Source organism: Mesorhizobium sp. M1338, assembly GCF_040318045.1.
Classification (GTDB): domain Bacteria; phylum Pseudomonadota; class Alphaproteobacteria; order Rhizobiales; family Rhizobiaceae; genus Mesorhizobium.
Map to the genome: position 1 here is coordinate 54,761 of NZ_JAMYLL010000004.1, position 57,073 is coordinate 111,833.

The 57,073-nt window shown below is 61.9% G+C and carries 50 protein-coding genes, 1 tRNA gene and 3 pseudogenes (2 of these 54 cut by a window edge); 26 read left to right on the forward strand and 28 right to left on the reverse strand.

Features of this window, described 5'->3' with window-relative positions:
* Window positions 1-46: the 5' end (the start) of a protein-disulfide reductase DsbD domain-containing protein gene (locus NKH19_RS05795; RefSeq protein ID WP_352981935.1), read on the reverse strand. Its footprint begins 761 nt before the window's first position; 46 of the gene's 807 nt are visible here — the first part of the coding sequence; the start codon lies at window positions 44-46; its stop codon lies beyond the left edge, outside the window.
* A gap of 170 nt (window positions 47-216) precedes the next feature.
* Here NKH19_RS05795 and NKH19_RS05800 point away from each other — a divergent pair, with 170 nt between their 5' ends.
* The gene (locus NKH19_RS05800) at window positions 217-825 is read left to right on the forward strand and encodes a YqgE/AlgH family protein (protein WP_352868845.1); all 609 of its coding nucleotides are present in this window, start codon (window positions 217-219) and stop codon (window positions 823-825) included.
* 5 nt (window positions 826-830) lie between these two features.
* Here the strand turns inward: NKH19_RS05800 and NKH19_RS05805 are convergent, their stop codons facing one another.
* From NKH19_RS05805 to thrC, 4 genes are read right to left on the reverse strand one after another with little or no spacing between them, the layout of a single operon-like run.
* Entirely contained in the window at window positions 831-3,719 is a 2,889-nt protein-coding gene (locus NKH19_RS05805) for an EAL domain-containing protein (RefSeq protein ID WP_352981936.1), read from the reverse strand.
* 3 nt (window positions 3,720-3,722) lie between these two features.
* Window positions 3,723-4,319 carry a GNAT family N-acetyltransferase gene (locus NKH19_RS05810; protein WP_352626599.1) on the reverse strand — a complete coding sequence of 199 codons (597 nt, stop codon included), beginning with the start codon at window positions 4,317-4,319 and terminating at the stop codon, window positions 3,723-3,725.
* 15 nt (window positions 4,320-4,334) lie between these two features.
* Entirely contained in the window at window positions 4,335-5,627 is a 1,293-nt protein-coding gene (locus tag NKH19_RS05815) for a M16 family metallopeptidase (protein ID WP_352868840.1), read from the reverse strand.
* Window positions 5,628-5,641: 14 nt separating this feature from the next.
* Window positions 5,642-7,039: a threonine synthase gene (gene thrC / locus NKH19_RS05820; RefSeq protein WP_352981937.1), complete on the reverse strand. Its 1,398-nt coding sequence runs from the start codon at window positions 7,037-7,039 to the stop codon at window positions 5,642-5,644.
* 128 nt (window positions 7,040-7,167) lie between these two features.
* Here thrC and NKH19_RS05825 point away from each other — a divergent pair, with 128 nt between their 5' ends.
* Window positions 7,168-7,896, forward strand: a complete 729-nt coding sequence (locus tag NKH19_RS05825; RefSeq protein WP_352981938.1) for a hypothetical protein — start codon at window positions 7,168-7,170, stop codon at window positions 7,894-7,896.
* Between the two features lie 25 nt (window positions 7,897-7,921).
* Here NKH19_RS05825 and NKH19_RS05830 read toward each other — a convergent pair whose 3' ends face one another.
* Together NKH19_RS05830 and NKH19_RS05835 are read right to left on the reverse strand one after the other, a co-directional pair.
* Window positions 7,922-8,086: a type II toxin-antitoxin system RelE/ParE family toxin gene (locus NKH19_RS05830; protein WP_352968564.1), complete on the reverse strand. Its 165-nt coding sequence runs from the start codon at window positions 8,084-8,086 to the stop codon at window positions 7,922-7,924.
* A 198-nt stretch (window positions 8,087-8,284) separates the two neighbouring features.
* Window positions 8,285-8,974 (reverse strand): HAD family hydrolase, encoded by a 690-nt coding sequence (locus tag NKH19_RS05835; RefSeq protein WP_352981939.1) that lies wholly within the window; start codon window positions 8,972-8,974, stop codon window positions 8,285-8,287.
* 163 nt (window positions 8,975-9,137) lie between these two features.
* Between NKH19_RS05835 and NKH19_RS05840 the strand changes: the two genes are divergently transcribed.
* Window positions 9,138-10,271, forward strand: a complete 1,134-nt coding sequence (locus tag NKH19_RS05840) for a site-specific DNA-methyltransferase (RefSeq protein WP_352981940.1) — start codon at window positions 9,138-9,140, stop codon at window positions 10,269-10,271.
* Window positions 10,272-10,326: 55 nt separating this feature from the next.
* On the opposite strand, the gene NKH19_RS05845 is transcribed toward NKH19_RS05840, so the two are convergent.
* Both NKH19_RS05845 and mutY read right to left on the reverse strand, forming a co-directional pair.
* Complete coding sequence (locus NKH19_RS05845; RefSeq protein ID WP_352981941.1) at window positions 10,327-10,938, reverse strand: HAD family hydrolase; 612 nt, start codon at window positions 10,936-10,938, stop codon at window positions 10,327-10,329.
* Window positions 10,931-12,076, reverse strand: coding sequence for an A/G-specific adenine glycosylase (gene mutY, locus NKH19_RS05850; RefSeq protein ID WP_352981942.1), 1,146 nt, complete (start codon window positions 12,074-12,076; stop codon window positions 10,931-10,933). Before mutY ends, NKH19_RS05845 begins: the two co-directional genes overlap by 8 nt.
* A 55-nt stretch (window positions 12,077-12,131) precedes the next feature.
* Here mutY and NKH19_RS05855 point away from each other — a divergent pair, with 55 nt between their 5' ends.
* The 3 genes from NKH19_RS05855 (at window position 12,132) to smc (ending at window position 17,103) form a co-directional block, all read left to right on the forward strand.
* Window positions 12,132-12,632, forward strand: a complete 501-nt coding sequence (locus tag NKH19_RS05855; protein WP_352981943.1) for a DUF721 domain-containing protein — start codon at window positions 12,132-12,134, stop codon at window positions 12,630-12,632.
* Window positions 12,633-12,795: 163 nt separating this feature from the next.
* Entirely contained in the window at window positions 12,796-13,539 is a 744-nt protein-coding gene (locus NKH19_RS05860) for a DsbA family protein (RefSeq protein WP_352981944.1), read from the forward strand.
* Window positions 13,540-13,644: 105 nt separating this feature from the next.
* Window positions 13,645-17,103 (forward strand): chromosome segregation protein SMC, encoded by a 3,459-nt coding sequence (smc, locus tag NKH19_RS05865; RefSeq protein ID WP_352981945.1) that lies wholly within the window; start codon window positions 13,645-13,647, stop codon window positions 17,101-17,103.
* A gap of 29 nt (window positions 17,104-17,132) precedes the next feature.
* Here the strand turns inward: smc and NKH19_RS05870 are convergent, their stop codons facing one another.
* The gene (locus NKH19_RS05870; protein WP_352981946.1) at window positions 17,133-19,223 is read right to left on the reverse strand and encodes an O-antigen ligase family protein; all 2,091 of its coding nucleotides are present in this window, start codon (window positions 19,221-19,223) and stop codon (window positions 17,133-17,135) included.
* A 241-nt stretch (window positions 19,224-19,464) separates the two neighbouring features.
* Between NKH19_RS05870 and NKH19_RS05875 the strand changes: the two are divergent.
* A pseudogene (locus NKH19_RS05875) lies at window positions 19,465-19,626 on the forward strand (L,D-transpeptidase); the annotation flags it as partial.
* Window positions 19,627-19,714: 88 nt separating this feature from the next.
* On the opposite strand, the gene NKH19_RS05880 reads toward NKH19_RS05875, so the two are convergent.
* The 3 genes from NKH19_RS05880 to NKH19_RS05890 form a co-directional block, all read right to left on the reverse strand.
* Window positions 19,715-20,764 (reverse strand): TerC family protein, encoded by a 1,050-nt coding sequence (locus NKH19_RS05880; RefSeq protein ID WP_352981947.1) that lies wholly within the window; start codon window positions 20,762-20,764, stop codon window positions 19,715-19,717.
* Window positions 20,765-21,052: 288 nt separating this feature from the next.
* A complete protein-coding gene (locus NKH19_RS05885) occupies window positions 21,053-22,273 on the reverse strand; it encodes an acetate/propionate family kinase (protein ID WP_352981948.1) in 1,221 nt (406 codons plus the stop codon).
* 50 nt (window positions 22,274-22,323) lie between these two features.
* Entirely contained in the window at window positions 22,324-24,747 is a 2,424-nt protein-coding gene (locus NKH19_RS05890; RefSeq protein WP_352981949.1) for a phosphoketolase family protein, read from the reverse strand.
* 465 nt (window positions 24,748-25,212) lie between these two features.
* Between NKH19_RS05890 and NKH19_RS05895 the strand changes: the two genes are divergently transcribed.
* From NKH19_RS05895 to NKH19_RS05935, 9 genes are all read left to right on the forward strand, one after another.
* Window positions 25,213-25,590 (forward strand): hypothetical protein, encoded by a 378-nt coding sequence (locus NKH19_RS05895; protein ID WP_352981950.1) that lies wholly within the window; start codon window positions 25,213-25,215, stop codon window positions 25,588-25,590.
* Between the two features lie 109 nt (window positions 25,591-25,699).
* Window positions 25,700-26,341 (forward strand): CopM family metallochaperone, encoded by a 642-nt coding sequence (gene copM / locus NKH19_RS05900; RefSeq protein ID WP_352981951.1) that lies wholly within the window; start codon window positions 25,700-25,702, stop codon window positions 26,339-26,341.
* A gap of 12 nt (window positions 26,342-26,353) precedes the next feature.
* Window positions 26,354-26,632 carry a DUF5676 family membrane protein gene (locus NKH19_RS05905; RefSeq protein WP_352981952.1) on the forward strand — a complete coding sequence of 93 codons (279 nt, stop codon included), beginning with the start codon at window positions 26,354-26,356 and terminating at the stop codon, window positions 26,630-26,632.
* Between the two features lie 76 nt (window positions 26,633-26,708).
* Window positions 26,709-27,101, forward strand: coding sequence for a hypothetical protein (locus NKH19_RS05910; RefSeq protein WP_352981953.1), 393 nt, complete (start codon window positions 26,709-26,711; stop codon window positions 27,099-27,101).
* A gap of 19 nt (window positions 27,102-27,120) precedes the next feature.
* Window positions 27,121-27,426, forward strand: coding sequence for a DUF2933 domain-containing protein (locus NKH19_RS05915; protein WP_352981954.1), 306 nt, complete (start codon window positions 27,121-27,123; stop codon window positions 27,424-27,426).
* Between the two features lie 2 nt (window positions 27,427-27,428).
* Complete coding sequence (locus NKH19_RS05920) at window positions 27,429-28,097, forward strand: methyltransferase family protein (protein WP_352981955.1); 669 nt, start codon at window positions 27,429-27,431, stop codon at window positions 28,095-28,097.
* 89 nt (window positions 28,098-28,186) lie between these two features.
* Entirely contained in the window at window positions 28,187-29,617 is a 1,431-nt protein-coding gene (locus NKH19_RS05925) for a multicopper oxidase family protein (RefSeq protein WP_352981956.1), read from the forward strand.
* A 49-nt stretch (window positions 29,618-29,666) separates the two neighbouring features.
* Window positions 29,667-32,108: a heavy metal translocating P-type ATPase gene (locus tag NKH19_RS05930; RefSeq protein WP_352981957.1), complete on the forward strand. Its 2,442-nt coding sequence runs from the start codon at window positions 29,667-29,669 to the stop codon at window positions 32,106-32,108.
* 8 nt (window positions 32,109-32,116) lie between these two features.
* Entirely contained in the window at window positions 32,117-33,373 is a 1,257-nt protein-coding gene (locus tag NKH19_RS05935; RefSeq protein WP_352981958.1) for an MFS transporter, read from the forward strand.
* Between the two features lie 43 nt (window positions 33,374-33,416).
* Here the strand turns inward: NKH19_RS05935 and NKH19_RS05940 are convergent, their stop codons facing one another.
* Window positions 33,417-34,730, reverse strand: a complete 1,314-nt coding sequence (locus tag NKH19_RS05940; RefSeq protein ID WP_352981959.1) for a glucoamylase family protein — start codon at window positions 34,728-34,730, stop codon at window positions 33,417-33,419.
* Window positions 34,731-34,804: 74 nt separating this feature from the next.
* Window positions 34,805-35,449, reverse strand: coding sequence for a CBS domain-containing protein (locus NKH19_RS05945; RefSeq protein WP_352877482.1), 645 nt, complete (start codon window positions 35,447-35,449; stop codon window positions 34,805-34,807).
* Between the two features lie 308 nt (window positions 35,450-35,757).
* Between NKH19_RS05945 and NKH19_RS05950 the strand changes: the two genes are divergently transcribed.
* Genes NKH19_RS05950 through NKH19_RS05960 form a run of 3 tightly spaced genes read left to right on the forward strand, consistent with a single transcriptional unit; the run spans window position 35,758 to window position 40,055 of the window.
* Window positions 35,758-36,465: an ABC transporter ATP-binding protein gene (locus NKH19_RS05950; protein WP_352981960.1), complete on the forward strand. Its 708-nt coding sequence runs from the start codon at window positions 35,758-35,760 to the stop codon at window positions 36,463-36,465.
* A 5-nt stretch (window positions 36,466-36,470) separates the two neighbouring features.
* Complete coding sequence (locus tag NKH19_RS05955) at window positions 36,471-38,834, forward strand: ABC transporter permease (RefSeq protein ID WP_352981961.1); 2,364 nt, start codon at window positions 36,471-36,473, stop codon at window positions 38,832-38,834.
* A 3-nt stretch (window positions 38,835-38,837) separates the two neighbouring features.
* Window positions 38,838-40,055: an efflux RND transporter periplasmic adaptor subunit gene (locus tag NKH19_RS05960; RefSeq protein ID WP_352981962.1), complete on the forward strand. Its 1,218-nt coding sequence runs from the start codon at window positions 38,838-38,840 to the stop codon at window positions 40,053-40,055.
* Between the two features lie 124 nt (window positions 40,056-40,179).
* On the opposite strand, the pseudogene NKH19_RS05965 reads toward NKH19_RS05960, so the two are convergent.
* The 9 genes and pseudogenes from NKH19_RS05965 to NKH19_RS06005 all read right to left on the reverse strand — a co-directional run.
* A pseudogene (locus tag NKH19_RS05965) lies at window positions 40,180-40,356 on the reverse strand (integrase); the annotation flags it as partial.
* Window positions 40,357-40,854 carry an RES family NAD+ phosphorylase gene (locus NKH19_RS05970; RefSeq protein WP_352981963.1) on the reverse strand — a complete coding sequence of 166 codons (498 nt, stop codon included), beginning with the start codon at window positions 40,852-40,854 and terminating at the stop codon, window positions 40,357-40,359.
* A gap of 8 nt (window positions 40,855-40,862) precedes the next feature.
* On the reverse strand, window positions 40,863-41,213 hold the full coding sequence (locus NKH19_RS05975) for an MbcA/ParS/Xre antitoxin family protein (RefSeq protein WP_352981964.1): 351 nt from the start codon (window positions 41,211-41,213) through the stop codon (window positions 40,863-40,865).
* A 57-nt stretch (window positions 41,214-41,270) separates the two neighbouring features.
* Entirely contained in the window at window positions 41,271-42,245 is a 975-nt protein-coding gene (locus tag NKH19_RS05980; RefSeq protein WP_352981965.1) for an oxidoreductase, read from the reverse strand.
* A 49-nt stretch (window positions 42,246-42,294) separates the two neighbouring features.
* A complete protein-coding gene (locus NKH19_RS05985; RefSeq protein WP_352982063.1) occupies window positions 42,295-42,828 on the reverse strand; it encodes a TetR/AcrR family transcriptional regulator in 534 nt (177 codons plus the stop codon).
* A gap of 217 nt (window positions 42,829-43,045) precedes the next feature.
* Entirely contained in the window at window positions 43,046-43,903 is an 858-nt protein-coding gene (locus NKH19_RS05990; protein ID WP_352981966.1) for an alpha/beta fold hydrolase, read from the reverse strand.
* A gap of 128 nt (window positions 43,904-44,031) precedes the next feature.
* The gene (gene ftsZ, locus NKH19_RS05995) at window positions 44,032-45,024 is read right to left on the reverse strand and encodes a cell division protein FtsZ (protein ID WP_352981967.1); all 993 of its coding nucleotides are present in this window, start codon (window positions 45,022-45,024) and stop codon (window positions 44,032-44,034) included.
* Window positions 45,025-45,202: 178 nt separating this feature from the next.
* Entirely contained in the window at window positions 45,203-46,471 is a 1,269-nt protein-coding gene (fabF, locus tag NKH19_RS06000) for a beta-ketoacyl-ACP synthase II (RefSeq protein WP_352981968.1), read from the reverse strand.
* A 46-nt stretch (window positions 46,472-46,517) separates the two neighbouring features.
* Complete coding sequence (locus tag NKH19_RS06005; protein ID WP_352868866.1) at window positions 46,518-47,096, reverse strand: TetR/AcrR family transcriptional regulator; 579 nt, start codon at window positions 47,094-47,096, stop codon at window positions 46,518-46,520.
* 129 nt (window positions 47,097-47,225) lie between these two features.
* Between NKH19_RS06005 and NKH19_RS06010 the strand changes: the two genes are divergently transcribed.
* The 3 genes from NKH19_RS06010 to NKH19_RS06020 all read left to right on the forward strand — a co-directional run bounded on the left by NKH19_RS06010 (window position 47,226) and on the right by NKH19_RS06020 (window position 52,161).
* Entirely contained in the window at window positions 47,226-48,290 is a 1,065-nt protein-coding gene (locus tag NKH19_RS06010) for an efflux RND transporter periplasmic adaptor subunit (protein ID WP_502910885.1), read from the forward strand.
* A gap of 2 nt (window positions 48,291-48,292) precedes the next feature.
* A complete protein-coding gene (locus tag NKH19_RS06015; protein WP_352981970.1) occupies window positions 48,293-51,403 on the forward strand; it encodes an efflux RND transporter permease subunit in 3,111 nt (1,036 codons plus the stop codon).
* 143 nt (window positions 51,404-51,546) lie between these two features.
* Window positions 51,547-52,161 carry a TetR/AcrR family transcriptional regulator gene (locus NKH19_RS06020; RefSeq protein ID WP_352981971.1) on the forward strand — a complete coding sequence of 205 codons (615 nt, stop codon included), beginning with the start codon at window positions 51,547-51,549 and terminating at the stop codon, window positions 52,159-52,161.
* An 8-nt stretch (window positions 52,162-52,169) separates the two neighbouring features.
* Here the strand turns inward: NKH19_RS06020 and NKH19_RS06025 are convergent, their stop codons facing one another.
* On the reverse strand, window positions 52,170-53,069 hold the full coding sequence (locus NKH19_RS06025) for an AraC family transcriptional regulator (protein ID WP_352981972.1): 900 nt from the start codon (window positions 53,067-53,069) through the stop codon (window positions 52,170-52,172).
* A gap of 168 nt (window positions 53,070-53,237) precedes the next feature.
* Between NKH19_RS06025 and NKH19_RS06030 the strand changes: the two genes are divergently transcribed.
* The 3 genes from NKH19_RS06030 to NKH19_RS06040 all read left to right on the forward strand — a co-directional run bounded on the left by NKH19_RS06030 (window position 53,238) and on the right by NKH19_RS06040 (window position 55,109).
* Window positions 53,238-53,996 (forward strand): SDR family NAD(P)-dependent oxidoreductase, encoded by a 759-nt coding sequence (locus NKH19_RS06030; RefSeq protein WP_352981973.1) that lies wholly within the window; start codon window positions 53,238-53,240, stop codon window positions 53,994-53,996.
* 48 nt (window positions 53,997-54,044) lie between these two features.
* A complete protein-coding gene (locus NKH19_RS33525; protein WP_502910888.1) occupies window positions 54,045-54,422 on the forward strand; it encodes a thioredoxin domain-containing protein in 378 nt (125 codons plus the stop codon).
* A 165-nt stretch (window positions 54,423-54,587) separates the two neighbouring features.
* The gene (locus NKH19_RS06040) at window positions 54,588-55,109 is read left to right on the forward strand and encodes a hypothetical protein (RefSeq protein ID WP_352981974.1); all 522 of its coding nucleotides are present in this window, start codon (window positions 54,588-54,590) and stop codon (window positions 55,107-55,109) included.
* 27 nt (window positions 55,110-55,136) lie between these two features.
* Here NKH19_RS06040 and NKH19_RS06045 read toward each other — a convergent pair whose 3' ends face one another.
* Window positions 55,137-55,526, reverse strand: a complete 390-nt coding sequence (locus NKH19_RS06045; protein ID WP_502910886.1) for a hypothetical protein — start codon at window positions 55,524-55,526, stop codon at window positions 55,137-55,139.
* A 213-nt stretch (window positions 55,527-55,739) separates the two neighbouring features.
* On the opposite strand from NKH19_RS06045, the gene NKH19_RS06050 reads away from it, so the two are divergent.
* The gene (locus NKH19_RS06050) at window positions 55,740-56,201 is read left to right on the forward strand and encodes a hypothetical protein (RefSeq protein WP_352981976.1); all 462 of its coding nucleotides are present in this window, start codon (window positions 55,740-55,742) and stop codon (window positions 56,199-56,201) included.
* 579 nt (window positions 56,202-56,780) lie between these two features.
* On the opposite strand, the gene NKH19_RS06055 is transcribed toward NKH19_RS06050, so the two are convergent.
* A tRNA-Gln gene (locus NKH19_RS06055) sits at window positions 56,781-56,855 on the reverse strand.
* A gap of 128 nt (window positions 56,856-56,983) precedes the next feature.
* Window positions 56,984-57,073 (reverse strand): annotated as a pseudogene (locus tag NKH19_RS06060) (VOC family protein) (it continues 255 nt past the right edge of the window).

Here is a 57,073-nt window from a genome sequence, read left to right on the forward strand (position 1 = left end):
CCGACCCGATGGCGGCGCCGAGCAGCAGGATTTTCAAGCTTTGCATGGCGGTGATTTGATCGTCCGTTCGTGGCCGCGCAATGATCTCATGACCTTGCCGGTATCATATTTGCGTGACCTTGAGGGGAGAAATGCTCGAGCCGGCGGCATGGGCTTTGGTCGAATCGCGCACAGTGCATCTTTTCGGCGCTTTGGAAACGCGTTACGCTCCCTTTCATGGACTTGTTGCGCCACAAGAAGACGGCCGCCAGCCGCGGCTTTCTCGACGATCAGTTCCTGATTGCCATGCCCGGCATGAAGGACGACCGTTTCACGCGCTCGGTAGTCTATATCTGTGCGCACTCCGATGAAGGCGCCATGGGGCTGATCATCAACCAGACGCAGCAGATGCTGTTTCCGGACCTGCTCGTGCAACTGGGCATCATGAACGAACAGGAGGCGATCCGCCTGCCGGCGCAGGCGCGCGACTTCGTCGTGCGCAATGGCGGCCCCGTGGATCGCAGCCGGGGCTTCGTCCTGCATTCGGGCGACTACCGGGTGGAATCCTCGCTGACCGTTTCGGACGACATCTGCCTGACCGCCACCGTCGACATATTGCGCGCCATATCGTCTGGGCGCGGCCCTCGTCACGCGCTAATGGCGCTCGGCTATTCCGGCTGGGGCGCCGGCCAGCTGGAGACCGAGATCGCCGAGAATGGCTGGCTGACCTGCCCGGCCAATGCCGAGCTTCTGTTCGACACCGACATCGAGCGCAAATACGACCGGATTCTCGCCGCGATCGGCATCGATCTCGCCCATCTCAGCCTCGCCGCCGGACACGCCTAAGCTTCTCACGCCTGCGTCAGCGGATATTGCTCCTTCAGCGTCTTCAGCACCTGGTCGCCCGGCATCGGCGCGCCGAACATGAAGCTCTGGACATATTCGCAGCCCATCTGACGCAGCTCCAGCGCATCGCTTTCGTCCGAAATGCCCTCGGCGACGACGGACAGGCCAAGTTCATGCGCCATGTTGACCATCGATTTGAGCAGCACCGCGCGCTTCGGCGTGTTGTCGTCGACGAAGCTCTTGTCGATCTTGATGGTGTCGAAGGGGAAACGCGTCAGATAGGCCAATGACGAATAGCCGGTGCCGAAATCGTCCAGCGACAGGCCGATGCCGAGCTGCTTCAGCTTGGTCAGCACATGGGCGGTCTGCTCGGGATTGTCCATGACAAGCGATTCGGTGAGTTCGAGCCGGAAGCAGCGCGGCTTCAGATTGGCGCGCGCGATGACCGAGCGCACGTCGCTGACCAGGTCGCGACGGATCAGCTGGCGGCTGGACAGGTTGACCGAGACCGACAGCGGCGCGTCGCCGATCTGTTTTTGCCAGCCGGCGAGGTCTTCCGCCGCTTGCTGCATGGCGAACAGGCCAAGCTGCACGATCAGCCCGCAGCTTTCGGCGACCGGGATGAAATCCGCCGGCGGGATCATGCCGCGGCGTGGATGGTCCCAGCGCAGCAGGGCCTCGAAGCCGGCGACGCTGCCATCCTCGAGCCGCACGATCGGCTGGTAGGCGAGCGTGAATTCGCGCCGCTCGATGGCGCGCCGCAGGTCGGATTCGAACTGCAGCCTGTCGGTGCCGACGGTGCGGAAGGCCGGGCGGAACGGCTCGATCCGATCGCCGCCGAAGCGCTTGGCCTGATGCATGGCCAACTCGGCATCCTTGACCATGTCCTCGGCCGACATTTGCGGCGAGTTCCAGGTGATCAGTCCGATCGAGGCGGTCAGCACGATCTCGCGCTTGGCGAAGGTGATCGGGTTGTTGATGGCATGCTTGATGGCGTCCGCGACGGCAGCGATGCGGGCCGGGTCCTGTTCGGACAGCAACATCAGCGCGAACTGGTCGCCGGCAAAGCGCGACAGTGAATCCTTCGGCTTGAGCAGCCGGTGCAGACGGCGTGCAATGGTCAGCAAAATGGTGTCGCCGGCCGAGATGCCGAGGCCGTCATTGACCTGCTTGAAACGGTCGATGTCGATGACGAAGACGGTCGGGCGCACCTTTTCTTCGGTGCGGGCGATCGAGATGATCGCTTCCAGCCGGTTCATCAACAATTCGCGGTTCGGCAGCCCGGTCAGATTGTCATGCACGGCATCGTGCAGCAGCCTTTCCTCGGATTTCTTCTGCTCGGTGACGTCGACCATGGTGCCGACGCAGCGGATGACCTCTCCGTCCGATCCGATCACCGGGCGCGCGCGCAGCGAAAACCAGTGATAATGGCCATCGGCGCCGCGCAGTCGGAAGTTCTGTGACACCCGGCCGCGCCGGTGTTCGAGCACCACGTCGAGCGTCGTGCGGAACGTGTCGCGGTCGTCGGCATGCAGCACCGGCAGCCAGTTGCGTGCGGCACCACCGAGGCTGTTGGGCGCTAGGCCGAGCTGGATGCTGACATCGGGCTTGGTGACGACGCGGTCGCGCAGCACGTCCCAGTCCCAAACCGTGTCGCCCGATCCGGCCACGGCCAGCGCCTGCCGCTCGAGGTCGGAAAACAGGCCCTGATGCAGCGCGCCGCCGGCAAAGGCATGTTGCATGACGGTGAAGCCGATCAGAAGGATGATCAGGATCAGCCCGCCGCCCAACGCGGGCTGGGCGATATCGTTGTCGAGCATGCCGGTGATCGCCATCCATGATCCGCATAGCCACAACAGCACCATGACCCAACTGGGCACCAGCATGATGGCGCGGTCGTAGCCGCGTATGCCGAGGAAGATGATCAGGCCGAGCCCGGTCAGCGCGGTGGCGGCGAAGGACAGCCTGGCGATGCCGGCGGCGACCGCCGGGTCGACGATAGCGACGCCGGCGATCAGCACCAGTCCGAGGATCCAGACCAATGCACCGTAGCTGAAATGGCCGTGCCATCGGTTGAGGTTCAGGTAGGCGAACAGGAACACCACGAAGGTTCCCGCCAGCGCCACCTCCGTTCCCGCCCGCCACATCTGCTCGTTGCCGGGCGAGATTTCGATGATCTTGTTGAGAAAGCCGAAATCGACGCAGATATAGGCCAGCACCGCCCAGGCAAGCGCTGCGGTCGCCGGGAACATCGAGGTTCCCTTGACCACGAACAGGATGGTCAGGAACAGCGCCAGCAGGCCGGCGATGCCGATGACGATGCCGCGAAACAACGTGTAGGAATTGACCGAGTCCTTGTAGGATTCCGGATCCCAGAGATAGACCTGCGGCAGCTTCGGCGAGGCCAGTTCGGCGATGAAGGTGATGACCGTGCCGGGGTTCAGCGTCACCCGGAACACGTCGGCGTCGGGGCTGGTCTGGCGGTCGAGCGCGAAGCCTTCGCTGGGCGTGATGGCGGCAATGCGGGTCGAGCCGAGATCCGGCCAGAAGATGCCGGAATTCACCAGGCGGAAATGCGGTGCGACGATCAGCCTGTCGAGCTGCTGGTCGGTGGTGTTGGCGAGCGCGAACACCGCCCAGTCGCCGGTCGAACGCGCGTCATTGGCCTCGACCTCGATGCGCCGCACGATGCCGTCCGGACCCGGAGCGGTGGACACCTGGAAATTCTCGCCCTGGTTCCGGTAGATCTCGACGGCACCCGAAAGGTCGAGCGCGACATCGTCACGGGCAATCTTGATCGGTTCGACGGCGAAGGCCGAGGTCGCCGCGCACAGCGTCAGGATTGTCGCGAGGACAAAGGCGAACAGCGGCCCGTTTCGCAGGAAATTCGTCAAAAATCAGTCCTTCGTTCCAACGCCCGGCGGATCGTCCGCGATCCGGGCGTAGAGGTAGTGGTCCTGCCAGATGCCGTTGATCCTGAGATAGGATCGCAGAAGTCCTTCGCGCCGGAATCCGGCTTTTTCAAGCACGCGGATCGACCGGGCGTTGTCGGGAATACAGGCCGCTTCGATCCGGTGCAACCTCAGCGTATCGAAGGCGAAGCGGGTCACCACCTTGACCGCGTCGGTCATCAAGCCGCGGCCGCCAAAGCGCTCGCCGATCCAGTAGCCGACATGGCCGCTTTGCGAGACGCCATGGCGTATGTTGCCGAGCGTGATGCCGCCCGCCAGTTTGCCGCTGCTCCTTTCGAAGATGAAGAAGGCGATGGCCGTCCCTTGCGCATAGTCTTCGCGGTAGCGGCTGATGCGCAGCCGCCATGCGTTGCGGTCGAGTTCGTCGGGAGTCCAGCGTGGCTCCCAAGGTTCGAGGAAGGCGCGGCTTTCGCCGCGCACCGCCGCCCACTCGCGGTAATCATTGGTGAATGGTACGCGTAGCGTGACGCGGTCGCCTTTCAGCGCCGGCAGATCACGGCGGAAGAAAGGGAGCGCGAACATGGCGCTTTGAGGGGCTTAGACGGCGAGCTTGCGGGCCGTGGTCTGCGTGCCTGCGAGCGATTCGAGGATCGTTTCGTATGGCGCCAGTGTGCCCACAGGCCCGACAGCGGTAAGCGTCGGCTTGGTCGAGAACAATCGCGACGACAGATCGGTCAGCCGCTCGATCGTCAGCGCCGCCAGCCGTTCCATCAGTTCCTCCTTGGCGATCGGCCGGCCAAACAGAAGCAGTTGCCGTGCGATCTGCGAAGCCCGGCTGGCCGGGCTTTCGGCGGACATGATCAGCCCGGCGCGATACTGGGCACGCGCACGGTCGAGTTCTTCCTGCAGGATTTTCTCGCCGGCCTTCTGCAGTTCGTCGATGATGACAGGCACCAGTTCGGCGATGTCGCTCTGGCCGGTGGCGGCATGGACGCCGAAGACGCCCGTGTCGGAAAAGCCCCAATGGAAGGCATAGACCGAATAGCACAGGCCGCGTTTTTCGCGGACCTCCTGGAACAGGCGCGACGACATGCCGCCGCCGAGGATCATCGACAGCACCTGCGAGGCGTAGAAGTCGCGCACATGATAGGCGCGGCCTTCGAACCCCAGCACGATCTGCGCATCCATCAGGTCGCGATCCTCGCGGAAGTCGCCGCCAACATATTGCGCATATTGCGGGATGGTGCTGTCGGCCTTGCTGCGGAAGCCGCCGAGCTGCTTTTCGACCTCGCGCACGAAATTATCGTGCTTGATGTCGCCGGCAGCGACGATCACCATCCGCTCGGCGCCATATTGCCGTTCGATGAAATCGTGCAACTGCTTCGAGGTGAAGGATTTGACGGTTTCCGGCGTGCCAAGGATCGAGCGGCCGATGGTCTGGTGGCGAAACGCCGTCTCGGTGAAGCGGTCGAAGACGATGTCGTCGGGCGTGTCGTGCGCGGCGCCGATCTCCTGCAGGATCACATGCTGCTCGCGTTCGAGTTCCTGTGGGTCGAACTCGGACTCCTGCAGGATGTCGGCAAGAATGTCGACGGCCAGCGGCACATCGTCGGAGAGCACCCTGGCATAGTAGGAGGTGGTCTCGACGCTGGTGGCGGCGTTGATCTCGCCGCCGACGTCCTCGATCTCCGAGGCTATTTCGAAGGCGCTTCGCCTTTTCGTACCCTTGAACGCCATATGCTCGAGCAGATGGGCCATGCCATGCTCGTCGTCACGTTCATTGCGGGCACCCGACTTGACCCAGGCTCCAAGGGCAACCGATTCGATGCTTTGAAGGGTTTCGGTGGCGACTGTCAGGCCGTTCGACAGACGGCTTACCTCAACACCCATATGGCTACTACTCCCTAACGCGCCGCCCGTGCACGGCGGCCGACGTAATCTTCCACCATTTTCAGGTCGGATGGAAGTACCGTGTATTTTTCCTCCGATGTCATCAACCCACCTAGCCATGCGGGCAGTGCGGGCGACACGCCGCTGGCGGCTTCGACGGCGGCCGGAAACTTTGCCGGATGGGCGGTGCCCAGCACCACCATCGGCACCGCGCCTGACGCCTTGCCCGCCGCGACATGCACGGCTGCCGCGGTGTGCGGATCAAGCAGGTAGTTGCTGGCCGCGAGCGTCGAGCGGATGGTGGCGGCGACCTCGTCCATATCAGCGCGGCCGGCATCGAATTCGGACCGCATCCCGGCGATTTGCTGGGGTTCGATGGTGAAAGCGCCGGACTGCTTCAGGCCGTCCATGTAGCGCCGCACGGTCGCGGCGTCGCGGCCTGAGGCCTCGAACAGCAAGCGTTCGAAATTGGACGACACCTGGATGTCCATCGACGGCGAGGTGGTCGCAAAGACGCCTTTGGTGCGGTATTCGCCGGTCGCGAAGGTCCGCGCCAGGATGTCGTTGTCGTTGGTGGCGATGACCAGCCGTTCGATCGGCAGGCCCATCTTCTTGGCTGCGTAGCCGGCGAAGATATCGCCGAAATTGCCGGTCGGCACTGTGAAGGAGACCGGCCTGTCCGGCGCGCCGAGCGACAGCGCCGAGGAGAAATAGTAGACGATCTGGGCCATGATGCGGGCCCAGTTGATCGAATTGACGCCAGAAAGCGCAACCCGGTCGCGAAAGCCATGATCGTTGAACATGTCCTTGAGCAGGCCCTGGCAATCGTCGAAATTGCCTTCGATCGCCAGCGCGTGGACGTTTTCAGCCGTCGATGTCGTCATCTGCCGCTGCTGCACCGGCGAGACGCGACCGTGCGGGAAAAGGATGAAGATGTCGGTGCGGCTGCGCCCGGCAAACGCATCGATTGCCGCCCCGCCGGTATCGCCCGACGTGGCGCCGACGATGGTGGCGTGCTGATCGCGTTCGGTAAGCACATGGTCCATCAGCCGGGCGAGAAGCTGCATCGCCACGTCCTTGAAGGCGAGCGTCGGCCCGTGGAAGAGTTCCAGGATGAAGGTGTTGGGGCCGGTCTGCACCAGCGGGCAGACGGCCTCGTGGCGGAAGGTGGCATAGGCTTCGCGCACCAGGCGTTCGAAGACGGGTGCGGGGATTTCGTCGCCGAGAAACGGCGACAGCACGCGGATGGCAAGATCGGGATAGGCAAGGCCGCGCATGGCGCGGATCTCGGCCGCGGAAAACCGCGGCCACTCGCGCGGCACATAGAGCCCGCCGTCGCGCGCCAGGCCAGCCAGCACGGCGTCGGAAAATCCAAGAACGGGGGCTTCCCCGCGGGTACTCACATATTGCATGTCACAAATCCGTTACTGCTTGGCTTTTCCGTCCACCGCAAGGTGGTTAATTTCCGCGCTGGCTCAGTCGCATTTTTGCCGTGCGGTTGATATACGTCACCAGCTTTGCGAGAGGGAAGTGCAGTTTCATGGCGTTTCGTACATTCAGTGGTCGCTTTTTGGCGGGTCTTGCGCTCACCGGCTTTATGCTTGCCGCCGCCGGCTGCCAATCGGGCGACAATGGCATCCTGAACCTCGGCATCGGCAAGAAGGACCCAACGGCGCCACCTCCGCCGCAGGATCCCAAAATACTGGCCAGCCAGTTGCAGGCCTATTGTCCGAGGGTGACGGTGCGAGACGGCACGGCATTCTACAACACCTATTCCAAGGACGCCCAGAAGCCCAAGCCCAGGCTCAAGAAGACGGGAGACGCCGCGCAGGACGCCGCGGCTCAGGCTGAGGCCGACGCCGCCGCTGCTACTCCGCCCGACGAGTCGGCGAACATCATCTACCAGGCATCGGTCAGCGACGTGACACGCGACTGCAGCCGTGCCAACGGCCAGTTGACGATGAAGATCGCGGTCGCCGGCAAAATCGTGCCGGGACCGAAATTCTCGCCCGGCACCATCACCATGCCGATCCGCACCGCCGTGATGCATGGCACCGAGGTCCTTTACTCGCAGCTTCACCAGTATCAGGTCCAGGTCACCGACCCCTCGGTCGCCACCCAGTTCGTCTTCACCGATTCCAATGTCGTCGTGCCCGAGCCGACGGCGCAGGACTATCAGGCCTTTGCCGGCTATGATGAAAACGCGCCGAAGGCAACGACGGACAAGCCGAAGAAGACCCACAGGAAGAGAGCTCCGGCGACGAATTAAGCGACGAACACAAGACATGGGCGGGCTATGTGAGGCCCTCCGGCCATTCTCTGGCCCCATGGACAACGGCGATGATTTCAATGTCGCTGCCGCGCACCCGGTAAACAACGATGTAGGGTGTCCGCGCTATCACAAGCTCGCGGGTTCCGCCCGCTCGCCCCTTGCGTCCGATCATGGGATTTGACGCCAAGAGTTCGTCGGTGCGGCCAATTAGCTAGATCATTTCAAGCTCAATCGTCATGGCGCAATTATCGCAGAGCCATCAGGGTTTTGAAACGAAAAACCAGCCCCAAAATTGCAGCATCGCATCGTACAACTCTGAAGCACGAGAACGGTAGGCCGGCCGGGCGAGAAAAGTCCCGCCACGAGGGCGGAATTCAATCATACCTCAGGCATCCGCCGACCACTCCGACAGCGCCGCGACCACGCTTTTCAGCTCCGCCCATCGGCGGATCACCGTTTCGGCGCCGGCCTCGGTCAGCGCGTCGGCATGGCCGGGATAGCTATGGGTGGCGCCGGTGAAGCCGATCACCCGCATGCCGGCCGCCCTGGCGCCGTGGACGCCGTGCACGGAATCCTCGATGACGAAGGTGTTCGACGGGTTTGCGTTGAGTTTCTCCGCCGCGAACAGGAACACGTCCGGGGCAGGTTTGGTTTTTCCGGTCGGTGTTTCCATCGCGGAAAAAATGCGGTTCTTGAAGAAGGGCATCAGGTGAACCTTCTCCAGCATGAATTCGATCCGCTCCGAGCGTGAATTGGAACAGATGCAACGCTGCATTGTCACCGCGGCGACTGCCTCGCGCGCGCCATCGATGGCACGTACGTCGCTGCGCAATTTACGGTCGACCAGCTCTTCGGCGCGGTCGATCAACGATACCTGGAATGGGATGCTGGACTTCTCCTCGACCCGCATCATGATGTCCTTGAACGTCAGACCAGCGTAGGTCTCGGCGAGTTCTTCCGCGGAGATTTCGTACCCGGCTAGGGTCAGTAGCTCCGCCTCGACGCGGGCGGCGATGATTTCGGAATCGACGAGCACGCCGTCGCAATCGAAGATGACAAGGTCTGGCTGGGGCATGGTGATCCGGACAATGGGAGGATGAAGGGGCCTCGGGAGGCTCAGGCGGCGCGGCATACACCAACAGGGCCACCTTCGCAAACTCTGCAGTCTTCACCGAATATTTACGCTGATCGGTAACCATAACGGAGAGTAAACAGTAACGCGTGCCTTGGGTGTCAGAATGTCTGCCGTGCGTCTTCTCGACGAGCTATCCCATGCTCCCCAGCAATCCGAATGGCTGGACACGATCCTCAAGGGCGATTGCGTCGCCACGCTCGACCGGCTGCCCGAAAAGTCGATCGACGTCATCTTCGCCGATCCGCCCTACAATCTGCAGCTCGACGGCGACCTGCACCGCCCTGATCAGTCCAAGGTCGACGCCGTCGATGACGACTGGGACCAGTTCGAGAGTTTCGAGGCCTATGACGCCTTCACGCGTGCCTGGCTCCTGGCGGCGCGGCGGGTCCTGAAGCCCAACGGCACCATCTGGGTCATCGGCTCCTATCACAACATCTTCCGGGTCGGCGCCAAGATGCAGGATCTCGGCTTCTGGATCCTCAACGACGTGGTCTGGCGCAAGACCAACCCGATGCCGAATTTCCGTGGCCGCCGCTTTCAGAACGCGCATGAGACGATGATCTGGGCTACGCGCGACCAGAAGGGCAAGGGCTATACCTTCAACTATGAAGCGATGAAGGCGTCCAACGACGACATCCAGATGCGTTCCGACTGGCTGTTTCCGATCTGCACCGGCGGCGAGCGGCTGAAGAACGACAATGGCGACAAGCTGCACCCGACGCAGAAGCCGGAAGCGCTGCTCGCCCGCATCATGATGGCCTCGACCAAACCGGGCGACATCGTGCTCGATCCCTTCTTCGGCTCCGGCACCACCGGCGCGGTCGCAAAACGCCTCGGCCGCCATTTCGTAGGCATCGAACGCGAGCAGGCCTATATCGACGCCGCCAACGAGCGCATCGATGCGGTGCGGCCGCTGGATGGCGCGGATCTCACCGTGCTTACCGGCAAGCGCGCCGAGCCGCGCGTCGCCTTCGTCAGCCTGATCGACACCGGGCTGATGATGCCGGGCGCGACGCTCTATGACGCCAAGAAGCGCTGGGCGGCCAAGGTGCGCGCCGATGGCACGGTGGCGATCGGCGACAGCGCCGGCTCGATCCACAAGATCGGCGCCGAAGTGCAGGGGCTGGATGCCTGCAACGGCTGGACCTTCTGGCACTATGAGCGCAGCGGCGGCCTCACCCCGATCGACGAGCTTCGCCGCATCGCACGGCTTGGCATGGAGCGGGCAGGGGCCTGAGCCCTGCCAATGGTTTCGAATTCCGTTGGTTCAAAGGTTCAACGGATCGCTGGAATCACGCCTTGATTCCGAGACGCTCAAGGTCTGCTTGAAGCGTCTTCGCATCGGTGAACAGCACCGACTGCCAGCCGGCCGCCTTGGCGCCGTCGACATTTTTCTGGCTGTCGTCGATGAACAGCGTGGCCGATGGCTCCAGCCCGAATGCGGCGACGTGATGATCGTAAATGCCGCGATCCGGCTTGATCATGCCGATCTCGCCGGAGATGGTGACGCCGCGTGGCCGGTCGAGAAAATCGAAGCGCTCGCGTGCCTCGGCCAGCGTGTCGCTGGCGAAGTTGGTCAGCATGGTCACGTCGTGGCCGCCCTCGATCAGGCCGACCATGATGGCGACGCTGTCGTCATAAGCGTGCGGCACCATTTCGTGCCAGTGGCGGCGGAAACTGCGGATGTTTTCCGCGTGTTCGGGATGGTCCGCGATCAGCAGCGCCTCGGCCTCTTCCCAAGTCCGGCCGCGGTCCTGCTCGATGTTCCAGTCATGCGTGCAGACATTGTCGAAGAACCACTTTCTCTCCTCGGCATCCGGAATGAGGCGGCTGAACGGAATGTTGGGATCGTAGTGGATCAGCACCCTGCCGATGTCGAAAACGATATGGCGTATTTCAGTCATGGGGCCTCTTTGCATGGTGTGGTGACGGCTTTTTCGTCGCGCCGGGTATCGCAGCCTCGATTGCCTTTTTCATGACAGTGGGCAGCGCCTCGCCGGAAATCTCGTTGGCGAGCGACCAGAAATGCCCCTCCGGCGCACCACCTTTGATGTGGGCGTGAAAGACTTCGAGTTCGAGAGCGAAATGCGTGAAGACATGGGCAATCTGGCCGGCACGCCGCCAGTCGGCAGGGAAAGGCGCGGCCGCTTCCGTGGTGCCCCCATCGATCCGCGCGGTCCAGCCTGTCGTCGGCACTTCGGTCATGCCGCCAAGCAGGCCCTTCTCCGCCCGTTTGCGCAGAAGAATGGCACCGTCGCCCCGCACGGCGACGAAGGCAGCGCCGCGCCGCAGGGGCTTGTCGGCCTTGGGCAGGCGCACTGGGAAGTGCTCGGGATCGCCTGAAACGACCGCGCTGCAGTCTTCGCGCAGCGGGCACAGCATGCAGCGCGGCCGGCGCGGCGTGCAGATCGTGGCGCCGAGGTCCATCATCGCCTGGGCGAAGTCGCCCGGCCTTGTCCCTGGCACCATGCGCTGGACATAGGCACGGATCTCGGGCTTGGCCTCGCTCAGCGGCGTGGTGATCGAAAACAGTCGGGAGATGACGCGTTCGACATTGCCGTCGACGACGGCGGCAGGGCGGTCGAAGGCGATCGCCATGATGGCCGCCGACGTATAGGCGCCGATGCCGGGCAGTTCTCTCAACCCCGTCTCGGTGTCGGGAAACCGGCGGCCACGCAGGGCCACCAGATCGGCACAAGCCTTGAGATTGCGGGCGCGGGAGTAGTAGCCGAGCCCGGCCCAGGCTTTCATCACATCCTCGGTCGGCGCCGCGGCCAGTGCCTCGACATCGGGCCATTTCTCGACGAATACCTTGAAATAGGCCTTCACCGCTTCGACGGTGGTCTGCTGGAGCATGACTTCGGACAGCCAGATGCGGTAGGGATCGGGCCTCACGCCGCGCGCATGCTCAGGAGGTGTGATCCGCCACGGCAGCTCACGGTGATGCACATCGTACCAGCCGAGCAGGCGGGACGCGATATCCCCGGATGCGGCTATGCTATCTCTAGATGCGGTCTTGCGGGTCTGGTCTGCTGGTGCCATTGATCGGGAATTGGCCTTGGCCGATACTGATGAAGGTCGTGGCTGGAGAACGTACATGGCAGGGAGAACGCCCTACGGCAATCCCGTCCCGGTCAGCGATCTCGCGACCAAGATCCTCGATCCGGTCCTGCGCAGGCGGGCCGGCATTTCGATCGGCCTCGTCCAGTCATGGGAAGAGATCGCCGGGCCACGGCTGGCCAGCCACTCGCGCCCCGAAAAAATCCAGTGGCCGCGCCGCATGCATGAGGACGATCCGTTCGAGCCGGCGGTGCTGGTCATCGCCTGCGAAGGCATGGCGGCGCTGCACTTGCAGCACGAGACCGGTGAGATCATCAACCGGGTCAACGCCTTCCTCGGTTTCACCGCCATCGGCCGCATCAGGATCCTGCAGAAGCCGGTGACAGCCGACAAAGGAAGGCGCAGACCGGCCCTCAGGCCGCTGACAGCGGCCGAGAAGACGAAATTGTCGGGAACCGTCGGCCTGGTCGACAATGATGAGTTGCGCGCCTCGCTGGAAAGACTTGGCGCGACCATTATCGGGGAGAGGAAGGCATAGACCCCCTGAAGAACGTCATGGATTTGTCGTCAATATCTCGCATTCGTGATCGCCCTTGTCAGGTTTCGCGATTGGATTGGGGATCGAGATGCCTTAATTCGCGCCAACTCTCGCCTTTTCGTGCCTTTGCATTGCAAAATCCAACCCTTGTCAGGTGATTCGTATGAACCGTCCCCCGTTCGGCCAAAGCTTGTCTCGCAGAAACGTCCTGTCTTCGCTGGCCGCCATTCCGGCGGTCGCCCTGCTCGCCGCCTGCAGCGACTCCGGCGAGGAAGCGAAGGCCGCGGATGTGAAGCCTGCGAACCCTGCCACTCCCGCGAAGCCCGCCACGCCGGCCGCCGCAACCGCGCCCGAAGCCCAAGGCACCGTGGATATGGCGGAATTGCTGAAACCCGGTGCGCTGCCCGACAAGCAGCTTGGCAAGGACGACGCCAAGGTCACCATCGTCGAATACGCCTCGATGACCTGCCCACACTGCGCGCATTTCGCGGAGACCACCTTTCCGGAACTGAAGACCAAGTACATCGACACCGGCAAGGCGCGCTACATCCTGCGCGAATTCCCGTTCGATCCGAGTGCCGAAGCCGGTTTCATGCTGGCGCGCTGCGCCAAGGATAACTATTACCCTATGGTCGACGTCCTGTTCAGGCAGCAGGCGAACTGGGTTGGCGTTCAGAACACCAAGGATGCGCTGCTGCAAATCTCGAAGCTCGCCGGTTTTACACAGGAGTCCTTCGAGGCCTGCTTGACGGACCAGAAACTTCTGGACGATGTGAGATCGGTCCAGAAGCGCGGCGCTAATGAATTCAAGGTCGACTCGACGCCGACCTTCTTCATCAACGGTAAGACTTACAAAGGGGCGATGTCGATTGAGGAAATGTCGGCCATCATCGACCCTCTGCTCTGATGTCCAGTCAGCACTGAGGCGGCGGCGCTTCGGCGTGCGCGGCTTCTTGTCGTGCCGCGAATTCCTTTTGCAAAACCACGGATATCCGCTTAGTGGGCGGCGCGAATGAAGTTTTCGCGCCTTCGCCTCCTCGGTTTCAAGTCCTTCGTCGAGCCCGGCGAGTTCGTCATCGAACGCGGACTGACCGGCATTGTCGGGCCGAATGGCTGCGGCAAGTCGAACCTGGTCGAGGCGCTGCGCTGGGTGATGGGCGAAAGCTCCTACAAGAACATGCGCGCGTCCGGCATGGACGATGTCATCTTTTCCGGCTCGGGCACGCGCCCGGCACGCAACACCGCCGAAGTCACGCTTTTCCTCGACAACAGTGATCGCTCGGCGCCCGCTGCGTTCAACGATGCCGATGAATTGCAGGTGTCGCGCCGCATCGAGCGCGAGGCGGGCTCGCTCTACCGCATCAACGGCAAGGAGGCGCGCGCCAAGGACGTGCAGCTTCTGTTCGCCGACCAGTCGACCGGCGCGCGTTCGCCGTCGATGGTAGGCCAGGGCCGTATCGGTGAACTGATCCAGGCCAAGCCACAGGCGCGCCGCGCCCTTCTCGAAGAGGCGGCCGGCATTTCCGGCCTGCACACGCGCCGCCATGAGGCAGAGCTGCGGCTGAAGGCGGCCGAACAGAACCTCGAACGGCTGGACGACGTCGTCGGCGAACTGGAAAGCCAGATCGAAAGCCTGAAGCGCCAGGCGCGCCAGGCCTCCCGCTTCAAGAACCTGTCGGCCGATATCCGCAAGGCCGAAGCAACGCTGTTGCATCTGCGCTGGACGCTGGCCAAGACCCAGGAGGGCGATGCGCGCTCGGCACTTGCCGTTGCCACGGCGCTTGTCGGCGACCGCGCCGCCGCACAGATGGCCGCCGCCCGCGAGCAAGGCATCGGCGCTCACCGCCTGCCCGATCTGCGCGACGCGGAAGCCGCCGCAGCCGCCGCCTTCCAGCGCCTGTCGATCGCCAAGTCCCAGATCGAGGAGGAAGCCGGCCGCATCCGCGCCCGTCAGAGCGAGCTCGAACGCCGGCTTCAGCAACTCGACGGCGACATCGCGCGTGAGGAGCGCATGGTCCGCGACAATGCGGATATCCTCGAACGCCTTCGCAGCGAGGAAGCCACGCTCAATTCCGAAAATGCCGGTGCCGCCGAGCGCGAGGCGAGCACCCGCGCCGCCTTCGGACAGGCGGCATCGACGCTTTCGCAAAGCGAAGCCAAGCTCGCCACGCTGACCGCCGAGCGGGCAGAGGCTGCCGCCGCGCGCAACCAGATCGAACGGACGCTGCGCGACACCGCCGAGCGCCGCGACCGCTTCGCGCGTCAGCTTGCCGACGTCGACCGCGAATTGTCGGAGATACTCTCCAAGGTCGCCGGCCTGCCGGATCCGGCCGAGAAGCGCGTGCTGGTCGAACAAGCCATGGCGCTGCTGGAGGAAGCCGAGGCTGCCATATTGGAGGCCGAACAGTCGGTTATCGATGCCCGCGCCACCGAAAGCGCTGCCCGGCCGCCGCTTCAGGATGCCAGGGCCGAGCTGGCGCGGATCGAGACGGAAGCGCGCACGCTGGCCAAGATACTCAATGCCGCCAGCGGCGACCTTTTCCCGGCCGTGCTGGAACAGATCAGCGTCGAGCGCGGTTTCGAGACGGCGCTGGGTGCGGCCCTTGGCGAAGACCTCGACGTGCCGCTCGACCGCAGCGCGCCGGTGCATTGGGGCGAAAGCGGAATCCAGTCCGGCGACGCGGCTCTGCCCGAGGGCGTCAGGAGCCTTGCCAGCGTGGTTCGCGCCCCGGCACAGCTCGCCCGCCGCCTGGCGCAGATCGGTATCGTTGTATCAGGCGATGGCCGCCGCCTGCAGGCCCTCCTTGCTCCCGGCCAGCGGCTGGTCAGCCGCGAGGGCGCGCTGTGGCGCTGGGATGGCTTTACCGCCAGTGCCGACGCACCGACCGCCGCCGCACAGCGGCTGGCGCAGAAGAACCGGCTGGCTGAGCTCGATGCCGAGGCGATACAGGCGACGCTTGTCCTGCGTCAGGCCGAAGAAGCGTTGGCGCAGGCCGAACAGGCGCTTCGCCTGGCGAGCGAGGCCGAGCGCAATGCGCGCCAGGCCGGTCGTGAAGCCCAGCATCGGCTGGACGCTGCCCGCAATGCGCTGGCTGAGGCCGAACGGGCCGGCGGCGAATTGCAGAGCCGCCGCGCCGCACTGGATGAGGCGCGTGCGCGCATCGTCGACAGCCATGAGGAGACCTCGGCGGCCTTCGCCGAGGCGGAAATGCTGCTGCAGGACGCGCCCGATCTCGGCGACCTGCAATTGCAGCTCGAACAGTCCTCGGCCAATGTTGCCCGCGACCGCGCCACGCTTGCCGATGCGCGTGCGGTGCACGAGGGTCTGCGGCGCGAAGCCGAGGCGCGCGCGCGCCGGCTCGATGCCATTGGCGCCGAGCGCGGCAACTGGCTGGAGCGGGCTGAAAACGCCTCGACACAGATCGCATCGCTTGGCGAACGCAAGGCCGAAGCCGAGGCCGAACGCGAGCGGTTGGCGGATGCGCCCGATGAAATCGACGCCAAGCGGCGCGCGCTGCTGTCGCAGCTCACCGAGGCCGAGACTTTGCGCAAGGCGGCGGCCGACCGTTTGCAGGAAGCCGAGAACCGGCAATCCGAACTGGACAAGGCCGCCACCGGCGCCATCCAGTTCCTGGCCGAGGCGCGCGAGACCCGCGTTCGCGCCGAAGAGCGGCTGACCGCGGCCGACGAACGTCGGCTGGAGGTCGAGGCACGCATCCAAGAGACGCTGAACACGCCGCCGCATCTGGTCATCCGCCATACCGGTCTGGAGGCTGACAGCCCGATGCCTGATATGGCCGAGATCGAGCGTCAGCTCGATCGGCTGAAGATCGAACGCGAACGGCTGGGCGCCGTCAACCTGCGCGCCGAGGAAGAGCAGAAGGAGCTTTCCGACCGGCTCGAGGCGATCGTGTCGGAACGCGAGGACATCATCGAGGCGATCCGCAAGCTCAGGCAAGCAATCCAGAGCCTCAACCGCGAAGGCCGTGAGCGGCTGCTTGCCGCCTTCGACGTCGTCAACAGCCATTTCCAGCGGCTGTTCTCGCATCTGTTCGGCGGCGGCACGGCGGAGTTGCAGCTGATCGAATCCGACGATCCGCTCGAGGCAGGGCTCGAAATCCTGGCCCGCCCGCCCGGCAAAAAGCCGCAGACCATGACGCTGTTGTCCGGCGGCGAGCAGGCGTTGACGGCGATGTCGCTGATCTTCGCGGTGTTCTTGACCAATCCGGCGCCGATCTGCGTGCTCGATGAAGTCGACGCCCCGCTCGACGATCACAATGTCGAGCGCTTCTGCAATCTCATGGACGAAATGGCAGCCACCACCGAGACGCGCTTCGTCATCATCACCCACAACCCGATCACCATGGCGCGCATGAACCGGCTGTTCGGCGTGACCATGGCCGAGCAGGGCGTCAGCCAGCTGGTGTCGGTCGACCTGCAGGCGGCCGAAGCGATGCGCGAGGCGAGCTGACGCGTCGCGCGCCACGCCGGCCCGTCTGGCTAAAAATAGGTTCGCGGCGCGACAAGGTTGTTCTGCTGGCGAACATAGAAACAATAGAAGCCGAATGCCGCGGCGAACCACATGAAAGCCTCACCCATAGCCAGCCGGTTGTTTGAATTGGTAAGGATGGTTAGGGCGAAGAAGACCAGTGTTGAGATGTAGCAGGACCATGCGGCCGGAGCGATAAGTTTGGCCCGCATGGCCAGCAGAACCTGCCTGGCCGACCAGGTGTAGAGAAAGGCGAAGAACGCCAGTCCGACCACACCATAACGCACGGCAATCTCCAGATAACCGTTGTGGAAGACGTTGAAGATCATGGGATGATAGGTTCTGTGCTCCCATTCGGTCAGCCAGCTGGAACTGGCTCCGAAGATCGGGTGGCGTTTCCAGATCTCGATCGCATCCGCCCACAGCATCAGCCGTTCCTTGGCTGCAAATGGAACCGTATCGCTCGCGATAGCGCGGTCGAAGGCCGGGAGGACGCCATGCCTCAAGACATCCGGAACCAGGGCCTTGGCGAAGATCATGGTGTCGCCGGCGGTGGACGAGAAGATGTTGTGTGTTGCTACAACGCCGGCCGCCACGATCGCCAGCACGCCACCCGAAACCAACAGTTCGCGGCGATGGCCTCTCGCCAGGGTCATGACCGCCAACAAGAGCAGGACCAGCGCAAGCGCAAGCCAGACACCCTTTGACCGCATCCCAATGATGTTGACGAGGGTAAACAGCAGGACGGCTGTCGACAGCGCCCAATGCAGGTTTTTGGTTGCTTTCCTCAGGTCCGTTCTTTGGGCCGTGTATGCCATGAATTGTAGCGTGCAAAGGAAAATGAAACCGGCCGCCACCGACGCGTGGATAGGATTGTTGAAAAGCCGCGGCGCCGGTTGGATACCTTGCAGCATGTCCGAATAGGGGGTGTCCGCCGCCAGGAAGACAAGACTGAGGATCATGAACCAGAGGACGAGCCGCGCGGGCTGCCTGACAAACAGCAGAAACGCGAAGCCGGTCGTCGCGTAGAACAGCGGAAACAGGTAAATGCCTTCGGCGCCACCCAACTGGTGGGTGCCGAAATAGACGATCGCCAGTCGGATGAAGACATAGAGCGACCAACCTATGCACAGACCGCCGACCCAACCGATCAGCGGTTTGCTGTAGGTCCACAGGTCCACCCTGAACCAGCGGACGACTGCGACCAAGGCCAGCGCCAGCCCCGCATAGCGGTAGGTGTCGGCCTCGCGCCAGACCGCGGAGACCAAAGCGAGAATAGCGAATGCCGCAAGCAGCAGAAGCAGGGTGTTGCGCGGCGCGTCGCCCCTGGCGTAGTCCGGGGTTTCTCGCGGCAGAGGGGGCCGCAGCAGGACGTGATGCAGGCGGCGCAGCTCGTCGCTGGCCCGCAACGCCCCGGCGCGTAGCCGGCTCGGCCCGCCAAGCCTTGCGAATTTGTAGCTTCCCGAGGGACCGGCTATGCCGGAATTCTTGCTGCTTGCGGCGAAGCCAAGCACGTTTTGGCGGACCGAATAGACTTTCAGGCCGGTATCCCAAAATCGTTCGAGTGCGACATCCCATGGCATTTTCATTACGGCGAGCGCCGACAACAGTCCCCGCGCCCCCTCCCGCGTAACCAGATAGGCGGCCGCTGAGCCTTGCGGGCCATGCAGCGCGCGACCGATCTCGTCGCCTTCCGTCGTCTCGACAGCGCGCATGAAGAAGCTCATGCGATGGTTGATCAGCTTTATGACGTCGAAATCCGGGACCGCCGCGATGATGGCCTCGATGCGCGGTATGGTGTTTTCGCTGAAGAGGACGTCGTCCTCGACAATCAGGCCATGGGCGCCGCCACCGGCCAGGAACGTTTCCAGCGCTTGGATATGGCTGCGGTAACAGGCATATTCGCCGGGCAGAATGTCGCGCCCGCTTAGCTTGCGCGCGGTTGGAAGATCGATCTCCGTCCATTCCTCTTTAGCGAGGGCGTGGCCGTCGATGGCGGCAATGCGCTGCAAGGTCAGGCCGGCCGCCTCGGCGCTGGCGACCAATTCGCTCCAGCGACCGGTCTCGCGATCGAGGTTGATGGCGAAGATAGGAAGGTTCATTGAAGTTCCATGTTGAGCCGCCACCCCTCTTGGTCGATTCTTCGACGACCTTGTATGGAAAAGAGGGAGATGTTCAATACTATTCAGACCATGTGCAAAGTGACGATCCCCGTTTGCCGCGATTTGCACTGGGAGGCTCGAGCCACTCCAAACCCCTTCGGGCCAAAAGTGTTACCCCATGTCAACCGTAACCCATGTGTCCGGAACGGACCTTAAAGGGATGGCTGGGGTTCTTGGAAGCCTCTACCAGAACGGCGTCGACACCCTCTACCGTATCCATGGCACGTCAGAACCGTGGACGATTGGAACCGAGGCGTCCTCCGGCTGCATCCGCATGCTCAACGAGGATATCATCGACCTTTATGACAGAGCCTCCAATGGCGCCACTGTCGTTGTCCTATAGGATATTCCCGCCCTGGAGAACGAACGGATACCAGCCCGTCGGACGCGAGTCGACACGGACGAGCATGGCAAAAATCCAGCTGATGAAGTCAGAAATCATATCTGTTTCCTTGCTGTTCCTTAGCTAACGGTGTTCGTCGTTGCAGCCCCGGTCGCGCAGACTGTCGCTGCTGATCCCGCGTCTTGACAAGACTCCAGACCACGCCGGCGCCGATGATCGCAAAGGTAATGACGAGCGAGAAGGCGGCCGGGAACTTCTCAAGGCCCAGGAGATCGGCGACGAAGATCTTCGAGCCGATGAAGATCAGAACGATAGCGAGCGCGGGCTTCAGGTAGCGGAAGCGGTGGATCATCGCCGCAAGCGCGAAATAGAGGGCGCGAAGGCCGAGGATCGCAAAGACGTTCGAGGTGTAGACGATGAACGGATCGGTTGTGATCGCGAAAATCGCAGGGACGGAATCCAGGGCGAATATGACGTCGGCCACCTCGACCATCACCAGCGCCATGAAGAGCGGCGTGATGAACCAGCTCGCCTGGCCCGTCCCGGGATTCGTCTTTTTGACGAAAAACCGTTCGCCGTGGTGCTCGTCGGTGATGTTAAAGCGATTGCGCATGAAGCGGAAGAGGACGTTCTTCGACAGGTCGGGTTCTGCCTCCTTGACGATCAGCATCTTGATGCCGGTGATAATCAGGAATGCGGCGAAGATATAAAGAACCCAGGCGAACTCGGCGACCAGCATCGCGCCGACACCGATCATGATGGCCCGCAGCACCAAGACGCCGAGGACGCCCCAGAAGAGCACCCGGTGTTGGTAGATGGGCGGCACGGCAAAGAATGAGAATATCAGGGCAATGACGAAGACATTGTCGAGCGCCAGCGTCTTTTCGACGACGAAGCCTGTCAGATAGGCGAGGCCGGCGTCGGAGCCGAGATACCACCATACCCAGCCACCGAAGGCGAGCCCGAGCGTGACATAGAGGCCGGAAAGCATCACGCTTTCGCCGACGCCGATTTCCTTGTCCTGCCTGTGAAGAATTCCAAGGTCGAACGACAGAATAGCAATGACGAGGACAAAAAAGCTCGACCACATCCACAGCGGCGTTCCTAGCCACTCGACGAACAAAAATGAGAAACTCAAGGGCAATCCCCTGTCGGCACGAGCTGTCAGAAAATCGGTCCGACATCGCAAGAGTGCGAGGCTCTCACCAGAGGGGCCCGGACCAGCGGGTTGGTACCCACTTGGGATTCATTTTCTGGCGATCAAGGGTCCGGCGGGACTTTTATTGGGGCCGTAAGATTTGGCTCGGAGTCCCGCTTAGGCTTCTTCAGGGCGGCTATTTTGGTAGCGTGCCGTTATTGGTCCGGCTGTCTCGTGACGGCGGCTTCGCCCATGGCGGCTTCCGCCACGCCGGAGACTGGAAGCATGTCAATGTCTCCTCCGCGACGGCAGGGTAAAGCTGGGTCTTGCCCGCCTCGGCGAAGGCGCAGAGAGCAGTTGGCTGGCAACGGCTCTCTCTTCATCGGTAGGGATTACAAGAACCTCGACGCGTGAATTGGCAAGGCTGATGATCTCCTCGCCTCTTCTATTCTGGTCATGATCGATACCGACGCCAAGCCAGCCGGCAGCAACTCCGATCTTTTCCCGGATCGATGGCGCGTTTTCACCGATGCCGGCGGTAAACACCACCGTATCAAGCCCTCCAAGGGCAGCGGCCAGCGATCCGATCTCGCGCCCGATGCGATAGACGAATAGATCGACCGCCTCGGCGGCGGCAGGGTCGTCCGAGCCGATGAGCGTCCGCATGTCCCCGGATATTCCCGACACGCCGAGCAGGCCTGACTGCTCGTAAAGCAGTGCGACCAATTCACCGACCGACAGCTTCCTGTCCTGCAGGAGGTGGAGAATGATCCCCGGGTCGAGCGCGCCGCAACGCGTGCTCATGATCAGGCCATCCAGCGTCGAAAACCCCATCGTCGTTGCAATGCTTCGTCCGGCGTCCATGGCGCACACGCTGGCGCCGCTGCCGAGATGGGCGACGATTGCCCGGCCGCCGGCGCCGGCGCCATAGCGGTCGCGCAGCCGCGAGGCGATGTGGCTGTAGGATAAGCCGTGAAAGCCGTAGGAAACGATACCCGCCTCGGTCATCGCACGTGGAATGCCGTAGATCTTCGCAACGCTCGGGCGGGTCGCATGAAACGCTGTGTCGAAGCATCCGACCTGCATGGCTTGCGGGAGGAGGTCGGCAGCCAGTGCCACGATCTCGAGATTGATCCGCTGATGGATCGGCGCCAACGGCTCGAGCCGGGCGAGTGCGTCGAGCGCGGGCGCATCGAGCAGCGTCGCTTCGGTGAAGTCGCGGCCGCCATGAACGATCCTGTGCCCCACGCTGTCGATGCGGCGCAGGAGTTCACGATCGGCCAGGAGGGAGGCTACGGCAGTGAATGCTTCGCCGATATCGATCGGTCCATCGCCCAGGCTCCTGAAGATCTTCGGCCTGTCACCCGCGGCCTCGGCATTCAGTTGCGGATGTCCGCCAAGCGAGGCGATGTTGCCGCGCAGCAGCGGGGGGAGGCCGTCGCGTGCCTCGAAGACAGCGAACTTCAGGCTGGAGGAACCGCCGTTCAGGACGAGGAAAGCGTCAGTCATGGGCCGTCCGATGTGCTGTCAACGCAGTTCGCTGAAGACGGGGCATCGGCTCAAGCCGGGCGGATTTGCACCACATCCAGGTCCTGATCCCACTTCCAGTCAAGTATCTCCGGCATATCCTGCCCATGGGCGCGAATATAGGCTCGATGTTCAAGCAGCTTGCTGTCCATCGCCTGCTTGAGACCGACTTGAACGCCCTTGAGTTCCGGAACGCGTTCAAGCACGCTCTTGACGAGATGGAAACGGTCGAGGCCGTTCAGAACGGTCATGTCGAAGGGCGTCGTCGTCGTGCCCTCTTCTTTATAGCCACGCACGTGGATGTTGTCGTGGTTGGTGCGCCGATAGGTCAGGCGATGAATGGCCCAGGGATAACCATGATAGGCGAAGATGACGGGTTTGTCGGCGGTGAACAATGCGTCGAAATCCCGATCTGGCAGCCCGTGCGGATGATGCTCCTTGGGCTGCAGTGTCATCAAATCGACGACGTTGACCACCCTGATCCTGAGTTCAGGGACGTGATGCCGGAGGATCTGCACGGCCGCAAGCGTTTCGAGGGTCGGAACGTCGCCGGCGCACGCCATGACCACGTCCGGCTCTTCGCCATTCTCGGTCGATGCCCAGTCCCAGATGCCGATCCCTGTCTTGCAATGGACGATGGCCTTGTCCATTGACAGCCACTGCCACGACGGCGGCTTGCCAGCGACGATGATGTTGACGCGGTTCCATGTCTGCAACACGTGATCGGTCACGCAAAGCAAGGTGTTGGCGTCCGGCGGCAGGTAGACGCGCACTATGTCGGCCTTCTTATTGAGGGCGACGTCGATGAAGCCGGGATCCTGGTGGCTAAAGCCATTGTGTTCCTGATGCCAGACATGGCTCGACAGCAGGTAGTTCAGGGAGGCGACCGGCCGCCGCCACGGAATGTGTCGGGAGGCATCCAGCCATTTCGCATGCTGGTTGAACATGGAATCGACGATATGGATGAACGCCTCGTAGCAGGAAAACAGACCGTGCCGCCCGGACAGCAGGTAGCCTTCAAGCCAGCCCTGGCAGGTATGCTCGGAGAGGATTTCCAGAACCCTGCCGTCGCGGCCGAGATGAACGTCTTCGGGCAGGATCTTTTCCATCCAGGCGCGCTCGGTGACTTCGAATACGTCCTGAAGCCGGTTCGAGGCGGTCTCGTCGGGACCAACGATGCGGAAGTTCTTCGCCGCCTGATTCAGTTCCATCACGCCACGCAGGAACTTGCCCATGGCCCGCGTCGACTCCGCTTTCACCGCACCTGGCTGTTCGACCGCAACCGCATGGTCGTGCAGCGCGGGCAGATCGAGGGACTTGCGCAGCAGGCCGCCATTGGCATGCGGGTTGGATCCCATGCGCCGCGTGGCCGCGGGCGTGGTGGCGCGGATCGATGCGATAGCGGCGCCGGCATCGTCGAACAGTTCCTCAGGTCGATAGCTTCTCAGCCACTCCTCAAGCAGCTTCAGATGCGCCGGGTTTTCGGCGAGGCCGGATAAGGGAACCTGGTGCGAGCGCCAGAATCCTTCCGTCTTCAATCCATCCACCTCTTTCGGGCCGGTCCAGCCCTTGGGGCTTCGCAGGATGATCATCGGCCATTTCGGTCTCGGGGCCGATACCTCGGAACCATCGCGCGCCGCACGCTGGATCGCCTGGATGCGGTCCAGCGCATCGTCGAGCGTGGTCGCCATCCGCTCATGCATAAATGCCGGATCATGCCCCTCGACGAACAGCGGTTCATAGCCATAGCCAATGAACAGCGCGCGCAATTCTTCTTCGGGAATGCGGCCCAGGATGGTGGGATTGGCGATCTTGTAGCCGTTCAGGTGCAGGATCGGTAGCACCGCACCATCACGTGCCGGGTTGAGAAACTTGTTCGAATGCCATGCGGTGGCAAGCGGTCCGGTCTCCGCCTCGCCGTCGCCGACGACACAGGCCACGACGAGATCAGGATTGTCGAAGGCAGCACCATAGGCATGAGATAGTGCGTAGCCCAGTTCGCCTCCTTCGTGGATCGAACCCGGCACGTCGGGAGCGGCGTGGCTAGGAATCCCGCCTGGAAATGAAAACTGTCGAAACAGCCTGCGCATTCCCTGCTCGTCCATCGAAATGTCTGGATTTAATTCGCTGTAGGTGCCCTCCAGATAGGTGTTTGCCACCATGGCCGGGCCGCCATGGCCGGGACCGCAGACATAGATGACGTTCGTGTCTCGAAGCCGTATGGCGCGGTTGAGATGGGTATAGATGAAGCTCAGGCCCGGAGACGTTCCCCAGTGACCGAGCAGGCGCGGCTTGACGTGCTCCAGCCGTAGTGGCTCGCGAAGCAGCGGATTGTCGAGCAGGTAAATTTGGCCAATCGTCAAATAGTTGGCGGCGCGCCAATAGGCATCGATGTCACTCAGTTCGTGTTCGGACAACCGGCTGGTGGGGATAGGTATTGTCTTGTGCTGGGTCATGCCTGTCTCTCGTTGCCGGTTGGGAATGCCGCCGGATCGCGACGCGCCCGCGCTTATCGAACCCTAGCGAATGGACGCGTTCGCGCACCATTCAGTCCGTCATTGTTCGGTTGACCTTCTAGATGCTCGATCGTCGGGATTGCGTGCTCCTTCGGTTCCATGGAATCCGAACTTGGGGCCAACCCAACGAGCTTCGCCTGCGTCGCACTCGTAGTCCATTTTCGAACCAAGCGTCGTCCATGACGAAGCGCTCATATGAGGCCGAAATGAATACGAAGGGTCGGCCGGCGATTCTATCCTGACGGGAGTCTCGGTGGAACGCGGCTTTGCCGACATGGTTTCAGCTCCAGTTCATTCCCCAAGGAAGAGCTGGGAAAAGAGGCTCGCTGAAACTAGGCGCTCTCCCAGAGCCGCGGCATTGATTTGCATCAAAGTGGTGGCGCACGGTTGGGCTAGACTGAACGCATGAAAATCGCGTTGGCTCAGCTTCGATTATGGGCGGCCGTGATCCTCCTGATCGCGGGCGGTGCCGTTGCCGCTTCTGCAATTGGCGCCGATGCCGGCGTCACAACTGACGTTGCGACGCTCACGACGAGCGCCTTGCACAAGGTGATGGGTCACATCGCGTTGACAGACCAAGACAACCATCGCGCGCCATGTGATGGCTGCCTGGATTGCGTGCACTCGACCGGCTCCGGCTGTTGTGCTGCAGGCATTTCCGCCGGCGAATGCGGCGTTCTTCACGACGCGCCGGTTGCCGTCCGCTTCATGCCGGGCAAGGCTTTTCAGGCAACGGGCATCGACCCCGAGGCCCTCCTGCGACCTCCCCAGACCTTCGCCTGATATCGCGCCGTCGCGGTGCTCGGGACTGTTGAATCCAGCAGTGCCATCAAGTCCCCATAACGAGCGAACGATCCGCGAAACCACACCGGTAGCGGCGATCCGGGCTGCCTTGCGCATCCTGAATTCGCCTGTCGGTTTTCACATCAACGACAAGGAAACAGCCATGAAAACCCACCTTCGATTGATCACGCTTGCCGTATGCGCAACCCTGTCGGGTGCGGTTTTTGCCCAGACAGATCCGCACCATCCGGCGGCCGACGCATCACAGACCACGACAACGGCACCGGCCGCGGAGGCGATGCCTGGCGGGTCGCCCGAGCAGTGCACGGCAATGATGTCCACGATGCGGAAGATGATGCCCATGATGGAGAAGATGGCTCCCATGATGCAGCAAATGATGCCGATGATGCAGCAGATGATGCCGATGATGCAGGGCGGGATGATGCAGGGTCAGGGCGGCATAACGAACATGCCGATGGACACCGCCAACATGTCAGAGGCCTCCAGAAATTATATGGAGGCGATGAAGCGAATGGACGCGCCGATGATGCAGGGCATCCAGGCCGGCGATCCCGATGTCGCGTTCGTCCAGGCGATGATCCCTCATCACCAGGGCGCCATCGATATGGCACGGGCGGTCCTGCAATTCGGCAAGGATGATCAGGTCAAGGTTTGGGCCAATCAAATCATCACGGCTCAGCAGTCCGAGATCGCCGCCATGCAGGAATGGCTCAAGCAACACGCGAAGTGACAGGAGGAAGATATGGACAAACTCAGTGTCCTGTCCGTCGGCATTGCGCTGGGCGTGACGTTGGCCCTGATGAGCATGCTCTGCGCTTTGGCCGTCGCTGTCTGGCCAGAGGCAACATTCGATTTCTTCGGCGCCATCATGCACGGGCTCGACCTCAGCGCGGTCAGGTCCACGGCGCCGATGAGCCCCGTCCGAGTTCTCTACGGCGTTCTCGGGCTTGGCATCGTCGGGCTGCTGGCGGGTGTCGTTTACGCCTCGATCCACAATGTCGTCGCCACAGGGCGCCGGTAGGCAAGTCAAGGTTCAGCCCATGAAAGCCCCAGTCAATCCATGGACGACGTCGTCCGTCACTCTTGCTCTGGCGGGGATGATCATCGCCGGGATCGGATTGTATTTCATCGCCCTCAGGCCACCCCTGCTGCCCGAGGACGTCCGCTATATCAACCTCTCGGCGGCCGAACTCGAAGCCATCGGTCCACGGCTTGCCATGTGGCTCACCCAGGTTTTCCGGGTGCTCGGCGGCTACGCCTTGGCCACCGGCGTTCTCTTGGTTGCGCTGGCAATCACCGCGTTCCGCGCGCGCCATCCGGTCGCGGTGGCCGGCGCTCTGATCGGAGGAGCGTCGTCCATCGGCTTGATGTCGATGGTCAACTTCACGATCGGCTCCGACTTCAGGTGGCCACTGTTCGCCTGCGCGCTGGTCTGGGCTGTGAGCCTCATCACGTATGGGCTCGAAAGCTCCCGCAACGACAATCGATGACAAATAAGGAACCCATCCCATGAATACCAACAACGTTCACCGCATGTCGGGTCCCCCGACCGGGTCCGAACCAGAACCGGAGGCAGGCGGATTTTGGGCCTCGAAAACCGGCCTGGTCACGATCGCTTTCCTGCTGATCGCCGCGTTTTTCCTTCTCACTGAGCACCGGGCGCATACCTTTGGTGTCCTGCCGTTTCTGTTGCTGCTCGCCTGTCCTCTGCTTCACATGTTTCACCGCGGGCACGGCGGTCACAGCGGTCATCCAAGGCACAAGGAACCCGAGCCGGGCGCGCAAGACAGCAACACCCACCATAAAGGAGTATGACGATGGTCGAGCAATCTCCTGCCTACGGCCTCTGGGGCCTGGTCATAATCAATTCGGCGATTTTCATCCTGTTCGCATTCAGCTTCTTCAAGCCGCGGACCGGCCGCGACTGGCGTTCCTTCGGTGCATTCAGCGCCTTCCTGGTGGCGCTGTTTGCCGAGATGTATGGGTTCCCGTTGACGATCTACTTGTTCTCGGGGTGGCTGCAGTCAGGATACCCCGGCATCGACTGGTTCTCGCATGATGCCGGTCACCTTCCGGAAATGATGTTCGGCTGGCGTCTCAATCCGCATTTCGGCCCGTTTCACGTTCTTAGCTTCATCCTGATCGGCGCCGGTTTCATGCTGATCTCGACCGCGTGGCGAGTGCTTTACGACGCGCAGCATCACAATCGCCTCGCAACGGACGGCCCATATGCTTCCATCCGGCATCCGCAATATGTCGGCTTCGTCCTCGTCATGGCGGGATTCCTCGTGCAATGGCCGACGCTGCTGACGCTGGCGATGTTCCCTATATTGGTCGGCATGTATGCGCGGCTTTCCTTCATCGAAGAGCGTGAAGCGAGAAAGGAATTCGGCGACGCATACGACCGTTACGCGGCCCGTGTGCCCGCCTTCTTTCCGCATGTGACCAGGTTGTTCGGTTCGGCCGGCGGGCGCAGTGCGCCCTGATCGCACCGGCTCATCGCCGACGCGTTTGAACCTGATCTTTATGCGCTGAACGAAACAACGAAACTTCCAATCGAAGCGAGGAAATCATTATGAAACGTCGAGATATCCTGAAGGGCGCGGTGGCAGGCGCCGCAGTTTTTGCAATCCCATCGAGCTTGCTCTCGGCAGCCTCCGCCAGTCAGTCAGACGGCCAGATGCTTGGCATCTCACGCCGCACGATCGAGGTGAACGGCAAAGCTGCAAGCGTCTTCGGCCTGCAAAGGGCCGACGGCGCGCCCGGCCTGCGCTTGCGGGCGGGCGACGCCTTCAACGTGCTGCTTCGAAACGAGACTGCCGAGCCGACGATCATACATTGGCACGGGTTGACGCCGCCGTGGCCGAGCGACGGGGTTGCCGACGCGCCACTGCCGCTCATCGGCGCTCGCGCCGATCGCGGTTTCGATTTTCCGGTCGGCGAGCCCGGCACCTTCTGGATGCACGCCCATACCTTGCAGGAACAATTGCTGCTCGCTGCGCCGCTCATCGTCGCCGATCCCGCCGATGATGCAAAAGACGAGCAGGAGGTTGTCATCCTGCTCCACGATTTCTCGTTCTCATCGCCTCAGGAGCTGCTGGCCGGGCTGCAGAGTAAGAACACCGGCGGCTCCATGCCGATGGACGGAATGGATATGTCGGGAGCGCAAACCGACGCCATGGCAGGGATGAACGATGGCGGCATAATGGCTGATATCAATGACATCGAGTATGACGCCTATCTGGCCAATGACCGGTCCCTGAACGACCCCGAGATAGTCCCGGTCGAACGGGGCGGACGCGTGCGGGTCCGGATCATCAACGGCGCCACGGCGACGGCGTTTACAATCGATTTCGGGGAACTTGAAGGCGAACTGATCGCGGTCGACGGTCAGCCTGTCGAACCGGTCAGGGGCCGGCGGTTTCCGATGACAATGGGGCAGCGCATCGACGTGCGCCTGCAGCTGCCGCGCGACCTCGGCTCCTCCTTTCCGATCCTGGCGCTGCGCGAGGGAAGCAAGGAACGCACCGGAATTGTCCTGCGCCCGGCGGGGGCCGCGGTGGCCAAGCTCGGGACGGCGGCGGATTTCGATGCTCCGGTTCTCGACCTGGCGCTTGAGGCGCAACTTCGGGCAATGTCGCCGTTTGCATCACGCCCTGCCGAAAAGACGTTCGAAATGGCGCTGACCGGCGATATGGCTGCCTATCGCTGGGGACTCGAAATCAGTGCTCCCATCGTTGTGGACAAGGGCGATCGCGTCGAGGTCACGCTGCGCAATGACACCATGATGGCCCACCCAATGCATTTGCACGGCCATCACTTTCAGGTGGTCGCGATTGACGGGCAGCGCTTCCGGGGCGCCGTTCGCGACACCGTGCTGGTGCCGCAGATGCGCTCGATCACCATCGCCGTCGATGCTGTCAATCCCGGCAAATGGGCCTTCCATTGTCACCATCTCTACCACATGGCGAGCGGCATGATGTCGACCTTTGCCTACCGAGGCTGAAACAATTCAGACGGTGCGATCGCCCCGAACCGCGGCACGGAGAACGATGATGAAAAAGGTCAATCTGGAAGTGCGCGACCTTGTCGGCATGATGGATTTCGCGGCGGTCGAAAAACGTCTGGCGGCTCTGCCGGGCGTCGCCGGTGTTGCCATGAACGCGGGGTCTACGACCGCGACCGTCGAATTTGACGAGGGGCAGACGAGCCCGGAAGCCCTTGCTCTGGAAATCAAGGCCTGCGGCTTCCATTGCCGTGGCGAGGTCGTGCCGCGGTATCTGTGCATTCCCGGCAGCACGACCATTCCGCCGGGGTATCCGCAAGCAACCTCCGGGCATGTCGTGCATGATCACGCCGAGCACGATCATGGGGGGCACGCCGCCATGACTGAACCCGGTGCAGCGGGTCCGAGGGCGATTGCAGATAAGGCACCGCACGACGCCATGGCCCATGAGATGGGACACGGCGCCGGCATGGACATGCAGGGCATGGTCAAGGACATGCGCAACCGCTTCTTCATCAGCCTGATCTTCGCCTTGCCGATTTTCGCCATGGAGCCGATGGGTCTGGGCGAACCCTGGTTGCGCCCACCCTTCGGATTGAGCGAAGACGTCGCGATGTTCTTCCTTGCCAGCGCCGCGATCCTCTATCCGGTCTGGCCCTTCCTTGTTGCCGCCTGGCGAGCCCTGCGCAACGGCGTCCTCAACATGGCCGTGCTGGTGGTGCTGAGCGTCGGCACCGGCTACCTGTTCAGCCTCGGCGCGACCTTCTTCTTCGAGGGGCAGCAATTCTACGAGGCCGCGAGCGTCCTGCTCGTGTTCATTCTGCTCGGCCACTGGCTAGAGATGCGCGCCCGCGCCGGGGCCTCGGCCGCGATCAGGGCCTTGCTCAACCTCGCCCCGCCCAGGGCCTCAGTCTTCCGCGATGGCAAGGAGATCGAGGTTGCGACCGCGGACATCGTGCTCGGCGACATCGTGGTCCTGCGACCCGGCAACAAGCTTCCCGTCGATGGCGAGGTGATCGAGGGCACGTCGACGATCGACGAATCCATGCTGACCGGCGAGTCGATGCCGGTGACCAAGAAGATCGGGGACAAGGTCATCGGGGCGACCATCAACAAGAGCGGCACGCTGCGCTACCGCTCTACCAAGGTGGGTGCCGACACGGCACTTGCCCAGATCGTCAAGCTGGTCCAGGAGGCTCAGAACTCGAAGGCCCCGGCGCAGTTGCTCGCCGATCGCGCCTCGCAATGGCTGGTGCTCGCCGCGATCCTCATTGGGCTTGCGACTTTCGCCGTCTGGTTCTGGTGGCTCGGCCAGCCTCTGCTGTTCGCAATGACCTTGACCATAACCGTCTTCGTCATCGCTTGTCCCGATGCGCTCGGCCTCGCTACACCCATGGCCGTCATGGTCGGCACCGGCCTTGGTGCCGCAAAAGGGATTCTGTTCAAAAACGCAGCCGCTCTCGAGGAGGCGACCAAGCTCAACGTAATCGTCTTCGACAAGACCGGCACGCTCACCATGGGGCAGCCCAAGGTCGTCGAAATCGTCTCGGCTGCCGGCGTTTCGCCCGACGAGGTTCTGCAGGTCGCAGCTGCGGTGGATCAAGGGTCGGATCACCCGCTCGCCGTCGCCATCGTCCAGCGAGCCACGGCTATGAAGCTTCCCAAAGTGTCGGGCTTCCTGAATATCGAAGGCAAGGGCACCAGTGCCACGATTGGTGGAGACCAGGCTTTCCTCGGCAACCGGCGCCTCATGGACGAGCAGAAGATTGATCTTCTGGCGTTGGGCGAAACAGCCGAAGCGCTAAAGGGCGAAGGCCGCACCGTCATCCATGTTGCACGGTCCGGCAAGCTGCTCGGGCTGATCGCGATCGCCGATACGCCGCGCCCGACGGCCATTGCAACGATTGCCAAACTACACGAGCAGGGCGTGCGCGTGGCCATGCTCACCGGCGACAACGCCGGCACCGCGAAACGCATCGCCGACGCACTCGGCATCGACATCGTGCTCGCGGACGTGCTGCCAGGGCAGAAGGCGGAAAAGATCAAGGAACTGCAAGGCCAGGGCCTGAAGGTCGGCATGGTCGGCGACGGCGTCAACGACGCGCCGGCTCTGACGCAAGCCGATGTCGGCTTCGCCATCGGTGCGGGCACCGATGTCGCTATCGAGAGTGCCGACATCGTGCTGATGAGGAGCGATCCCTACGATGTGGTCGGGGCGATGACGCTCTCGCGCGCCACGCTGCGCAAGATGCACCAGAACCTGTGGTGGGCGGTCGGATACAATCTCATCGCCTTCCCGATCGCGGCGGGCGTGTTCTACCCGTTCCTGCTGAGCCCCGAGCTAGCGGCGCTGGCAATGTCGGGCAGTTCGGCTCTCGTGGCCATCAACGCCCTGCTGCTCAAGCGAACCAGGCTAGAAGGCATTCGACCTGCCGCCGCATCGACGACCGAAGGCGTCGCTCATCAGCACCCGCGCGGCTCGCTGGCATGAGCGTGCCGATGCAAGCTCGCCTGCCCACGTCTCGATGGAGCCTGGGCGCGATCCTGGCCTCGGCCTTTGTCGTTGCGCTCGGCTACGGAATTGTCTTGCCGGTCCTGCCGATGATGGTCGAGCGGCTTGCCGGGTCCACCGACCCGGCATTCAATGCGCGGCAGATTGGCCTTTTGACCGCTGCCTATGTCGCTGCGCCCGTGGTCGCCGCTTTCCTCTGGGGGAAGTGGTCGGATCTCATCGGTCGCAGACCTGTCCTTGTCATCGGCCTGATCGGCTTTGCCATGACCTTGGCGGCATCGGCGCTGGCACCGAGCTTGCCCGTTCTTTATATCGGGCGGATCCTGAATGGTGGCTTCGCGGCAGCCGTGGGGCCAACGGCTCTTGCGTTCATTGCCGACACCGAAGGTGAGGATGATCGCCGCACAAGAATATTCGGCTGGATGAGCATGGCATCGATCGCGGGCTTTCTGGTCGGGCCGATGCTCGGCGGGCTCGTGGCAGAACTGAAACTTGACTTGGGCGTGGCGGCTGTCCCGCCACAGACCATTCCCTTCCTCCTTGCGTCCGGCCTCGCTGTGGCGGCAGCTCTTGGCGTGTGGTCTGTGCTGCCTGGACACATGCTGCCCGGCCCCCGTGTTGAGACGAGCAAACCCGGATCCTCAATGTTCGTATCTGGAGAGATACGGCTGCTCGCTCTTGCCGCCGTGGCCGCGGCAGGGCTTGGTGCATTCGAGGTCGGGCTCACGCTGCGAAACGTTGAACTCGCAATGGGTCCAGCCGCGCTCGGCCTCATGTTCGCGACATGCAGCGTTGTGATGTTTGCGGTCCAGGGCCTCGTCTTTTCGCCGCTCGTCAAACCGGCAGCGACGAGGCTGCTTGTGGCGCCTGCCTTCCTGGTGATGGCGATCGGTCTGGCGGTTATGCCGACACTTGCCGGACTCACGGAAATGCTGCTTGCGGTTTCCGTTGTTTCGGCTTCGGCCGGCGTGATCAGCCCTTTGCTCGCCTACTGGGTGTCGCGCATCAGCGCACGAAGCCAAGGTATGGAACTCGGCATCCAGTCGGCAGCTGTCAGCCTCGGGCTGTCAGTGGGCTCCGCGGCCGCCGGCCTGCTGTTCAGTTACCACGATCTGGAAGGCGCCGCCTTCCTCGTCGCTGCCGCAGCCATGGGTCTCGCCGCAATCGCAAGCCAGAGGCTGCGGCTACCGCCGGTGCCAGAGCGGGCCGACCCTTTGGTCGTTCCCGGAAGGAGTGCTCCCTAGCGGGCAGTCTCCCACCAAATATGCTCCTCCCCTTCGGGGCCGCTCAAGCATCCGGCGTAGGCTCCGGACCAAATTCTTTCAGCCAGCCGCCTTCAAATCCCGCCCGCTGCAGGCCGCTGCGGATATACCGGCACGAGCGCATCAATCGCCACAGTAGCCCGCTGCATTCGTTCTCGATCATGAGCACGACGGGACCTTCGTTGAGGCCGAAATACCAAGGCGAAACCCACCATCCAAAGGCGTTTCCGGATGTTCCCGGATGCGTGGGATTGAAGGCCGCCTTGAAACCATAGGCATTGGCGGCCTTGAGCTTGGCCTGGTGGATGCAGAAGCTGATCGCCGGTCGGACGATTTCGGGAGCAAACGGCAAGGAGGCGGCGACGGACCACGGAGCGAGCGTGCCATCGTCGGGACCATACGGGACCCCCCGCCCGACATAGCCCTCGAACCTGCGTTCGATGCCGTTCAGCTTGAGCGTGGAAGGGCCAGGACCCTCGCTTGCGGTGATGCCCCAGCAGTGTTCGCCATAACCCTCGAATCCACGCGGATTTTCGACTGCGTAACGTTGATGGACGAAGGTGGCGCGTCGGCTGTTCTCGAAATAGTCGCTTCCCTTGCTGCGCATGAAAGCATCCTGCAAGCCCCGAAGATCGATCCATACGTGCGAGAGCTGATGGATGAACAGCGGTCCCGCATAGAGATAGTCGTAGCCGTAACAGTGCTCCCATCTGAAGGTCGAGGTCCAGGCCGTGTAGCTGCTCCAGGGCAAGGGGTGTGTCGGCGAACCTAGCCCCAGGACATAGAGCAGGAGCGCTTCGTCATAACCTTCCCAGCGATACTTCAGGAATCCGTGCTCGGGTGTCCAACCATGGGTGACGGTCTCTCCCCCATCCTGCGCCCAGCGCCAGTCGGCTCGGTGATAGAGCGCCTCTGCCAACGTGCGGATCTCGGCTTCGGCCTCGGTGTCGGCATCGAAATACTGCCCTGCAGCCAGCGCGCCCGCCAGCAGGAATGTGCTGTCGATCGTCGACAGCTCGCATTGCCAGGCCCGCCGGCCAGTTTGCATGTCTAGGAAGTGATAGTAGAAGCCACGATATCCCGTAGCGTCTGGCTCAGGGCCTTGTGGACTGTTCCAGAAGAAGCGCAGCGTTGCCAAACTGCGTCCCGCTGCCGCGCTTCGACTCATGTATCCGCGCTCGACTCCCACTGGATAGGACGCCAGCGCAAGGCCGGTGGCCGCGATGCTTGCGGGCCAATTCGCTTCAGTCTTGTCCAGAACGAGACCGTTGGCGGGATTTGCTTCATGGATAAAATAGTCGAATGTCTCCCGCTGCAATATCGCCAGGTCGTCTTGCATGGCAGAGGTGTTCACCGGATGATCGGTTTCGGGAGGATGCGATCGCATCGCTGTACGCCCTCCCGGACCGCTGTTCAAAGATGGGCCAGATACAGGTGGTCGAACACACCTTTGACGCCCCTGACGCCTTCGGCAACCACGCGGACAGCGTCCCGTTCATTCTGCGATGAGACCATTCCCGAAAAATGCACCAGACCATCGCTGACCGTAATGGTTATGGCGTCTCCTTTGAAGCCTGCGTCCTTTTGCAACCGCGTAAGAATGCTGCGCCGGATCGCATCGTCACCTGCCGCGGTATCATCGTGGAATTTCGCCGCAATGACGACGCGCAAAAGATCGGCACGGCTGACAACGCCGACCAGGCGCCGCCCCCTCATGACCGGAATGCGCTTGATGCCGTGCTCCCGCATCAGCGCGACAATTCGCTCTATCGGGGTTTCCTCGTCGGCCGCGACGACATCCGGAGTCATCAGATCCGCCACTTTCCAGCTGTGGCTCTTCACATAGCCACGCGCCTCGCTTGGCGAGATCGCCGCGGTACCGAGTTCCGACCTGAGCAGGAAATCGCCTTCGCTCACAATCCCAACCAGGCGGCTGTCGTCGTCGAGGACCGGCATGCCGCTGATGCGATGATCCAGCATGATCCGTGCTGCGTGTCTTATGCTGTGGTCAGGCGACACGGTAACAACCTTTGCAGTCATTACATCCTTTGCTTTCATCCGCCTTCATCCCAGCTTAGTTCGAGTGAACGGGCGCCGAGCGCCAATTCGTGATATCGTAGCGTAGCCGCCCCTTTTCTTTTTTGAGGCAAATCAATACCGGCCCAGAATCAACGTGTTCGGGCGACTTGAACCGTCACTTCCAATACTTTTCGATTGGGGTGCCGACACACGTCACGGCCTTCGAATCCCTGTTTTGATTTGGATCAATGTCGCGCGCACCTCGACGGGTGACTGTGGCACGCGACCTGCGGATTCATCTTAGCGCCGACGCGACAAATGCCTCGAACATCCGATTCCCAGCAGCCATGGCTGACACCGTCTTCACCGCAAGAGCGCTGACCAAAACCTACACCTCGGGTGAGACGCAGGTGCTTGCGTTGCGTAAGCTGGACCTAGAGATTTCGGCGGGAGAGATGGTCGTCCTGCTTGGCCCGTCGGGCAGCGGGAAATCGACCCTGCTCAATATCATGGGCGGGCTTGACCATGCCACGAGCGGACAGTTGTTCTTCAGGGACCAGGAGCTAACCAACCTCGACGATCGGGGGCTGACTGCCTATCGACGGCAGCACATTGGGTTTGTTTTTCAGTTCTACAATCTGATCCCCAGCCTGACGGCTTATGAGAACGTCGCCCTGGTCACGGAGATTTCCGATCATCCGATGCGCCCGGACGAGGCCCTGGCGCTGGTTGGACTTGAACCGAGGATGCACCATTTCCCGGCTCAGCTCTCCGGTGGCGAGCAGCAGCGGGTGGCCATTGCCCGCGCCATCGCCAAGCGTCCCGATGTCTTGCTCTGCGACGAGCCGACCGGCGCGCTGGATTCCAAAACGGGCATCCGGGTGATCGAGGCATTGCTCAGCATCAATGCGCAGCTTGGCACCACCACACTTATCATCACACACAACGCCAGCATCCAGGATGTCGCCGACCGTGTGCTGTTTTTTGCCGATGGCCAAATCTCCAGAATTCGCAAGAACGAGGTGCGCCGGACTGCCGCCGAGCTTGTCTGGTGATCCGCATGCGCGCGCTGGATATCAAGCTTCTTCGCGATTTCGCCCGGCTCTGGGCGCAGGCGCTGGCGATTGCACTCGTCATTGCCGGAGGCGTGGCGACGCTCATCCTCGCGGTCGGATCCTACCGCTCCCTCGACGAGACGCGCACCGCATATTACGAACGCTACCGGTTTGCTGACGTCTTTGCCACGGTGAGCCGCGCGCCGAGGACGCTCGTCGACCAGATTGCCGAGATTCCTGGCGTCGCTTCGGTCGACGCGCGAATAGCCAAGCTCGTGCTGCTTGACATACCAGACTATCTGGAGCCGGCCACGGGTGAAGTCATCTCCCTGCCGGAGATCGGTGAGGCTTCGCTCAACCTGCTCTACATGCGTGTTGGTCGCATGCCGGAGCCTGGACGAGCCGAAGAGGTCGTCGTCAACGAAGGCTTTGCCTTGTCCCACGGCTTTCAGCCCGGGGCCCGCTTCTCGGCAATATTGAACGGCCGAAAGCGCGAATTGACGATTGTCGGGATCGCGTTGTCTCCCGAGTTTATCTACGCGGTCGGGCCAGGCGACATCATGCCGGACGACCGCCGCTTCGGCCTCGTCTGGATGTCGGAAAAAGCGCTCGCCAGCGCCTATGACCTCGATGATGCGTTCTCCTCGGTTTCGTTGAAGTTGCTGCGGGGCGCATCCGAGAGCGAGGTCATGATGCGCCTCGACGCGATGCTTGAGCGCTATGGTGGCCGAGCGGCCTATGGCCGGAAGGACCAGACTTCGCACGCCTGGCTGAACCACGAACTCGATATGCTCAACAATATGAGCCGGACGCTGCCACCGATCTTCCTTCTGGTGTCGGCATTTCTGGTCAATCTCACCCTCAGCCGGCTCGTTGTGCTGGAGCGCGAGCAGATCGGGCTGATGAAGGCGCTGGGATACAACAATGCCAGCATCGTCATGCACTACCTCAAATTCGTCGTCGTTATCGTGATGATCGGCATTGTGATGGGCAGTGCGGCGGGCACTTGGCTGGGGATGCGCATCACCAGTCTGTTCGGCGACTTTTTCCATTTTCCGTTCCTCGTCTTCACCAAGAGCCCGGACCTTTACGTCATTGCCGCCGCGCTCAGCCTCGTAGCGGCGATCATCGGGGCGGTGCGCGCGCTTCGCGAGGTCGTGCGATTGGCGCCTGCCATAGCGATGCAGGCGCCGGCGCCTCCGCGCTATCGGCGACTCCTGCCGGCGAGCTCCGGCGTCGACAGGTTCATGTCGCAACCGACCACGATGATGTTGCGCAACATCACTCGCCATCCAGTCAGGTCATTGTTCACGACGCTTGGAATTGCATTGGCGACAGCCATCCTGATTGTTTCACTTTTCACCGGCGATGCGATGGAGGAGTTGATCGATGTCACGTATTTCCTGGCCGACCGCCAGGACGCCACCGTGAGCTTCGTGGAAAAACGCCCGCTGAACGTCGTCCTGCAGATCGCGCGGCTTCCGGGCGTTCTCGCCGCCGAGCCTTACCGCGAGGTGCCTGTCCGCATCAGGAACGGAAACATCGAGCGACGGATCATGATCAGCGGCAGGCCGCGTGACGCCGAGCTCAACCGCATCATTGATGTCGACCTGCGGCCGGTCGTCCTGCCGGAAGCGGGCCTGGCGATCTCGAGCATGCTTGCTAGAATTCTCGGGGTGAGGGTCGGCGATTCCGTCGAGGTCGACTTGCTCGAAGGAACGGGGCGGACCGTTGTCGTTCCTGTGGCAGCCATGGTCGAAGATTACTTCGGCATTCGCGGGATGATGGATTCAGAGACGCTCGCGCGCCTGATGCGCGAAGCGCCGTCGGTGAACAGCATCAATGTCAGCCTCGACCAGAACAGCCGGGAAACGTTCTATGCCGCCATCAAGAACCTGCCGATTGTCGGCGGCCTGGCTCTGCAGCGTGTCTCGCTTGCGAATTTCCGCAAGCTGGTTGCCTTGCTGATCACGACGATGGCCAGCATCTACACCGGGCTGGCTGCCGTCATCGCGTTCGGTGTAGTCTACAACAGCGCCCGGATCTCGCTTTCCGAACGGGCGCGGGAGTTGGCCAGCTTGCGCGTCCTTGGCTTCACCCGGGGTGAAGTGTTGCGCATCCTCCTGTTGGAACTCGCCCTGCTCACATTGATCGCGCAGCCGCCCGGATGGCTCATGGGCTATGGTCTTGCCTGGATCATGCAGAAGAACCTGGCCGGCGAGCTGATGCGGGTACGCCTGATCGTTGAGCAGTCCACCTACATCTTCGCCAGCGCGATCGTGATCGCCGCGGCCGTGCTTTCCGCGCTCGTCGTTCGCCGAAGGCTCAACGAGCTGGACCTTGTCAGCGTTCTCAAAACACGGGATTGAACCATGCACACGATCTGGATGAAGCGAACGTTGGGCATTGCAGCGTTGACCATCTTGGGCGCCGGCGCCGTCTGGTTCGCATGGCCGCGGCCGATTGCAGTGGATCTGGCAACGCTGACGAAAGGTCCCATGGAAGTCACGATCGACGACGAAGCGAAAACGCGCGTACGTCACGTCTATACAGTGTCAGCCCCGATCGCGGGCAAAGTCCTACGGATCTCTCCACCCCGCCACATCGGAGACCACGTCACCAAGGACGAAACGGTCATGGCGGTGATGCAACCGACGTTGCCGAGCTTTCACGATGCACGCACGCATCAGGAACTGCGGGCGGCGCTGGCTGCGGCCGATGCCGCGATAAACCTTGCAGCTGCCGAAATAGCCCGGATCAAGGCCGGACTTGTATTTTCGCGAACGGAGCTCGGACGGGCCGAAGCGCTTGCGCGCACCGAGGCAATCTCTATCAAGGTCCTCGACGGAGCCAAGTTCGACGTCGAAACCAATGACGCAGCGCTGGCCAGTGCGAAGGCTCAACTAGAGGTTCGCCGCAACGAGCGTGACAGCGTTGCAGCCCGGCTTGGTGAACAGTCCGACGCCGCGCCAGAGCCGGATCCGGCCTGCTGCATACAGTTGCGCGCTCCCGTAACCGGCAGCGTGCTGAACATCATCCAGGAGAGCGAAGGAGTGGTTCAGGCCGGTGCACCGCTGATCGAAATCGGTGACCCGCTCGATCTCGAAATCGTCGCGGACCTGCTGTCGACCGATGCGGTCCGGATCAAGCAAGGCGCGCCCGTCTGGATCGACAACTGGGGTGGGCCGGCGGTCCAGGGTCGCGTCGAACGCGTCGATCCAGCCGGGTTCACCAAGGTTTCCGCACTTGGCATCGAGGAACAACGCGTCCGCACGACCATCGACTTCACCGACCCTCCCGCGAAATGGTCGGCGCTAGGACATGATTATCGGGTGATCGCGCATGTCACGATTTGGAAAGCCGATGGCGTGCTGACCGTGCCGGTGGGCGCCCTGTTCCGACTGGGGGACGACTGGGCGGTGTTCGCGGTCAGGGACGGCCGTGCAAGGGCGACCATCATCAAGATCGGTCAGCGAAACAACCGGACAGCGGAGGTTCTGTCAGGCATTGTCGCGGGCGATCGCGTGGTGCTGCATCCGAGTGATAGAGTCATGGACGGCGTGTCCGTAGCGGAGCGAGGTGTACATTAGGCTGAACGCCAACATTGGCGTAACTCTCAGGCATATCTTCGGCCGGATTTTCGAAAGCCGTTCAGACTAATTCTTGTGCCGACAACGGCAGGAGTTCGTTCTTTCCGCAAGCCTTGTCCGTCGTCGACCGCCTCGGAATGTCGCCGAGCGTGCGATACTCCTGCTCGCTGAGACGGCGGGCGTTGACGCTGTCCTTCGGTTTGCGAATGCCATGCACAGGGCTCTGCTCGATGATCCCGAGCTCCACTGCACAGGTGAGAATGCCGCCGAGGAGACCGATCTTCCGGGCCGCCGTACCAGCTCACCGCGACAGCCGACCCTCATCGTCGATAAGGGTCAGGCGCGAGGGCGGGGCATCTCCCCACGTCCAGAGCACGAGATTGACGTCGTCCGCGGTCGCGCCCAGCGCAAAGCTCCTGACGAGCAAACCGTGATAACCGAGGCCGATCAGTCTTCGAGCAAATGCCTGCGTTACTGCCTCACCGGTCGCCTTCATCTGGTCGCGCCAGGAGCTACCAGCAACCGCGCCGGCATCAACACTCTCGGCCAGAAGCGCCTGTTCGTCCCGGCTATCGAATATCTGCTCGATGTCTGCGTCGTAGGAGACTAGCGTGGTCGGCTGCAAATTGCCGACTTGATTTGCTTCCCGCAGCGCGGTCAGCACGGAGAGGGATGTATAGAGTGCGGGAGTGCCCTTCGGATTGAACCGACCGCCGTAGAACTCAGCACCGCGACCCGAAAGCGGCGCGCGCGCGTAAATGGGGTTTAGCGCCCGATAGAGCTTGCCTCGATACTGCATCCACCGGGTCAGGCGTGGATGCCGGCATCGACGGCGTCGATATAGTCGAGCACGTCGTCAGCCCGACCGCTACGGACCAGTTGCATGGCCGTCTGCCCGGAGAAGCCGGGCAACGGTTCGGATCGATACCATGCATAGGCCATGAGAGCCGAGCCGAGGCGCGGCTCGACCTTATTTACGATCTCCACCATTTCGCGCAGCCGGCGCTGGGTTTTGTCCGACCGAACGCGGTCCTTGCGCTGGACGGCGTCCTTGCCAAGCCCGGCAGTCTTCGCAACTTCCTCGCTGGTCGTTCGGAGAGCCTCCGCGATCTTGCGCGGCGCGAAAAACCCGTTGTCGGAATATTGAATTAAGCCCATCAGCTGCTTCCTATCGACGCATATTATGACGCAATATAGCGTCAAATCTGGCGGCATTCAATGGGAGCATGATGTTGTCGATATGCTCGATGCCGTAGCTGGCAACGGCGAACTGGGTGTGGGCCGCAAGCCTGGATCAATGCCGGTCATGGCGATGGAGACGTCCCAGAGCCGCTTCGCGAGCGCGGGATCTTCGGCATGCGGCGCGCGCTTTGCCTCGCCGGCTACACCGCGGATTCCGCCAAAGCCGGTGGGACCGTAATAGCCTCCGGGCTTCACCTTGCCGGTCGCACCCAGAAGTGCCGGCCACGCGCCCTTGTCGGCGCTATTGAGCAACAGGCCGACGATTGGGCCTGCGATCTGGACAAATCCCATGTGACGGCCAAGACTTGTGCTGGCGATGCCAGGGTGAACGCGGATTGCCGTGACGGGCGACTTCGCCGCGCGCAGGCGACGATCCAGTTCGAAGAAGAACAGCGCGCTCGCCAGCTTGCTGGCGCCGTAGCGATCGTTCTTGATGTAGCTCTTGTCGGCGTTGAGGTCGTCCCAGTCGATCTTGGCCTTCAGATGCGCGACGCTCGAGGTCACGACTACCCGCGCTCCCGGAGTCTCCGCAAGTTTAGGCAGGAGCAGCGAGGTGAGCGCGAACACCCCGAGATGATTGACGCCGAACTGCGATTCGAATCCCTGCTTCGTGCGCGTCAGCGGCGGGTTTATAATCCCGGCATTGTTGATGAGCGCATCGATCCGTGGCTCCTTCGCGGCGATCTCGGCTGCGGTGCGAACGCTGTCGAGGTCACCGAGGTCGAGCGGCAACCAGACGAGATCGGCGTTCGGCGTGATCCGCTTGATCCGCGCGATGGCATCCTGCGCCCTGGTCTGCTCGCGGCAGCCAAGCAGGACGCGCGCGCCCCTGGCGGCAAGCACCCCCGCGATTTCGAATCCGACGCCGGTGTTGGCGCCGGTGACGATGAAGCTTTTTCCCGCCTGCTTAGGGACGTCGGCTTCGGTGAGACCCTTGCTGTTAAACATTTTCGATCCTTATGTGTGAGTGCCTACATGCTCATTTATTAGTTAAAACTCAGGCGGCGGACCCCTTCCAGAACAGGTCGAACCCGGCCTGCCGGATGGCGTCACTTTCCTGGGGTCTGGCCGTGACCGCATTGATGCTGATGTCGGCCAAGTCGAAGAGAATGGTATCGATGTAGAAGGCGATCCTGTCAGGCGCGGCATGGCCGGCGAGACACTCTTCCACCATCGTCCGCGTATCCCGCAGCATGGCGTTGCACCGGTTCCGGCTTTCCGCTGTCACGCGATCCGACACCTTCAACTGGCGAAGGGCCTTGCGCGCTGTGGCGTGAGCCAGTCCCCAGTCGATCAGACGGTTCCAGACCACGAATAGTCGATCTTTGCGGGAGGCGTCCGCCGGATATGGGGCCAGCATCATCTCTACCAAGTCGGCCTCGATCTCGAGAAAGAGCTGGTTGAGCAGATCGTCCTTGGTTGGAAAGTAAGTGAACAGCGTCCCCTCGGAAACGCCAGCCGCCTTTGCGATCTTGGCCGTGGACGCGCCTGTGCCTAGGCTCGCCACGAACTCGGCCGCTGCATCGAGCAGTGCCTGTCGTGCGCGTTCGCGGCATCGGCAAGAATGGTCTAACGGGTCGACGAGCGACGCCGATCCCGCCCATACGCCTGGCCGATGATCGCGATCGCAAATGGTTCGGAGACCGCGCGTTCGATCGGCTCATCATGAGCCAGATGAGGTAGAGACTGCGAATGGCGACACGGAGCGGACCCTATGTCCAAGGGCAAGACCACTCGGCTGGAACGGCTCAAAGGGCGCCGGTCCCCAGTATGATGCAAGCTAGCTCCGATGGATTTTCGACTGCTGAAAAGTGTCCAGTATTCTTGAGCGTAAACAGTCGCGCGTCAGGGAGCAGTGCTCGAGTTCGCTCTCGTTCGTTAGGGTGCGACCAATCGCCATCGCCATAGATCAGCGTCACGGGCGCTGAGACAAGCCGATACTGGTCCCGCGCCTTGCTCCAAGATCGCCACCCTGCCAGCACCTTGCGCGCGACGCGCTTATATCCAGGGCGGTTGGCCACGCGGCCAAACTCGGTGAGAAGGTCGGAAGGAAGTTTACGCGGATCGTGATATCCGCCGCCCATTATTTTCCCGAGCACGGTCTTGTTTTCCATCCACGCATTGAATGGGCCCAGAACTGGGACTTGCAAACTTCCGATGATGAAATTCGCGAACCAGTTGCCACGTCGGAGCCCATCTCCGTAACGGGTTTCGTAGTCGTAAGGATTGCTGGCGAAGACGCGCTCGACCCGCTGCGGAATTTCGGCCGCGACCGTGAGAGCCAATGCACCCCCGATCGATTCGCCCACAAGCGTGACGCCGATGAGGTTCAGCTTCTCGATGAAGCCGATGACGCCTTGCCTGAAATACGGCTCATCGAAGCGCGCGAGTGGGTCGATCGGCGAATGACCGTGTCCAGGGAGATCGATGGCATACACCGTGTAAGACTCGGCGAGCAGAGGCGCCAAATCGCGAAAGTACTCGAGCTGTGTGCGGATCGTATGCATAAGGACCAATGGCGGCCCATAGCCGGTCTTTTCATAACGCAGACTGAGCGTGTCCGATATTTGCAAGAGGCTTGGTTCGATTATGGACGAGGTTAGCATCTATCTCTCTCTTTTATTTTATTGGAGGATTTCTCGAATAGGCCCTGGGCGATCTTCGCCCAACTGTTGTCGGCGTCGATGAAAGTGCGAGCCGTGGCGAGCCGGTACGATGGCGTCGAATGTCGCCTTCATGCGATCTTCCGCCCGAATTCGATCACCTCTGCCGTCTGCCGGAGCCCGGCCGCAACGACGGACACCCTGAACTTTCCTTGGAGTGCGTCGTCGAATGTGGCGCCGACGATAATGTCGGCGTCCGCGTCGACTTCCTCACGGATGCGGGTCGCCGCCTCGTCCACTTCGAACAGCGTCATATCCGGTCCGCCGGAAATCGAGACAAGGACGCCTCTTGCAACTCGCATCGACGCTTCATCGAGAAGCGGATTTGCGATCGCGGCCTCAGCGGCGATCTTTGCGCGGTTCAGTCCGGTCGCCTCGCCGGTGCCCATCACGGCGCGCCCCATATCTCGCATCACAGCTCTCACGTCGGCGAAGTCGAGATTGATCAACCCTTCCTTCACGATCACGTCGGTGACGCAGCCTACTCCCGCATAGAGAATGCGATCCGCCATGGCGAAGGCGTCCGCGAAGGTCGTCTTCGCATCGGCGACCCGGAAAAGGTTCTGGTTCGGGATGACGATAACCGTGTCCGCGCACTCGCGGAGGCGCGCGATACCTTGTTCCGCCGCCCGCATCCGGTGCCCGCCCTCGAAGGCGAACGGCTTGGTGACGACGCCCACGGTGAGAATGCCGGCCCGACGTGCGGCATGGGCAATGACGGGTGCTGCCCCGGTTCCAGTTCCGCCTCCCATGCCCGCCGTCACGAAACACATATGGGTGCCGGCAAGATGGTCCATGATCTCATCGATCGATTCCTCGGCGGCCGCCTGGCCGACTTCGGGGAGGGAGCCGGCTCCCAATCCCGCTGTCGCGTTGGCGCCCAACTGGATCAGGCGCGATGCCTTCGACATTGCAAGCGCCTGGGCATCGGTGTTCGCAACGACGAATTCCGCGCCCTTGAGATTCTGGAGGATCATGTTGTTGACGGCGTTTCCGCCGCCTCCGCCCACGCCGATCACGGTGATCCTTGGCTTCAGCTCAATGATGTTGGGGATGGCAGTCATCGCGAATCTCCATAAGATGCACGCCCATCAGCCTTGCCGGGGATGCGCGGAACATACGAATCCCGGAAACTTCCGTTTCCCGCAGGGAATAGGGCCGCGATCGCAAGCGACCGGATTGCCAAGCGGTCAGCGGTAAAGTTTTCAATCACCGGTCGCTCCGGTGCTCGCGCCGGTCGGATCATCCCGTCCAGCGCCTGAACAAGGCGCTGGCGTTCACACCGCCAAAGCCGAAGCCATTGCAGATCGCGTAGTCCATCTCCATTGGCCGGACCTCGTTTGCGACGAAATCGATGCCGTCGGCGGCCGGATCGGGAGCGCTCAAATTGAGTGTCGGCGGTGCCACCTGGTCCCTGATCGCCAGGATCGAGAAGATGGCACCAAGCCCGCCGGCCGCGCCCAGCAGATGTCCGGTCGCCGATTTCGTTGCGCTGACAGCTATCGCGAAATCGCGCCCGAATACGCTCTTGATCGCTTCGATCTCACCCAGATCGCCCACCAGCGTGGAGGTCGCATGCGCATTGAGATGACGAACCTCACGCGGTGAAATACCGGCTTGGGCAATTGCGATCTCCATGGCACGACGCGCGCCGTCGCCATCTTCGGGACCGGAGGTGACATGATGCGCGTCCGCCGTCGTGCCATAGCCGACGAGCTCGGCGAGCGGCTTGGCGCCGCGCGCGAGCGCATGGTTCAGATCCTCGATCACCAGCACGCCGGCTCCTTCGCCCATGACGAAACCGTCCCTCGATATGTCGAAAGGACGCGAGGCTTGAGCCGGCGCCCAATTGAAGCCGGTGGAAAGAGAGCGTGCGGCAGCAAACCCACCGAGACTGACGATGTTCATGCACGCTTCCGTGCCTCCGCAAACGGCAATATCAGCTTCGTTCGAGCGGATAAGACGGGCCGCGTCGCCGATCGCCTGGATGCCGGCCGCGCACGCCGTCACCGGTGCGCCGAGTGGACCTTTGAAGCCATGACGGATTGAGATGTGGCCCGCCGCCAGGTTCACCAGGAAGGAGGGCACCGTAAAGGGCGACAGGCGGCGGGCGCCACGCAGGTCGACTGTGCGCACCGCCTCGGTGATGGCGGGGAAGCCGCCGATCCCTGAAGCGATGACCGTTGCTGTGCGCAGGCGATCCGCTTCCAAGGCAGGCTTCCATTTCGCCTGCGCAAGGGCCTCTTCCGCCGCCGCCAGCGCAAAGAGAATGAACCGATCTACCTTGCGCTGGTCCTTCGCGGACAGGATGCCGTCAGGATCGAAGCCAGCGTCGGGGTCTTCTTCCAAGGAGGGAACCACGCCGCCGATCTTCGCCGGCAGGTCTCCCACGACGTCGTCCGAAAGCCTACGGATGCCAGAGCGACCGGCCAGCAGCCGCGACCATGACGCTTCGACATCGGCGGCAAGGGGCGTGATCGCCCCCATGCCTGTAACAACAATCCGTCGCATCTATTCTCCTGTCACTTGGGTGCGCGGGCAGCGCTGCCGCCGCCGTTCAAGCGGCGACTGCTTCGCGAACCTGATCGGTTGCCGCATCCAGAAAGGCCTGCGCGAGGTCGGGGTCGTTGACGACCCGCGAGAGGAGCACGGCACCGACCATTGTCGAGAGAATGGCCATGGCCTTATCGCCGGGTTTTTCGCCGTCGGTCCCGCCAACCCAACCGCCGAGCATCTCAAGGTATTCCTTGATCCCGGCCTCGAATGACGCCTTAACCTCGGCGCCCTGTCTGGCAGCATCCGAGCCGAGCGCAACGACCGGGCAGCCGTCCATCCTTTCTCCGCGATGATCCATACTGAGATAGAATGAGATCACTGCGTCGAGCGGATTCCCAGGATTTGCCGCGGTCGCGGTCGACCACCTGTGGGTGGCGCTCTCCATCGCCCGCCTGGACGCCTGCGCTGCCAAGTCCTCCTTTGACGCGAATTGCTTGTAGAAGGCGCCCTGCGTCAGCCCGGCACCCTTCATCAGATCCTTGAGGCCGATGCCGTCAAAGCCGCGCTCGCGAAAAAGCCGGCTTGCCACATTGATGACGGTCTCGCGGTTTTCCGCGGCTTGAATTCGGCTCACTCGCATCATCGCTCTCCTTTTTGATTGCGTTCGTAATCTATAATCGGTATAGAGGTCGAATGCAATCTATTTCGAGATGAGGCGACGAGCGTGAAAAAGAGAACCGTTTTCGTATTGGGATCGACCCTGACGGCGATGTCATGGGCGGCGGCATTCGTCACGCTTGCCACTCCCGCGCAGGAAGCCTCTTTGGTGACCGATCCAAGGCAGGAAGCACCATTCGTCAGGCTTGTGTCGGCAGCGCCGGTCACCGGGTCGGAACGTGGCTTCACCGGCATCGTCGCGGCGAGGGTGCAGAGCAATCTCGGCTTCCGGGTTCCAGGCAAGATCGTGGAACGGTTGGTGGACGTCGGTCAGGAAGTTGAAGCCGGTCAGCCGCTGATGCGGATTGACGATACCGATCTGCGCCTTGCGCTTTCGGCGAAACGCAATGCCGTCGCGGCAGCGCGCGCGACAGTCGCTCAGACACAGCCGGATGAACGGCGATACGCCAGTTTGCTTGGCAGCGGGTGGATTACACCGCAGCGCTACGAGCAGGCGAAGGCTGCGATGGAAACAGCCCAAGCGCAACTCGCCGCCGCCGAAGCCGACGCACGGGTCGCCGAGAACGAGGCGGCCTATGCAGTCCTGTTGGCGGACGCGGATGGGACGGTGGTTGAAACGCTTGGCGAGCCGGGGCAGGTCGTCGCAGCCGGCCAGCCAGTGATCCGGACCGCCAAGGCAGGCCCGCGCGAAGCAATTGTCGCGCTCCCCGAAACCATTCGGCCGGCGATCGGCTCGGCGGCCGAGGCCAGCGTGTATGGTGGCGACGAGCGTCGTTACTCAGCGCATCTCCGGCAGTTGTCGGACTCCGCCGATGCCCAGACCCGCACGTATGAGGCGCGCTATGTGCTCGACGGTGAGGCTGCCGCGGCACCGCTTGGCGCGACGGTAACCATTCGGCTCGCAAGCCAGGTGAAACAGCCAGAGGTCCAGGTGCCACTGGGGGCCGTGCTTGATGACGGCCGCAAGACCGGTGTTTGGGTGGTGGACAGCGCCTCCTCAACCGTACACTTTCAGCCCGTCCAGCTTGTTCGTGTAACCAGCGAAACCGCTGTGATCTCCGGATTGAACTCCAACGTTCCCATTGTCTCGCTCGGCGCTCATCTCCTGCAGGAGGGGGCCCGCGTCAGGACTGCTTCCGAAAGCGGGAGCAACTGACGATGAACCTCAATCTTTCAGCGATCGCCGTTCGCGAACGCGCCGTCACCCTGTTCTTCATCCTCTTGCTGGTGGCTGCTGGCGCCTACGCATTCCTTATGCTCGGGCGGGCGGAGGATCCCAACTTCACCATCAAGACCCTGACGGTCACAACGGCATGGCCGGGCGCGACGGCCCGCGAGATGCAGGACCTTGTCGCCGAGCCGTTGGAGAAGCGGCTTCAGGAGCTCACCTGGTACGATCGGGTCGAGACGACCACGCGGCCGGGATACGCCTATATGACGGTCACGCTGAAGGACAGCACGCCGCCATCCGCCGTGCAGGAAGAATTTTACCAGGCCCGCAAGAAGCTCGGGGATGAAGCCCGCAACCTGCCGCCCGGCGTCTACGGCCCCTTCGTCAACGACGAATATTCGGATGTGAGTTTCGCCCTTTATGCGCTGAAGGCCAAAGGCATGCCGATGCGTGAGCTGGCCAGGCAGGCTGAGACCATTCGCCAGGATCTTCTGCACGTGCCCGGCGTCAAGAAGATCAACATACTCGGCGAACGTCCGGAGCAGATATTCGTCGAGTTCTCCTATGCCAAGCTGGCAACCCTCGGCGTGTCCGCACAAGATATCGTTGCGGCCTTGCAAAGGCAGAACACCGTCACGCCGGCGGGCTCGATTGATACTCAGGGGCCGCAGGTCTTCATCAGGCTCAACGGCGCCTATGACGGTGTCCAGGCTATCGCCGACACGCCGATCGTTGCCGGGGGGCGGACGCTGAAGCTTTCCGACGTTGCCGAGGTCCGCCGCGGCTACGAGGACCCTCCCACCTATCTCATCCGACGCCAGGGCGAGCCCACCATCATGCTCGCGGCCGTTATGCAGGAGGGTTGGGACGGTCGCGCGCTCGGCAAGGCGCTGGAGGACAGGACTGCCTCGATCGCACGGACATTGCCGCTTGGGATAACGCTCGACAAGGTGTCCGACCAGGCCGTCAACATCACCTCGGCGGTCGACGAGTTCATGTTGAAGTTCGCGATGGCGCTCGGCGTCGTGCTGCTGATCAGCCTGCTCAGCATGGGCTGGCGCGTCGGCATCGTCGTGGCGGCCGCCGTCCCGCTGACGCTTGCCGCCGTGTTCCTCATCATGCTGGAGACCGGCCGGTTCTTCGATCGCATCACGCTCGGCGCCCTCATCCTGGCACTCGGCCTTCTCGTGGACGACGCCATCATCGCCATCGAGGTGATGGTGGTGAAGATGGAAGAGGGCATGGATCGCATCAAGGCGGCGGCCTATGCCTGGAGCCATACCGCGGCGCCGATGCTGTCGGGAACGCTCGTGACGATCGCTGGGTTCCTGCCCGTGGGCTTCGCACGCTCGACGGCCGGCGAGTACGCCGGCAACATCTTCTGGGTCGTAGGGTTCGCTCTCATCGTCTCCTGGATCGTCGCGGTGGTCTTCACGCCCTACCTTGGCGTCAAGATGCTGCCCGCGATCCAGCCGGTCGAAGGCGGCGTTCACGCCATATACGACACACCGAACTATCGGCGCCTGCGGCGGCTCATCATCTTTGCCGTGCGCCACAAGTTCGTGACCTGCGGTGTCGTCGCCATCGTTTTCGCGCTTTCGGTTGTCGGTATGGGCAGCCTGAAACAGCAGTTCTTCCCGACATCCGACCGCCCCGAAGTGCTGGTCGAGGTTCGTCTGCCGGAAGGCACCAGCATCGAGACGACGACCGCCACAGTGGAGAAGCTGGAGCACTGGCTTGGCAACCAACCCGAAGCCAGGATCGTGACGAGCTACGTCGGTCAGGGCGCTCCGCGCTTCTTCTTTGCCATGGCACCGGAACTGCCTGATCCTGCCTTTGCCAAGATCGTCGTGCTGACACCGGACGCGGAGGCGCGCGAGGCGCTGAAGCACCGGCTCCGGGAGGCGGTATCGCAGGGGCTCGCGCCCGAGGCCAATGTGCGCGTCACGCAGCTTGTGTTCGGACCCTACACGCCGTTCCCTGTCGAGTTCCGGGTCATGGGACCTGATCCCGCGCAACTATATGCCATCTCCGAAAAAGCACTTGATGCGATGCGAGGCGTCGCGGACGTGCGGCAGGCCAATCGCGACTGGGGCAACCGCACGCCCATACTGCGCTTCATCCCTGACCAGGATCGACTGAACCTCATCGGGCTGTCGCCGGCGGAGGTGGCCCAGCAGCTCCAGTTCCTGCTCACCGGCATTCCCGTCACACAGGTCCGCGAGGACATTCGCAATGTCCCGATCGTGGCGCGCAGCGCTGGGGCTGAGCGGCTGGATCCGTCGCGTCTGGCGGATTTCTCGCTGATGAGCCGGGACGGCCGCCAGATTCCCCTCGACCAGATCGGTCATTCGGAGGTCCGCTTGGAAGAGCCGATCCTGAAGCGCCGCGATCGTCTGCCGGTCATCACGATCCGCTCGGATATCAATGAGGCAACGCAGCCTCCAGAGGTCTCCAAGCAGATCATGACGGCCCTGCAGCCGCTGATCGCTTCCCTTCCGGCCGGCTATCGCATCGAAATGGGTGGATCAATCGAGGAGGCGACCAAGGCCAACACCGCTTTGGGCAAGATCTTCCCGGCCATGATCGCCGCCATGCTGATCGTCATCATGCTGCAGGTACGATCCTTCTCGACGATGTTCATGGTCGTGCTGACGGCACCGCTTGGCCTCGTCGGCGTCGTGCCGATGTTGCTCACCTTCAACCAGCCTTTCGGGTTCAACGCCATTCTGGGCCTCATAGGACTGGCCGGCATCCTGATGCGCAATACGCTGATCCTGACGGAACAGATCAAGGAGAACCGTGCTGCCGGTCTTGACGACTATCACGCCGTCATTGAGGCCACCGTGCAACGCACGAGGCCCGTCATCTTGACCTCACTTGCAGCCGTGCTCGCCTTCATCCCCCTCACGCACTCCGTCTTCTGGGGTTCGATGGCCTATACACTGATCGGCGGCACTGCGGCCGGTACGGTGTTGATCCTGCTCTTCCTTCCCGCGCTTTACACAGCATGGTTCCGGATCAAGCCGACCGCGGATGTGGCCCATGAAGCGTCGACCGAAGAACCGGAATTGCAAACAGCGATGGCTGCCGAATAGGGCGCTGTTGTCGCAAAAAACGGTTCAAGTTCTCGCCCGCTGGTTTTGCCTGAGATTTGCAAGCCAGCTGCACGATCTTACCGTCTACCGATGATCGTCCAAGCGAGCCTCGAAGGGTGGATTTATCAGCTCTGGAGACGTCAATGAATCGCCCGGTTCGAACGCGAATTGATCCCGACGAGGTGCGCCGGCGCATTCTGGAGGTGGCGGAGGAGCGCTTTCGTCGCATCGGTTACCACAAAACGTCGGTGGCCGACATCGCCTCCGAGCTCGGCATGAGCACGGCGAACGTCTACCGTTTCTTCCCCTCTAGAGACGCAATCAAAGAATCCATCTGCGGGCGAGTTGTGAACGAGGTAGCTGACATCGCCCTGGCAATCGCACGCACGAACGCGCCGGCCGGGGAGAAACTGAGCCAGCTACTGACCGCCGTTCACCACCACAAGAAAAGGACGCTGGTCAAGGAAAAGCGCATGCACGACCTGATTGTCGCCGCCATGCAGGAGAACTGGGCGATCATCAAGGCGCATATCGAGCACATGGAAACGACTTTAGGGGTCATCATCCGCGAGGGCATCGAATTGGGCGAATTCAACGTCGAAGATTCCGCCGCGGCGGCGCGTGCCGTCCACACCGCGTTCACGCCGTTCCTCCATCCGATTCTGATCGAGCGCTGCCTCGAACACGGCGAGGATACCGAAGTGGGCTTGCGCGCGCAGATTGGATTTTGCCTGAAAGCTCTTGGCAAGTCGGCCTAACATGCCGGCTAGGCCAACGCCGGCTCCCCGATCGCCTGCCTGATCTGACGAACGTCGCGCGCTGGCGGTGCGCCGAACTGCCGGAGATATTCGCGGCTGAATTGCGAGGCGCTCTCGTAGCCGACCGCGAAGGCCACATCGGATGCGCTATGGTCGCCAGCGAGCAACAACTGCCGCGCTTCCTGCAACCGAAGCTGTTTCTGATACTGGAGCGGGCTGAGACCGGTCATTGCCAGAAAATGGCGATGCAGGCTGGCGCGGCTCATGCCGCTTGCATCGCATAGCGCCTCTATGCGCAAACGGGTATTCTGATTGTCCCTTATCCATCCCACCGCTCGCCGGATACGGCCCAGCGCACCCTCGGGCCGCGCGATCTGACGCAACAGTCGACCCTGCGGACCTTGCAGGAGACGATAGAGCAATTCACGTTCCGCCATGGGGGCAAGAACGGGAATATCGGTCGGGGTGTCGAGCAACGACAGCAGGCGCAGCAAGGTGTCGCGCAGCGGCGCCGTCATCGGATTGATCGCTATGCCGATCCCTTGGGGATCAATGTCGCGCACCTGCGGCATGGTCGACGCAACATCGGCCAGAATGGCAGGGTCCAGGACCAGCGACACCGCGACATAGGGTTGGCCGTCATCGGCATCCAGTATCTGGCCGATCAGCGGCAGGTCGAGGGCGCTGATGAGGTAGTGCGCGGGATCGTAGCTTAAAAGATCGTCGTTGATCGCTACGTGCTTCGAACCCTGCAGAATGAAGCAGATCATCGAGCGGTACAGGCATGGTGCCTTGCCGGTGGTCGCCTGTCCCACGTTGATCTCCAGCCGCGGGATCGGCGTGATGGTTATCCCTGATGGCGCGTGGCGCAGCGCGATGTCGAGATGCGGCTTGAGATGGTCTGTCATCGTCAGACCATACCATCGTCAGTCCGCCAGGCAAGCGATTGAGACAATCGGGCAAAATGTTGAGCGTATCGGGCGGGTTCGTCGAGCCGGCGTCGCCTACCTTTGGGACATCGGGAGGGTGCCTTGGCGGCGCCGCTTCGCACCGTGACCATCCAATGAGGGCAGACCATGACCAAGCAAATCGCACTTATCACCGGCGCCGGCCGCGGCCTCGGCCGCAACATGGCGCTGCATCTCGCCAGACGCGGTGTCCACATCGTCGGCACCTACCGCAGCGGCGCGGCGGAAGCCGACGCGCTGCGCCGGGAGATCGAGGCGCTGGGCGGCACGGCCACCATGCTGGCGCTCGACGTCACCGATACGACGAGCTTCCCGACATTTGCCGGGAAGGTGGCCGAAACCCTGAAGACTGATTTCGGTCGCGAACGCTTCGATTTCCTGGTCAACAATGCCGGCAACGGTCTTTTCGCCAACTTCGCCGAGGCGACCGAAGAGCAATTCGAATCGTTGGTCGGCACGCATCTGCGCGGCCCCGTCTTCCTGACCCAGAAGCTGCTGCCGCTGATCGAGGACGGCGGGCGCATCCTGAACGTCTCGTCCGGCTTCGTGCGCTTCACGCTGCCAGGCTACAGCCTTTATGCGGCGATGAAGGCCGCGGTCGAGGTACTGACCCGATTTATGGCGGTGGAGCTTGGCGCGCGCCGAATCCGGGTCAATGCTATTGCGCCTGGTGCCATCGCCACCGACTTCGGCGGTGGTGCGGTGCGCGACAATGAGGATGTCAACGCCTATGTGGCGCAGGGCATCGCGCTGGGCCGCGTCGGCCTGCCGGACGACATCGGCAGCGCGGTCGCCGCTATCCTGTCGGAGGATATGGGTTGGGCGAACGGCACGACCTTCGACATTTCGGGCGGGCAGTTGCTGTAGCGCCAGCGCAACATCGCCCGTTCCTTGCCGGCACTTCGAGAGACCATCATGCCCGACACCAGCCTCACGCTCATCAGCTACCTGCTTTGCCCGTTCGTTCAACGGACGGCGATTGTCCTTCTTGAAAAGGGCGTGTCGTTCGACAAGATCGACGTCGATCTTGCGGGCGCAGGGCTATATCCGGTCGATGCTCCGTCCCGTGCCCGGCAGCGTGGCTGGATCGAGTTCGGCACGGCGACCCTCGGTGGCGGACGATCCGCTGTCGACCGAACTGATGGACGCGATGCTGTCGGCACGCGCGGCGCTGTGGAAACAGTATTGCCGGCTGCTGAGTCGAGCGATGCCACCAAGATGAAATTATCCACAGGGCATCCAGTTTGGCTGGGGCGCCAGGCAGCGGGCAGAAATTTCGCAGGCCGACGGTGAAGAGGGTTTGTTTTGCGGCGTCTTTAGTCATGGGAGCCGACATGAAATCTGCTATCTGTTTACGTCCCCAGAACGCGCATGGGTAGCTTCGATCGTAAACGCGATTTGAAGTGACCTTGTTCTGTCCAACAAGAATGGCGGGGCCTGCGCCATGAAAGAGATCGAATGGACAAGCCTGGAGATCTAACGGACGAATCAGAGGCGACGTTCTTCAAGTTGATGAGCTTGGAGGATGAACTCGGCGTCGTGGTAAGAGCCGGCGCTTACATCGACAATCAGCTTATTCGGTTGATTGATGAGTGTGTTGCATCACCGCAGGCGATAAAGCGGATGGGACTAACCTATGAGAACAGAATCGATCTTGCCATTGCGCTCGGTCTCGACTCGCGGTTTAGGGCGCCGCTCACGGCCCTCGGTAAGATCCGGAACACCTTTGCACATCGAATTGACGCCACGCTAGGCAGTAGTGAAGCCCATGCCGTTTACAAAGCGTTGTCCCCGGATGACTGTTCGAAAGTCCACGCCATCTACAAGAAACTGCAGGTTCGCTATCCGAGTCGACCAAAGGCGTTCATAAATTTGCCACCGCTAGATCGGTTTCGGTTGGTGGCCGTCACACTTCGACAAATACTAGTCGTTGCCAGAATGCAGGTTGCGACCGCGCGGGGGCATTCCAGGCAGACGTGATCATCGCCGATCGCGCATAGGCCGAAGTCATATTAAGTCTTCAAAGTGCCAATCGGGTTTTTGCGAGCTTTTCGAAACCATCAATCGACAGGCGATTTCCTTTTCATGCCACCGCGTGGCGAACGTGTCCGACACTTCGAACCAACCCCCATTCGCGCCCGCGCCGTGATTCCTTCCCATACATGAGCAATTACAGTCGTGCCCGGTTGCCTCCATACACTTCCGCGCGCACTTCTCTTGTTCACGATAGGGTTGGATCACATAGAGCTTGCCGTAGCGGTCCAGCGCGCGATTGACGAAGCTGTTGAACCAGTTCCTCGGAAGCTCCCAATACGCCTTGCCACCTATCCATGTCACCGAAGACTTGCCGACCGTGTTCAGCCACTGCCGGTTATCCTCGGCAAACGGAAGCCTCACGTGCAATTTGTGGCCCTTCTCTTCGCGCCTGACAACGACAGGGATTTTGGTTTACCTCCAAACCTCCCTTAACCGCTCTTGATCCATGCCGAAATTCCCCGCGACGGAATCGAGTGTGAGGCCGGAAAGGCCGAAGCGCAACCGAACCTACTTAAGCGCCACGCGACCTTTTCGACTAAAGTAGCCGCGAATCACTCGTGTTAGGCGCCTGAGATGAGCGACACCCCCGAAACATCGGAACCTCCGGCGGGCATGGATTGGGAGACATACTATTCCCACCGGAATCGATTAGACGAAATACGCGTTCAGCAATCATCGGCGTTCGACAAGTCAATATTAACTCTTTCGTCTGGGGGGTTGGCGTTTTCTCTTGTCGTGTTGCAGAGTATACGGGATCCAAAAAGCATTGTTGATAATCAATTTTTGGTCTGGTCATGGATATTGTTTGTCGCTGCGATTCTCATGAATGTTCTGTCTTACTATGTCAGTTCCAAGGCTGCTGAAGTGGCAATCGCGCATATGGATAGGCGCATGAAGGAGCAAGATTGGGAGGGAACGGATTCTAATTTTCGCGACAAGTTGACGAGGATATTGAATTCCGCATCTGGCATTTTATTCGCCACGGGAGCAGTTTGTCTTCTAGTCTTCGCTTATCAAAATGGAATGGGGCCCTGAGATGCCGAAAATAGAACCTGACCATAGTGCGCTATTGATTACAAAGATTTCATCGACGGTGGGGATTTCTACTCACGGCGCACTCATGCCCAGTCAACCCGTATCGCGACCATCGGTCCCGACCTCAGCGCCTCTCGCAGCAAGTCCAGCCGCAGCAGTCCAAGCGCCAGCCGCTCCGGTTTCCTCTCCAGTTGCCACAACGCCAACTACGACAGGGAAGTAGTATGAGCTTGCCCCCACGTCCCGCTGCTCCGTCACCTAGGCCTACGCCAGCTCCTTCACGGCCGACGCCGGGAACAGGAACCCCTATAGGCCCGCCGCCACAGCCTCGACCGCCCAAACGTTAAACGCCAACAGACTGAGGATCAGTTCGATGAAAAAAATCTCCGTTGTTGGCCGCAGGCCGACCTCCAGCAAAGAGCAGGCTGGCACGACGATGACGACACCACCCGTCATAAAGCCGACGAAGAAGCCATAGTCGGCCAGTGGAGCAGGACACCTAAATAGGTGACCTAGAATGCCCTACATCGGGAAATTGAATTCTGTGTAAGTGGCTGATTTTAAACAGTAAATAAACAATGGCTGGGGCGCCAGGATTCGAACCTGGGAATGTCGGTACCAAAAACCGATGCCTTACCACTTGGCGACGCCCCAATTGCCGTCAGAGTCGCTGGTGCGGCGCGTTATTAGCAGAGCAGCCGAAAAGCACAATCCTTATGAGCGACAGTCAGAACGATCAAATTTGGTCAGGCAAAGCAGCGCCGCCGGACGACATGCAGCGGCTACTCGGACCACACAGCCATCTCGTTGCCTGCCGGATCGACAAAGTGGAAGCGCCGGCCGCCGGGGAATGAAAAGATCGGCTTGACGAT

Excerpts from the sequence above, each read along its gene's own strand:
- NKH19_RS06050 (WP_352981976.1), top strand. The coding sequence starts at position 55,740 with ATGAGCGACACCCCCGAAACATCGGAACCTCCGGCGGGCATGGATTGG.
- NKH19_RS05925 (WP_352981956.1), top strand. The coding sequence starts at position 28,187 with ATGAAACGTCGAGATATCCTGAAGGGCGCGGTGGCAGGCGCCGCAGTT.
- NKH19_RS05855 (WP_352981943.1), top strand. The coding sequence starts at position 12,132 with ATGGCAGGGAGAACGCCCTACGGCAATCCCGTCCCGGTCAGCGATCTC.
- NKH19_RS05890 (WP_352981949.1), bottom strand. The coding sequence starts at position 24,747 with ATGACCCAGCACAAGACAATACCTATCCCCACCAGCCGGTTGTCCGAA.
- NKH19_RS05885 (WP_352981948.1), bottom strand. The coding sequence starts at position 22,273 with ATGACTGACGCTTTCCTCGTCCTGAACGGCGGTTCCTCCAGCCTGAAG.
- NKH19_RS05930 (WP_352981957.1), top strand. The coding sequence starts at position 29,667 with ATGAAAAAGGTCAATCTGGAAGTGCGCGACCTTGTCGGCATGATGGAT.
- NKH19_RS05810 (WP_352626599.1), bottom strand. The coding sequence starts at position 4,319 with ATGTTCGCGCTCCCTTTCTTCCGCCGTGATCTGCCGGCGCTGAAAGGC.
- NKH19_RS05860 (WP_352981944.1), top strand. The coding sequence starts at position 12,796 with ATGAACCGTCCCCCGTTCGGCCAAAGCTTGTCTCGCAGAAACGTCCTG.
- NKH19_RS33525 (WP_502910888.1), top strand. The coding sequence starts at position 54,045 with ATGCCCGACACCAGCCTCACGCTCATCAGCTACCTGCTTTGCCCGTTC.
- NKH19_RS05815 (WP_352868840.1), bottom strand. The coding sequence starts at position 5,627 with ATGGGTGTTGAGGTAAGCCGTCTGTCGAACGGCCTGACAGTCGCCACC.
- NKH19_RS05990 (WP_352981966.1), bottom strand. The coding sequence starts at position 43,903 with ATGCTAACCTCGTCCATAATCGAACCAAGCCTCTTGCAAATATCGGAC.
- NKH19_RS06005 (WP_352868866.1), bottom strand. The coding sequence starts at position 47,096 with ATGCGAGTGAGCCGAATTCAAGCCGCGGAAAACCGCGAGACCGTCATC.
- NKH19_RS06040 (WP_352981974.1), top strand. The coding sequence starts at position 54,588 with ATGGACAAGCCTGGAGATCTAACGGACGAATCAGAGGCGACGTTCTTC.
- NKH19_RS05905 (WP_352981952.1), top strand. The coding sequence starts at position 26,354 with ATGGACAAACTCAGTGTCCTGTCCGTCGGCATTGCGCTGGGCGTGACG.
- NKH19_RS05950 (WP_352981960.1), top strand. The coding sequence starts at position 35,758 with ATGGCTGACACCGTCTTCACCGCAAGAGCGCTGACCAAAACCTACACC.
- NKH19_RS05870 (WP_352981946.1), bottom strand. The coding sequence starts at position 19,223 with ATGAACCTTCCTATCTTCGCCATCAACCTCGATCGCGAGACCGGTCGC.
- NKH19_RS05800 (WP_352868845.1), top strand. The coding sequence starts at position 217 with ATGGACTTGTTGCGCCACAAGAAGACGGCCGCCAGCCGCGGCTTTCTC.
- thrC (WP_352981937.1), bottom strand. The coding sequence starts at position 7,039 with ATGCAATATGTGAGTACCCGCGGGGAAGCCCCCGTTCTTGGATTTTCC.
- NKH19_RS05975 (WP_352981964.1), bottom strand. The coding sequence starts at position 41,213 with ATGGGCTTAATTCAATATTCCGACAACGGGTTTTTCGCGCCGCGCAAG.
- NKH19_RS05970 (WP_352981963.1), bottom strand. The coding sequence starts at position 40,854 with ATGCAGTATCGAGGCAAGCTCTATCGGGCGCTAAACCCCATTTACGCG.
- fabF (WP_352981968.1), bottom strand. The coding sequence starts at position 46,471 with ATGCGACGGATTGTTGTTACAGGCATGGGGGCGATCACGCCCCTTGCC.
- NKH19_RS05955 (WP_352981961.1), top strand. The coding sequence starts at position 36,471 with ATGCGCGCGCTGGATATCAAGCTTCTTCGCGATTTCGCCCGGCTCTGG.
- NKH19_RS05840 (WP_352981940.1), top strand. The coding sequence starts at position 9,138 with ATGTCTGCCGTGCGTCTTCTCGACGAGCTATCCCATGCTCCCCAGCAA.
- NKH19_RS05845 (WP_352981941.1), bottom strand. The coding sequence starts at position 10,938 with ATGACTGAAATACGCCATATCGTTTTCGACATCGGCAGGGTGCTGATC.
- NKH19_RS05910 (WP_352981953.1), top strand. The coding sequence starts at position 26,709 with ATGATCATCGCCGGGATCGGATTGTATTTCATCGCCCTCAGGCCACCC.
- mutY (WP_352981942.1), bottom strand. The coding sequence starts at position 12,076 with ATGGCACCAGCAGACCAGACCCGCAAGACCGCATCTAGAGATAGCATA.
- NKH19_RS06015 (WP_352981970.1), top strand. The coding sequence starts at position 48,293 with ATGAACCTCAATCTTTCAGCGATCGCCGTTCGCGAACGCGCCGTCACC.
- NKH19_RS06020 (WP_352981971.1), top strand. The coding sequence starts at position 51,547 with ATGAATCGCCCGGTTCGAACGCGAATTGATCCCGACGAGGTGCGCCGG.
- NKH19_RS05920 (WP_352981955.1), top strand. The coding sequence starts at position 27,429 with ATGGTCGAGCAATCTCCTGCCTACGGCCTCTGGGGCCTGGTCATAATC.
- NKH19_RS05980 (WP_352981965.1), bottom strand. The coding sequence starts at position 42,245 with ATGTTTAACAGCAAGGGTCTCACCGAAGCCGACGTCCCTAAGCAGGCG.
- NKH19_RS05895 (WP_352981950.1), top strand. The coding sequence starts at position 25,213 with ATGAAAATCGCGTTGGCTCAGCTTCGATTATGGGCGGCCGTGATCCTC.
- NKH19_RS06010 (WP_502910885.1), top strand. The coding sequence starts at position 47,226 with ATGTCATGGGCGGCGGCATTCGTCACGCTTGCCACTCCCGCGCAGGAA.
- NKH19_RS05935 (WP_352981958.1), top strand. The coding sequence starts at position 32,117 with ATGCAAGCTCGCCTGCCCACGTCTCGATGGAGCCTGGGCGCGATCCTG.
- NKH19_RS05940 (WP_352981959.1), bottom strand. The coding sequence starts at position 34,730 with ATGCAAGACGACCTGGCGATATTGCAGCGGGAGACATTCGACTATTTT.
- NKH19_RS06030 (WP_352981973.1), top strand. The coding sequence starts at position 53,238 with ATGACCAAGCAAATCGCACTTATCACCGGCGCCGGCCGCGGCCTCGGC.
- NKH19_RS05960 (WP_352981962.1), top strand. The coding sequence starts at position 38,838 with ATGCACACGATCTGGATGAAGCGAACGTTGGGCATTGCAGCGTTGACC.
- smc (WP_352981945.1), top strand. The coding sequence starts at position 13,645 with ATGAAGTTTTCGCGCCTTCGCCTCCTCGGTTTCAAGTCCTTCGTCGAG.
- NKH19_RS05945 (WP_352877482.1), bottom strand. The coding sequence starts at position 35,449 with ATGAAAGCAAAGGATGTAATGACTGCAAAGGTTGTTACCGTGTCGCCT.
- NKH19_RS05915 (WP_352981954.1), top strand. The coding sequence starts at position 27,121 with ATGAATACCAACAACGTTCACCGCATGTCGGGTCCCCCGACCGGGTCC.
- ftsZ (WP_352981967.1), bottom strand. The coding sequence starts at position 45,024 with ATGACTGCCATCCCCAACATCATTGAGCTGAAGCCAAGGATCACCGTG.
- NKH19_RS06025 (WP_352981972.1), bottom strand. The coding sequence starts at position 53,069 with ATGACAGACCATCTCAAGCCGCATCTCGACATCGCGCTGCGCCACGCG.
- NKH19_RS05825 (WP_352981938.1), top strand. The coding sequence starts at position 7,168 with ATGGCGTTTCGTACATTCAGTGGTCGCTTTTTGGCGGGTCTTGCGCTC.
- NKH19_RS05835 (WP_352981939.1), bottom strand. The coding sequence starts at position 8,974 with ATGCCCCAGCCAGACCTTGTCATCTTCGATTGCGACGGCGTGCTCGTC.